Origin of the sequence: Bacillus sp. RC252 (assembly GCF_044909215.1) — a bacterium.
GTDB classification, from domain to species: domain Bacteria; phylum Bacillota; class Bacilli; order Bacillales; family Bacillaceae_G; genus Bacillus_A; species Bacillus_A mycoides.
In genome coordinates, this window is the sequence record NZ_JBIYDV010000022.1 from 1 (window position 1) to 57,671 (window position 57,671).

49 protein-coding genes, 1 rRNA gene and 3 pseudogenes (1 of these 53 running past the window's edge) are annotated in these 57,671 nt (G+C 35.7%); 19 read left to right on the forward strand and 34 right to left on the reverse strand.

What is annotated here, in order from left to right; all coding sequences use genetic code 11:
* Positions 1-71 (reverse strand): 16S ribosomal RNA (locus tag ABH960_RS24425); the annotation flags it as partial.
* Between the two features lie 672 nt (positions 72-743).
* Between ABH960_RS24425 and ABH960_RS24430 the strand changes: the two genes are divergently transcribed.
* The gene (locus tag ABH960_RS24430) at positions 744-3,788 is read left to right on the forward strand and encodes an efflux RND transporter permease subunit (protein WP_404448944.1); all 3,045 of its coding nucleotides are present in this window, start codon (positions 744-746) and stop codon (positions 3,786-3,788) included.
* Positions 3,789-3,836: 48 nt separating this feature from the next.
* Here the strand turns inward: ABH960_RS24430 and ABH960_RS24435 are convergent, their stop codons facing one another.
* The 4 genes from ABH960_RS24435 to ABH960_RS24450 form a co-directional block, all read right to left on the reverse strand.
* Positions 3,837-4,364 (reverse strand): P-loop nucleotide/nucleoside kinase family protein, encoded by a 528-nt coding sequence (locus tag ABH960_RS24435; RefSeq protein ID WP_404448946.1) that lies wholly within the window; start codon positions 4,362-4,364, stop codon positions 3,837-3,839.
* A 138-nt stretch (positions 4,365-4,502) separates the two neighbouring features.
* Entirely contained in the window at positions 4,503-5,423 is a 921-nt protein-coding gene (pstA, locus tag ABH960_RS24440; protein ID WP_061689193.1) for a phosphate ABC transporter permease PstA, read from the reverse strand.
* Between the two features lie 2 nt (positions 5,424-5,425).
* Complete coding sequence (pstC, locus tag ABH960_RS24445) at positions 5,426-6,316, reverse strand: phosphate ABC transporter permease subunit PstC (protein WP_404448948.1); 891 nt, start codon at positions 6,314-6,316, stop codon at positions 5,426-5,428.
* Positions 6,317-6,387: 71 nt separating this feature from the next.
* Positions 6,388-7,287, reverse strand: a complete 900-nt coding sequence (locus ABH960_RS24450; protein ID WP_113937941.1) for a phosphate ABC transporter substrate-binding protein PstS family protein — start codon at positions 7,285-7,287, stop codon at positions 6,388-6,390.
* 509 nt (positions 7,288-7,796) lie between these two features.
* Here ABH960_RS24450 and ABH960_RS24455 point away from each other — a divergent pair.
* Genes ABH960_RS24455 through ABH960_RS24465 form a run of 3 tightly spaced genes read left to right on the forward strand, consistent with a single transcriptional unit; the run spans position 7,797 to position 10,151 of the window.
* On the forward strand, positions 7,797-8,054 hold the full coding sequence (locus ABH960_RS24455; protein WP_002090873.1) for a FeoA family protein: 258 nt from the start codon (positions 7,797-7,799) through the stop codon (positions 8,052-8,054).
* On the forward strand, positions 8,051-8,773 hold the full coding sequence (locus tag ABH960_RS24460; protein WP_002010621.1) for a FeoB small GTPase domain-containing protein: 723 nt from the start codon (positions 8,051-8,053) through the stop codon (positions 8,771-8,773). Before ABH960_RS24455 ends, ABH960_RS24460 begins: the two co-directional genes overlap by 4 nt.
* The gene (locus tag ABH960_RS24465) at positions 8,751-10,151 is read left to right on the forward strand and encodes a nucleoside recognition domain-containing protein (RefSeq protein ID WP_113770285.1); all 1,401 of its coding nucleotides are present in this window, start codon (positions 8,751-8,753) and stop codon (positions 10,149-10,151) included. The genes ABH960_RS24460 and ABH960_RS24465 overlap by 23 nt, the downstream gene beginning before the upstream one ends.
* Before the next feature lie 201 nt (positions 10,152-10,352).
* Here ABH960_RS24465 and ABH960_RS24470 read toward each other — a convergent pair whose 3' ends face one another.
* The 7 genes from ABH960_RS24470 to ABH960_RS24500 form a co-directional block, all read right to left on the reverse strand.
* Positions 10,353-11,519, reverse strand: coding sequence for a Ger(x)C family spore germination protein (locus tag ABH960_RS24470; protein ID WP_404448951.1), 1,167 nt, complete (start codon positions 11,517-11,519; stop codon positions 10,353-10,355).
* The gene (locus tag ABH960_RS24475; RefSeq protein WP_404448953.1) at positions 11,503-12,624 is read right to left on the reverse strand and encodes an endospore germination permease; all 1,122 of its coding nucleotides are present in this window, start codon (positions 12,622-12,624) and stop codon (positions 11,503-11,505) included. Before ABH960_RS24475 ends, ABH960_RS24470 begins: the two co-directional genes overlap by 17 nt.
* The gene (gerLA, locus tag ABH960_RS24480; RefSeq protein ID WP_113937938.1) at positions 12,625-14,103 is read right to left on the reverse strand and encodes a spore germination protein GerLA; all 1,479 of its coding nucleotides are present in this window, start codon (positions 14,101-14,103) and stop codon (positions 12,625-12,627) included.
* Between the two features lie 101 nt (positions 14,104-14,204).
* Complete coding sequence (locus ABH960_RS24485) at positions 14,205-15,677, reverse strand: sodium:solute symporter family protein (protein WP_404448956.1); 1,473 nt, start codon at positions 15,675-15,677, stop codon at positions 14,205-14,207.
* Positions 15,674-15,871, reverse strand: coding sequence for a DUF3311 domain-containing protein (locus tag ABH960_RS24490; protein WP_002029838.1), 198 nt, complete (start codon positions 15,869-15,871; stop codon positions 15,674-15,676). The genes ABH960_RS24485 and ABH960_RS24490 overlap by 4 nt, the downstream gene beginning before the upstream one ends.
* A 1-nt stretch (position 15,872) precedes the next feature.
* Entirely contained in the window at positions 15,873-17,048 is a 1,176-nt protein-coding gene (locus ABH960_RS24495) for an amidohydrolase (RefSeq protein WP_113937935.1), read from the reverse strand.
* A 129-nt stretch (positions 17,049-17,177) separates the two neighbouring features.
* Positions 17,178-17,888 carry a C39 family peptidase gene (locus tag ABH960_RS24500; RefSeq protein ID WP_404448959.1) on the reverse strand — a complete coding sequence of 237 codons (711 nt, stop codon included), beginning with the start codon at positions 17,886-17,888 and terminating at the stop codon, positions 17,178-17,180.
* A 420-nt stretch (positions 17,889-18,308) separates the two neighbouring features.
* Here ABH960_RS24500 and ABH960_RS24505 point away from each other — a divergent pair.
* The 8 genes and pseudogenes from ABH960_RS24505 (at position 18,309) to ABH960_RS24540 (ending at position 26,597) form a co-directional block, all read left to right on the forward strand.
* Positions 18,309-19,684 (forward strand): annotated as a pseudogene (locus ABH960_RS24505) (amino acid permease).
* A gap of 282 nt (positions 19,685-19,966) precedes the next feature.
* Positions 19,967-20,842 (forward strand): cytochrome aa3 quinol oxidase subunit II, encoded by an 876-nt coding sequence (locus ABH960_RS24510; protein ID WP_002134440.1) that lies wholly within the window; start codon positions 19,967-19,969, stop codon positions 20,840-20,842.
* 33 nt (positions 20,843-20,875) lie between these two features.
* Entirely contained in the window at positions 20,876-22,810 is a 1,935-nt protein-coding gene (gene qoxB / locus ABH960_RS24515; RefSeq protein WP_002063826.1) for a cytochrome aa3 quinol oxidase subunit I, read from the forward strand.
* Positions 22,811-22,823: 13 nt separating this feature from the next.
* Positions 22,824-23,426 (forward strand): cytochrome aa3 quinol oxidase subunit III, encoded by a 603-nt coding sequence (gene qoxC, locus ABH960_RS24520; RefSeq protein ID WP_002010602.1) that lies wholly within the window; start codon positions 22,824-22,826, stop codon positions 23,424-23,426.
* Positions 23,427-23,738 (forward strand): cytochrome aa3 quinol oxidase subunit IV, encoded by a 312-nt coding sequence (gene qoxD / locus ABH960_RS24525; protein ID WP_002063824.1) that lies wholly within the window; start codon positions 23,427-23,429, stop codon positions 23,736-23,738. It abuts the gene before it with no gap.
* 268 nt (positions 23,739-24,006) lie between these two features.
* Entirely contained in the window at positions 24,007-25,836 is a 1,830-nt protein-coding gene (locus ABH960_RS24530; protein ID WP_404448963.1) for a monovalent cation:proton antiporter family protein, read from the forward strand.
* An 18-nt stretch (positions 25,837-25,854) separates the two neighbouring features.
* Positions 25,855-26,145 (forward strand): DUF4022 family protein, encoded by a 291-nt coding sequence (locus ABH960_RS24535; protein WP_404448965.1) that lies wholly within the window; start codon positions 25,855-25,857, stop codon positions 26,143-26,145.
* 14 nt (positions 26,146-26,159) lie between these two features.
* Positions 26,160-26,597, forward strand: coding sequence for a GNAT family N-acetyltransferase (locus tag ABH960_RS24540; RefSeq protein WP_404448967.1), 438 nt, complete (start codon positions 26,160-26,162; stop codon positions 26,595-26,597).
* A gap of 33 nt (positions 26,598-26,630) precedes the next feature.
* Here ABH960_RS24540 and ABH960_RS24545 read toward each other — a convergent pair.
* The 3 genes and pseudogenes from ABH960_RS24545 to ABH960_RS24555 all read right to left on the reverse strand — a co-directional run bounded on the left by ABH960_RS24545 (position 26,631) and on the right by ABH960_RS24555 (position 28,698).
* Positions 26,631-27,061, reverse strand: a pseudogene (locus tag ABH960_RS24545) (hypothetical protein).
* 4 nt (positions 27,062-27,065) lie between these two features.
* On the reverse strand, positions 27,066-27,266 hold the full coding sequence (locus ABH960_RS24550; protein ID WP_000301182.1) for a helix-turn-helix transcriptional regulator: 201 nt from the start codon (positions 27,264-27,266) through the stop codon (positions 27,066-27,068).
* Between the two features lie 139 nt (positions 27,267-27,405).
* On the reverse strand, positions 27,406-28,698 hold the full coding sequence (locus ABH960_RS24555; protein ID WP_002029772.1) for an NCS2 family permease: 1,293 nt from the start codon (positions 28,696-28,698) through the stop codon (positions 27,406-27,408).
* Positions 28,699-28,963: 265 nt separating this feature from the next.
* Between ABH960_RS24555 and ABH960_RS24560 the strand changes: the two genes are divergently transcribed.
* Positions 28,964-30,355, forward strand: coding sequence for an amino acid permease (locus tag ABH960_RS24560; RefSeq protein ID WP_002125290.1), 1,392 nt, complete (start codon positions 28,964-28,966; stop codon positions 30,353-30,355).
* 181 nt (positions 30,356-30,536) lie between these two features.
* Positions 30,537-32,084 carry a DNA-binding protein gene (locus tag ABH960_RS24565; protein ID WP_404448970.1) on the forward strand — a complete coding sequence of 516 codons (1,548 nt, stop codon included), beginning with the start codon at positions 30,537-30,539 and terminating at the stop codon, positions 32,082-32,084.
* 35 nt (positions 32,085-32,119) lie between these two features.
* Here ABH960_RS24565 and ABH960_RS24570 read toward each other — a convergent pair whose 3' ends face one another.
* Together ABH960_RS24570 and brnQ1 are read right to left on the reverse strand one after the other, a co-directional pair.
* On the reverse strand, positions 32,120-33,841 hold the full coding sequence (locus ABH960_RS24570; RefSeq protein ID WP_404448972.1) for a DUF2339 domain-containing protein: 1,722 nt from the start codon (positions 33,839-33,841) through the stop codon (positions 32,120-32,122).
* Between the two features lie 134 nt (positions 33,842-33,975).
* Positions 33,976-35,277 (reverse strand): branched-chain amino acid transport system II carrier protein BrnQ1, encoded by a 1,302-nt coding sequence (gene brnQ1, locus ABH960_RS24575; protein ID WP_404448974.1) that lies wholly within the window; start codon positions 35,275-35,277, stop codon positions 33,976-33,978.
* A gap of 253 nt (positions 35,278-35,530) precedes the next feature.
* On the opposite strand from brnQ1, the gene ABH960_RS24580 reads away from it, so the two are divergent.
* On the forward strand, positions 35,531-36,916 hold the full coding sequence (locus ABH960_RS24580; RefSeq protein ID WP_404448976.1) for a peptide MFS transporter: 1,386 nt from the start codon (positions 35,531-35,533) through the stop codon (positions 36,914-36,916).
* A 30-nt stretch (positions 36,917-36,946) separates the two neighbouring features.
* Here the strand turns inward: ABH960_RS24580 and ABH960_RS24585 are convergent, their stop codons facing one another.
* From ABH960_RS24585 to ABH960_RS24605, 5 genes are all read right to left on the reverse strand, one after another.
* Positions 36,947-38,068 (reverse strand): YHYH domain-containing protein, encoded by a 1,122-nt coding sequence (locus tag ABH960_RS24585; protein WP_404448978.1) that lies wholly within the window; start codon positions 38,066-38,068, stop codon positions 36,947-36,949.
* Positions 38,069-38,207: 139 nt separating this feature from the next.
* Positions 38,208-38,840: a class A sortase gene (locus ABH960_RS24590; RefSeq protein ID WP_078206595.1), complete on the reverse strand. Its 633-nt coding sequence runs from the start codon at positions 38,838-38,840 to the stop codon at positions 38,208-38,210.
* 115 nt (positions 38,841-38,955) lie between these two features.
* Positions 38,956-39,429, reverse strand: coding sequence for a DUF2178 domain-containing protein (locus ABH960_RS24595; RefSeq protein ID WP_404448981.1), 474 nt, complete (start codon positions 39,427-39,429; stop codon positions 38,956-38,958).
* Positions 39,422-39,640: a helix-turn-helix transcriptional regulator gene (locus ABH960_RS24600; protein WP_002167109.1), complete on the reverse strand. Its 219-nt coding sequence runs from the start codon at positions 39,638-39,640 to the stop codon at positions 39,422-39,424. The genes ABH960_RS24595 and ABH960_RS24600 overlap by 8 nt, the downstream gene beginning before the upstream one ends.
* A gap of 112 nt (positions 39,641-39,752) precedes the next feature.
* A complete protein-coding gene (locus tag ABH960_RS24605) occupies positions 39,753-41,003 on the reverse strand; it encodes a 3D domain-containing protein (protein WP_404448984.1) in 1,251 nt (416 codons plus the stop codon).
* Positions 41,004-41,664: 661 nt separating this feature from the next.
* On the opposite strand from ABH960_RS24605, the pseudogene ABH960_RS24610 reads away from it, so the two are divergent.
* Together ABH960_RS24610 and ABH960_RS24615 are read left to right on the forward strand one after the other, a co-directional pair.
* A pseudogene (locus tag ABH960_RS24610) lies at positions 41,665-42,168 on the forward strand (methyl-accepting chemotaxis protein); the annotation flags it as partial.
* A 132-nt stretch (positions 42,169-42,300) separates the two neighbouring features.
* Entirely contained in the window at positions 42,301-43,113 is an 813-nt protein-coding gene (locus ABH960_RS24615; RefSeq protein ID WP_113937922.1) for an undecaprenyl-diphosphate phosphatase, read from the forward strand.
* 194 nt (positions 43,114-43,307) lie between these two features.
* Here ABH960_RS24615 and ABH960_RS24620 read toward each other — a convergent pair whose 3' ends face one another.
* Complete coding sequence (locus ABH960_RS24620) at positions 43,308-43,511, reverse strand: hypothetical protein (RefSeq protein ID WP_002134416.1); 204 nt, start codon at positions 43,509-43,511, stop codon at positions 43,308-43,310.
* Between the two features lie 172 nt (positions 43,512-43,683).
* On the opposite strand from ABH960_RS24620, the gene ABH960_RS24625 reads away from it, so the two are divergent.
* Complete coding sequence (locus ABH960_RS24625; RefSeq protein WP_404448986.1) at positions 43,684-44,838, forward strand: VanZ family protein; 1,155 nt, start codon at positions 43,684-43,686, stop codon at positions 44,836-44,838.
* Between the two features lie 4 nt (positions 44,839-44,842).
* Here ABH960_RS24625 and ABH960_RS24630 read toward each other — a convergent pair whose 3' ends face one another.
* From ABH960_RS24630 to bdhA, 6 genes are all read right to left on the reverse strand, one after another.
* Positions 44,843-46,156, reverse strand: coding sequence for a D-arabinono-1,4-lactone oxidase (locus ABH960_RS24630; protein ID WP_404448988.1), 1,314 nt, complete (start codon positions 46,154-46,156; stop codon positions 44,843-44,845).
* Entirely contained in the window at positions 46,144-47,316 is a 1,173-nt protein-coding gene (locus ABH960_RS24635; RefSeq protein ID WP_404448990.1) for an amino acid deaminase/aldolase, read from the reverse strand. The genes ABH960_RS24630 and ABH960_RS24635 overlap by 13 nt, the downstream gene beginning before the upstream one ends.
* A 113-nt stretch (positions 47,317-47,429) precedes the next feature.
* The gene (gene sph, locus ABH960_RS24640) at positions 47,430-48,431 is read right to left on the reverse strand and encodes a sphingomyelinase C (protein ID WP_404448992.1); all 1,002 of its coding nucleotides are present in this window, start codon (positions 48,429-48,431) and stop codon (positions 47,430-47,432) included.
* Positions 48,432-48,508: 77 nt separating this feature from the next.
* Positions 48,509-49,360 carry a phospholipase CerA gene (gene cerA, locus ABH960_RS24645; protein ID WP_404448994.1) on the reverse strand — a complete coding sequence of 284 codons (852 nt, stop codon included), beginning with the start codon at positions 49,358-49,360 and terminating at the stop codon, positions 48,509-48,511.
* Between the two features lie 265 nt (positions 49,361-49,625).
* Positions 49,626-49,970, reverse strand: a complete 345-nt coding sequence (locus tag ABH960_RS24650) for a potassium channel family protein (RefSeq protein ID WP_404448996.1) — start codon at positions 49,968-49,970, stop codon at positions 49,626-49,628.
* A 118-nt stretch (positions 49,971-50,088) separates the two neighbouring features.
* Positions 50,089-51,141 (reverse strand): (R,R)-butanediol dehydrogenase, encoded by a 1,053-nt coding sequence (bdhA, locus tag ABH960_RS24655; RefSeq protein WP_000645834.1) that lies wholly within the window; start codon positions 51,139-51,141, stop codon positions 50,089-50,091.
* Between the two features lie 226 nt (positions 51,142-51,367).
* On the opposite strand from bdhA, the gene ABH960_RS24660 reads away from it, so the two are divergent.
* The gene (locus ABH960_RS24660) at positions 51,368-52,522 is read left to right on the forward strand and encodes an MFS transporter (RefSeq protein WP_404448999.1); all 1,155 of its coding nucleotides are present in this window, start codon (positions 51,368-51,370) and stop codon (positions 52,520-52,522) included.
* 18 nt (positions 52,523-52,540) lie between these two features.
* On the opposite strand, the gene ABH960_RS24665 is transcribed toward ABH960_RS24660, so the two are convergent.
* The 5 genes from ABH960_RS24665 to rbsB all read right to left on the reverse strand — a co-directional run.
* The gene (locus ABH960_RS24665) at positions 52,541-52,870 is read right to left on the reverse strand and encodes a hypothetical protein (protein WP_404449001.1); all 330 of its coding nucleotides are present in this window, start codon (positions 52,868-52,870) and stop codon (positions 52,541-52,543) included.
* Between the two features lie 42 nt (positions 52,871-52,912).
* Complete coding sequence (locus tag ABH960_RS24670) at positions 52,913-53,254, reverse strand: hypothetical protein (protein WP_002029794.1); 342 nt, start codon at positions 53,252-53,254, stop codon at positions 52,913-52,915.
* Between the two features lie 330 nt (positions 53,255-53,584).
* The gene (gene inhA2, locus ABH960_RS24675) at positions 53,585-55,978 is read right to left on the reverse strand and encodes a M6 family metalloprotease immune inhibitor InhA2 (protein WP_404449003.1); all 2,394 of its coding nucleotides are present in this window, start codon (positions 55,976-55,978) and stop codon (positions 53,585-53,587) included.
* Positions 55,979-56,276: 298 nt separating this feature from the next.
* Positions 56,277-56,924, reverse strand: a complete 648-nt coding sequence (fsa, locus tag ABH960_RS24680; protein WP_000667669.1) for a fructose-6-phosphate aldolase — start codon at positions 56,922-56,924, stop codon at positions 56,277-56,279.
* 42 nt (positions 56,925-56,966) lie between these two features.
* Positions 56,967-57,671 carry the 3' portion of a ribose ABC transporter substrate-binding protein RbsB gene (gene rbsB, locus ABH960_RS24685; RefSeq protein WP_002125255.1) on the reverse strand. 219 nt of this gene lie beyond the right edge of the window, so 705 of the gene's 924 nt are visible here — the last part of the coding sequence; its start codon lies beyond the right edge, outside the window; it ends in the stop codon at positions 56,967-56,969.

The window sequence follows — 57,671 nt, forward strand, 5'->3', positions numbered from 1 at the left end:
ATTCGCTCGACTTGCATGTATTAGGCACGCCGCCAGCGTTCATCCTGAGCCAGGATCAAACTCTCCAATAAAGTTAGTTTGTCTAGCATCTAAAAATAAAAATTGACGTTCACGTTGTTTGTTTCGTTCAGTTTTCAAAGAACTTGTCTGCCGCTTCAAAAGCGACTTCATCATATTAACATCTTCATTTTTCGATGTCAACTATGTTTTTAATTTTCTTTTTTGTCGTTTTCTGCGTTTCCGCATCAGCGACGTTTATTAATATACCATCATGGTTTTTAAATAACAAGTATTTTTTATAAAAAAATACAAAAAGTTATCTATCCTACTTTCTTCTATAGAAAGAACCCTTATCCTTTCTACTAAAAACATTCATTTTGATTGTATACAAGTTACTATACACTATCATCAACCAGGCAGTATTTCACAATAACTTCCTAACCTTTAGTCTTCTCTTTTTTAAATTTTATAATTAACATAGTTCTACTTAAGAAGGACAAATAATTATTTAAATGTAGAGTAACAAAAAACGAGGCCACTATACTAGAGCAAAACTTTAATTCCTGATTTTTCTCTCCAATCAGGAATTTTGCTTCCACAAATAACAAACTTCCCCTCGAAATATTAACTTAAGATTATTGTTAGAATTTTTTTACATTTAATTAATGAAAGATATCCAATTTTTGTTATATAGTAAGAAAGTGCCCACAAAACTATAAATAAACTAATGGAGGAATTATTTTATGAATAGGTTAACAAAATTTTCATTAAAAAACCGAGCCGCTATTATTATCATGGTTTTTCTCATTTCCATACTCGGTGTTTATTCCGGCTCTAAATTACCTATGGAATTTTTACCAAGCATCGATAACCCTGCAATAACTGTTACGACATTATCTCAAGGGCTCGATGCTGAAACGATGACCAAGGACGTAACTGATCCCCTTGAAAAACAATTTCGTAATTTAGAACATATCGATGGCATCACTTCTTCCACACATGAGGGATTATCACGCATCGACATTGCATATACATCCAAGGCAAATATGAAAGACGCGGCACGCGAAGTCGAAAAAACAATTAATACGATTAAATTACCTAAAGATGTAACTAAACCTGTTGTTAGCCAATTAAACACTTCTATGATTCCACTCGCTCAAATTACCATCCAGAAGCAAAACGGATTTTCAAAAGCTGACGAAAAACAAATTGAGAAAGAAATCGTACCACAACTCGAAAGCATTGATGGTGTTGCCAATGTTATGTTTTTCGGAAAATCAACTTCCGAATTATCCATCGCACTTGATCCTAACCAACTAAAAGATAAAAACGTAACATCACAGCAAGTATTAACAGTTTTACAAGGAAAAGAAACTTCCACTCCAGCCGGAGCAATTACCGTTAATAAGGCAGAATACAATCTTCGTGTCATCGGGGATATAAAAAATGTAAATGACATAAAAAACATCACCGTTACACCTCAAGTAAAATTACAAGATGTTGCTCAAATTGAATTAAAACAACATTACGATACAATCTCGCACATAAACGGGGAAGAAGGAACAGGATTAATCATCATGAAAGAGCCGAGTAAAAATGCGGTTGCAATCGGAAAAGAGATTGATAAAAAGATTAAAGATATAAGCAAGCAATATAAAGATCAATTCTCTATTAAACTTTTAGCTTCAACTCATGAGCAAGTTGAAAATGCTGTTACTAGTATGGGAAAAGAAGTAATCCTTGGGGCAATTGCTGCAACTCTCATTATCTTAATCTTTTTACGCAGCTTCCGAACAACACTCATCGCTGTCGTTAGTATTCCATTATCTATTTTATTAACACTATTTTTACTCCATCAATCTAACATCACACTTAACATTCTAACTCTTGGTGGCTTAGCCGTTGCAGTTGGACGTCTCGTCGATGATAGTATCGTTGTCATCGAGAATATTTTCCGTCGTTTACAAAAAGAATCTTTCTCTAAAGATATTATTCTCGATGCAACAAAAGAGGTCGCCGTCGCAATTACCTCTTCTACTTTAACGACAGTCGCCGTTTTTTTACCTATCGGTCTCGTATCGGGAGTAATCGGAAAACTAATGTTACCTATGGTATTAGCAGTTGTGTATTCTATACTTTCTTCCTTAATTGTGGCATTAACAGTCGTTCCACTTATGGCTTTTTTACTGCTCAAAAAAACCAAACGTCGCAATTCACATTCTTCACCGCGATATGTCGCTACATTAAAGTGGGCTCTTTCTCATAAGTTTATCATTCTACTCACTTCTTTTTTATTATTTGCAGGATCAATTGCAGCCTACATACTACTTCCGAAAGCTAACATAAAGTCTGAGGACGATACAATGCTTTCCGTTAACATGACATTTCCAGGTGATTATGATTCTGAAGCTAAAAAACAAAAAGCCTTTGATTTCGAAAAGAAACTCCTCTCTAATTCTGATGTAACAGATGTTATTTTGCGAATGGGATCTAGCACAGAAGATGCACAATGGGGACAGACAACTCAAAACAATCTTGCAACTATATTTGTAGTCTTTAAAAAAGGATCTGATATCGACCAATATATTAAAGAATTAAAAAAGGATCATAATACTTTTGAACCAGCTGAACTTGATTATATAAAAACGAGTTACTCTGACTCTGGAGGCGGAAACAACTTACAATTTAACGTAACCGCTACTAACGAAACAAATTTAAAAAAGGCCGCTAACATCGTCGAAACAAAACTAAAAGGTATGGACGATCTCTCTAAAGTAAAAACAAATATGGAAGACTCTAAAAAAGAATGGCAAATTCATATCGATCAAACAAAAGCGGAACAACTCGGTTTAACACCAGAATTAGTAGCACAACAAGTATCATTCCTTATGAAGAAATCTCCTATTGGGGAAATCTCAATCAATAATGAAAAAACAATCATTATGATAGAACATAAAAAGGCATCCATTAACAAACAAGAAGATATTTTAAACACAAACATACTATCACCTATTAACGGACCTATTCCTTTAAAAGACATTGCAACTATTTCAGAAAAGCAACTTCAAACAGAAATCTTCCATAAAGATGGGAAAGAAACGATACAAATTACTGCAGAAGCTTCAAGTGAAGATTTAAGTAAAGTAAGCGCAGAAGTAAATAAGGCTATAACCGACTTAGATTTACCTAACGGAGCAAAAGTAAATATCGCAGGCGCTACCGAGTCTATGCAAGAGAACTTCACAGATTTATTCAAAATTATGGGGATCGCAATCGGGATTGTATATTTAATTATGGTTATCACATTCGGGCAAGCACGTGCTCCTTTCGCGATTTTATTCTCTTTACCATTAGCTGCTGTCGGCGGTATTTTAGGATTAATCATTTCAAGAACACCTGTTGACGTAAATTCATTAATCGGCGCATTAATGTTAATCGGGATTGTCGTTACAAATGCTATTGTATTAATAGAAAGAGTGCAACAAAATCGGGAAAACGGTATGGAAACCAGAGAAGCCTTACTAGAAGCAGGATCTACTAGATTACGCCCAATTATTATGACAGCTATAACAACAATCGTCGCTATGCTACCACTCCTCTTCGGGCAATCTCAAGCAGGAAGTATGGTATCGAAAAGTCTGGCCGTCGTTGTAATCGGTGGTTTGGCAGTCTCAACCGTTCTTACATTAGTAGTCGTTCCCGTTATGTATGAACTATTAGATAAAATCGGGAGAAAAAGACGCTCCCGCAGAAAAATAAGCACTTCTACAGAAACACCTGATATTTAAACTAAAAGGCGTTATCTTCATAATTGAAGATAACGCCTTTTTATCCCTCTATCTATCCATAATATAATCCATCACTTTTTTACCATACTTCTCTAGCGACTCTCCAGAATCCACAATAAGATATTCACCATGTAAAGGCCTTTTACTGCCAGCCAGACATTTTTTAAATGCTACCTCTGATTCTACTTTTGTAATTTGACTTATCTTACGTTCACGCGTTTGTAACCTACGATTAATTTCTTCTATATTATTAAGATAACATTCAATATATTTATATGTAGCACCATGTTTCTGACATAAATCTATTCCTTTTTTAACCATCCCTTCATAGAGACATGGACTATCTAATATCACACTGTGCTCTTGCTCCAACAAAAAATCGATCAGTTCCCACTCAATATCATAGGAGATCCCCCCAACCACTGTTGGTTCAACACCTTTTGCCTTTAATGATTTTAATAAAGCTGATTTCACGACGTCATGATCTACAATAACAGCACCTGTTAACTTAGCGATATACTTAGAAAGAGTCGACTTCCCTGATCCAGGAAATCCCGACATTTGCAGAAAAAACACCTTCAAACCCCTCCCTATTTTCATCCGAATATCCACATATCAAATTACCTATTCAACAACTCTCCTTCTTTTCCTTCCAGCAACAAAATGACCGTAAAAAACTCCCTGTTTTATAAACAGAGAGTTTTCATCTTCAACTTATGCCGCTTTTACCTTCCTCGTCGTTTTACGACTTTTTTTCGCTCCTGTAAAACGCTTGTGTAATACAGATGCTACGAAACGAGAAATGATATTAAAGAGTAATACCATAATAATTAATACCGCTGCAGATTTTGTTGCAATTAACTTCGCATCCGGGATAATCCCTTCAGAGTTTAATTTCCAAATGTGAACAGCTAACGTTTCAGCTGGTCTAAATGGATTTAAAGGATGCGAGGGGCTCGAGAAGTCCGCTGCTGAATTTAAAATAGGTGATGTTAAACCCGCTGTATAAATTAACGCCGCAGCTTCACCGAATATACGGCCTGCCGCTAAAATAATACCTGTAATGATTTGTGGTAACGAAGACGGGATAATGATGCGGGCAATTGTTTGCCATTTCGTTGCACCCAGTCCAAGACTCGCCTCTTTTACATTATGAGGAACTTCAGAAATCGCATTTTCACAAACACGTGTTAAACCAGGCAAATTCAAAATAGTTAAAGCAAGAGCTCCACCCATTACTGTATATCCCCAGCCTGTCATGGTAACAAATACTAATAAGCCAAATAGTCCAACAACAATAGAAGGTAAAGACGCCATTGTTTCAATACATAAACGAACAAAACTTAAAAAACGACCTTGTTTTGCATACTCCGCTAAATATATTCCAGCCCCTAGTCCAAGAGGAATAGATATAATAAGTGTTATAACAAGCATGTAGAAAGAATTGAATAACTGTGGACCAATTCCCCCACCAGCTCTTGTATTGCTTGGTTCTCCGAATAAGAAACTAGGATCCCAAAATCCCCATCCCTTTTGCAGAATTTCGTACATTAAAAAAGCCAGCAAAGCTACAACTAAAGCTGCAACCCCATAAAAGATACCTGTCCAAACTTTATTTACCGTTCTTGCATTCATTATTATCGCTCACCTCTTTGACCAATCGCTCGAATTACTAAAATAAACAGGAATGAAATAACAAGTAAAATCATTGCTAACGTCCATAGCGCATTGTTCCAAGCTGTTCCGTTCAATGTATTCGTCATATCCATTGTCAGAATACCTGTTAACGTTGCTGTTGGACTATATATTCCTTCCGGTAATTTAATCGTGTTCCCGATTACCATTTGAACCGCTAACGCTTCACCAAAAGCACGCGCTAACCCTAAAACTATACCTGTTAAAATCCCTTGTTTTGCAGCAGGAACAATAACTCGGCTAATCGCTTGCCATTTCGTCGATCCTAGACCGTAAGAAGCTTCCAAGTAATCAAACGGAACAGAGCGTATTGCATCAGAGGCAATACTAGCAATAGTAGGTAAAATCATAATACTCAGGACAATAATACCCGCAATTAAACTAAATCCCACTCCACCGAACGAATCCCGTAATAGAGGAACCAAGATCGTAACCCCTAATAATCCGTATACAACTGATGGAATACCAACTAATAATTCTAAAACAGGCTTTAATACTTTATTCCCAAACTTCGGCGAAATTAAATTCATGAATATAGCAAGAGCTATAGCAATTGGTGCACTAATGACAACAGCACCTAACGACACAAGCGTCGAACCGACAATAAAGATGACAGCACCATACGTACCTTGATCAGCATTTGGATTCCAGTTTATCGAAGTTAACACCTCAGAAAATGAGATACCACTTTGCGTGAAAGATTGAATTCCTTTGCCGCAAATAAACGCAATAATAGCTAATGTAATAAAAACAATAAAGATACCGCAAAACGTAACAAGTGATCTACCTATATATTCACTCTTTACGTAATTAATTTGTTTTTTCCCCTTCATCACAGGACAGACCCCACTTCATAGATTGCATTGAACAGGACTGGCCTTGCAGCCAGCCCCATAAAATTTTATTACTTATTTAATTTAGACATTGGGATGTAACCCATATCTTCTACTTGTTTTTCGAAATCTTTACCTTTTACATAATCAATGTAAGCTTTTGTCGCTTCTTTTGCCTCACCTTTAGTTACCATGTACTCGTAAGACCAGAATGGATATTTACCAGCAGAAATATTTTCAACTTTCGGTTCAGATCCATCAATTTTAACCGTTTGTAACGCACCTTTTTTCTCACCAACCATGTAAGACATTGCTAAGTAACTAACTGAACCTGGAGTAGAGTTAATCGCTTGCTCTACAGCACCATTAGAATCTTGTGTTGTACCAGTTCCATCATTAATCTTCGCGTCTTTCATCACTGTCTTTTCAAAAGTAGCACGTGTACCAGATGAAGCTGGTCGGTTAATTACATTGATTTTTTCATCTTTTCCGCCTACTTCTTTCCAGTTCGTTACTTTTCCAGTGAAGATATCTTGCACTTGTTTTACTGTTAAGTTATCAACTTTTACATCTTTATTTACGACAAGTGCGAATGCGATACCCGCAACTTTGTTATCTACTAATTCTTTTGCTTTTTCAGCATCTTTTATTTTATCTCCAGCTGGAACATCTGAGTTACCAATTTGTACTGCACCAGATGCTACTTGGTTAATCCCAGTTCCACTACCGCCACCTTGAACTTGAATAGAAACTTTTGAATTTTTCTCCATGAATTTCTTTCCAGCTTCCTCCGCAAGAGGTTGAAGAGCTGTAGAGCCAGCCGCTGCAATCGTACCTGATAATTCTTGTTTTGCATCGCTACCTTTAGCAGCTTCCTTATTATCCGTACTTTCTGCTTTTCCACATCCAACTAATGCACCTGCAACAACTAAAGCCGCTAAAGAAAATTTAATACCCTTTTTAATAACCATGTCTTGTACCCCCATTTGGATTATCACTTTTCGAATTCATCTTCTTTCGAACACAAATTCATTGTAGGACAACAATATTATGTGAGTGTTAAGCAATTTTTAAGTTTAAGTAAATAGAGATAACATCCCCTAAAAGCTAGACATTCCAACATTTACAGTTGAAAAAGCCAACAAAACCCACACTAAACACGTAGTATTGTAAATTTAATCTTAACAATGTAAATTCAATGTAAATATTTTTCTTTATTTTGCCCTTTAGATTAAAACTATATTTACAATTCCTTTATATTTTTTAACTTTCACACTCTTACTTCATTTACATTAAGAAGAATTCCAGTAATATTTTTCGGTACAACTAAATAAATTGGAACAATTCTAAAAATATTTGAATATTTTTAAAGTACTAATTGACAGCATCATTAAATGTAGTCTACTATATTAGTATCAAAAAGTTTACCTAAGGAAACTTTTTAAACTAAAACTAAAAATATAGAGATGAGGTAACTTTTATGGTATCGGCTAATACTAAACCCCTTTCCGAATTCAGAACAGGGGAATTTGTACAAATTGAGAAGATACAATTAGAAGGAACTATGAAACGACGCTTATTAGATTTAGGCTTTTTTCCTGGAGCGACAATTAAAGTATTACAACGCAGCCCACTTGGAGACCCAGTCGCTTATCAAGTAAGCAACACAACTATTGCACTGCGTAGTGAAGAAAGCTCCCTTATTTTCGGGGTATTAATAGGAGATGATTTCAGATGAGTAACCATCGCATTGCGTTAGCTGGTAACCCGAATACCGGGAAAAGTACATTATTTAATACTTTAACAGGCTTAAAACAACATACTGGAAACTGGACGGGGAAAACTGTTTTAAAGGCTGAAGGGGAATATAAGCATGGCGGAAATATATATACAATAATAGATTTACCTGGAACTTACTCACTGTATTCAAATTCGGCAGATGAAGAAGTAGCACGAGATTATATTATATTTGAAAAACCAGAAGTAACTGTAGTTGTTATAGATGCAACTGCAATGGAGAGAAATTTAAATTTAGCACTCCAAGTGATGGAAATGACAAACGATGTGGTCATTTGTATTAACTTAATTGATGAAGCGGAGAAAAAAGGAATCATTATTGACGAAAAGAAATTAGCAAAATCACTCGGTGTACCTGTAGTGAAGATTTCTGCTCGCAACCGAGTAGGCATTGGTCATTTGCTAAATGTCATCGCTAAAGTAGCAAATAAAAAACTAATTCCAACACCAATTAAAATTACTTATAACGATAAAATCGAAAATATGATTCAGGAATTAGAACCACAAATTTATAAAGTATTCGGTGATACGTATCCAGCACGTTGGATTGCATTACGTATATTAGATGGAGATAAGAATTTCTTAACTACACTTCAAAAACACCATAACGAACCACTTGTAAGGGAGGTCATAATCAATGGAATCTCACTCAGCCAGTAAAGCTCTTCCACTGGACTATATTGTTCAACATGCACAAACACTTTCAAAAGAAGATATACGAGATGATATTGTCGGAGATATTTATCGAACCTCCGCAAGTATATGTAAAGAAGCTGTTCAATATACAAATACCGATAAATTGTATCGTTCTGAAAAACTAGATAAAATTTTCACATCTCCAATCTGGGGATTCCCAATTATGCTCGGTATTTTATCTATTATTTTTTATCTTACAATTGCAGGCGCTAACGTACCTTCTGATATGATCGCTAAGTTCTTTGGCTGGGTAGAAGGATATTTAACATCTTGGTTCCAAGCAATGCATGCACCAGAATGGCTACATGGCATTTTAATACTTGGTTTATTCCGTGGTACCAGTGCTGTTATAAGCGTTATGTTACCACCTATGGCAATCTTTTTCCCTATGTTCGCGCTATTAGAAAACTACGGATATTTACCACGTGTCGCATTTAACATGGACCGCTTATTCAAACGATCTGGTGCACATGGCAAGCAATCTTTAACAATGGCAATGGGATTCGGTTGTAATGCAGCTGCCATCATGTCAACACGTATTATTGAATCACCACGTGAACGTATGCTTGCAATCTTAACAAACAACTTCGTTCCTTGTAACGGTCGCTGGCCTATGTTAATTTTAATGGCTTCATTATTTATGGCTGCTGGTTATACAGGTAGTATGCAAACACTTGTTACTGCTGGCGTTGTAGTTGGAATGGTTGTAATTGGTGTCATTATGACATTAACCGTTTCTTGGGTACTATCAAAAACAGCTTTAAAAGGTGTTCCGACTCACTACACACTTGAGTTACCACCGTACCGTAAGCCAAAAGTTTGGAATACAATTGTACGCGCAACACTCGATAAATCAATATATGTTTTAAAACGAGCTGTAGTTGTAGCTGCCCCTGCAGCTGCATTAACTTGGTTACTTGCTAATATTTTCATCGGTGACACAAGCTTACTTATGTATTTTGTAAACTTCCTAGATCCATTTGCTAAAATGTTAGGACTTGACGGGTTTATTCTAGCAGCGTTTATTCTTGGACTACCAGCTAATGAAATTGTTATTCCGATTTTATTAATGTCTTACTTATCAACTGGCGCTTTAACTGAAATAGATGATTTTAATCAAATTAAAAATCTATTCTTAGAAAATGGTTGGACTTGGTTAACAGCGTTAAATACAATGTTGTTCTCACTCCTTCATTTCCCTTGTGGAACAACACTAGTTAACATATATAAAGAAACAAAAAGTGCAAAATGGACATTTTTATCGTTTGCAATCCCTACTGTTATTGCCATTGTTGTTACATTCCTCTCTACACAATTGGTACATTGGTTAGGGCTTGTATAAAGCAAAGCATACATAGAAGGTATCCCCCTTCACATATGCTTTGCGCGAAAGAAACCTGAAATTATTCAGGTTTCTTTTTTTCTTTCCACGGCTGAGCTCCATACGTTGTGAGTTTTTTATGAATGGAGTATATGGCTCCCGGAAGAACCGCCATTAATATCGTGCAACTAATTCCTAGTCCAGTAAACAACTTAAATCACCTTATTTCACTCTCTTCGGTAAAGCTGAACCTGAATGCTCAATTGTCGGATGAACATGAACAGTAACCTCAGCATTACTAAAATAATTTTCACCTTGATCCCAATTCTTATCTATCTTCTTCCATTCTTTATAATTATGCCTCTTATATACTTCCCCTAACGCTAATACATCTACCTTATATTTTTTTTGAACAAGCTTAATAGATTTTTGGATACGCTTCTCCATTTCCTCCGCAATGCTTTTCTTTAATCGCTTTTCATTCATAATTTGTTTATGATCACTAAAATGCAACTCTGCTAAGGTCCCTTCCAAAGATAAATGGATATCAAACTTCGGTTTTGTAGCATTTTCCGTAGATACTTTAATCTTTCGGTGCATCTTATGAATTTCATATGTAATAAGCTGCTCTTGTTTACGGATAGTAAAGAACCCTCCAATTTTTTTACCTATTACATAATTCATTCCTAATGTTTCTTCTCCATTCAAACTACCTACACACTTATTATCCTTCCCACGAAATAACGCCGCCCCGTTCATTTGCACCCCTTGTTTTGTTAGTTCAAGAATAGGTAATACGAAACTTCGGTTAGCAATCATTTTTTGCTGTACCTCACCAATTCTTGCAGCCTCAATCATTTGGGCATTTTTCGGAGGATGCTCAGCTAACATATCAATATACTGTGCCGGTAAGTTCTCAGGCTTGGCACTCTGCTTTAAAATAGCTTCTGCATTTTTCTTAGAAACGAACAAACGAATATTTCTTCTCATCTCATGATCGCGAATATATACATCTAACGTATTTTGTAAAACATATGGATTCGCTAGTAAATCTTTAGAAAAAATTATCACTTGTATATGCGGAAAGAATAATGAACGACTAATTTTTTTAGCAATAATTCGTATTTGCTCAAAGACACTATCTGCTTTCGCACTAACATTAATATAATTTTCACTATCTCCACCGCCTTGGCCACCTTGCTGTGCTAGCTTACTGGGAAGTACCATCTGATACGTCCCTTTTATAATTGGATTCGATTTCTTTTTTTTCACAATATCATAGGCTGCACCTACTACAAATCCTCTTTCTTCTATTTCTTCTAGCTCAGAGCACCCACTTATAGATCCAGCTAAAACCATAACCATTATAATTTTAAGAAGGTGTTTCATTTCTACCATTCCTTCTTTTTATTTTATATACAATAAAAACTAACAAAGGTGCTAACACGACAAAGCCCATATCTATCCAAGCTAAATACGTTCCGTAATTTGATAAAGTATCTAAATTACCAGGGATCATATTCAGCATAAAAATCATAGGAGCACTTACGAAAATAAAAATATGTTTCTTAACTTTCGGAAACATAGCGCAAAACAATAGAGATGCAACGTCATAATACATTGCTGTAGTGTTATAAATAGTAATAATCCAAGTAGTAAAAAAGATCGCATCGAATCTTTCTAAAAACCCCCCACCAATTTCAATCTCCTTCCCCAATTCAATCGTTGGATATGTTAATCCCCGGGTTGTCATATATGTAAAAACACTAATACAAGTTAAATAAATTAAAATGTAAGACAATACGTTTACCATCACAGCTTTTGCAACTGCCATCGGCGCCTTTTTTGCTGTCTCGTTTAACATCACTGCATAAAATAGCGCTACCTCAAATCCAATAAACGTAAAAATAGAATTTTTAACCCCAACAGCATATTTACTTACGTCCGTTTGAAAAGCAGGTAGTAAATTATCTATTTCCATTAAGTTCACATTCAATAAAGAAAGCAGCACGATCGCAATTAAAACGATTGGTAAAAATAAAACATTTAACCTTAATAAAGCAGCCCTAGATCCAGCAATTCCATAAACAACAACTAACAAAAAAAAGAAGGATAACAATTGTATTGGTGTATCACTAAATAAATAAGTTTGTGAAATAATTGAAATTTTCCGGGCCTCATATGCTGTCAAAGCAGCAAATGTTAATACTAAAATGCTACTAATTGTGTATGCAACAGGCTTCGTCAAATGTGCACTTGTATATTGAACAAAGTTTTGTTTTGGGAATAAAATAGCTATCCTCGTTACAAACCAACCTAAAACCGCACATATCAATCCACCCAAAAGCAAAATAATCCAACCATCCGAAAATAAAGTTTGGTCAGCAATATCTCGAGGCATAGATAATGCACCTATACCGATAATTGTTGACGATACCGCAAAACCAAGTTCCCGAGATCCAATTTCTTCATCCCCATATTCAAATGGCCTCAATTACTCTCGCTCCTTTGGACGTAGTGTAGAGTCTTTCGTTTGTAAATATTCTGGTCTCTCTTTTAACATTGATTTTGGTAGACGAACCAATTCTTCTTCCCAATCTTTATAAAAAGCAGGAGCAATAGGTGTTGTATACGGTACCCCAACACTCTTTAAATTTGTAATATGGATTGCAAGTGCAATAAGAGCTAAAATGATTCCGTATAACCCAAAAGCAGTTGCAGCTAACACGAAGACGAAAAGTAAAATTCGAAATGTAATCGTAATGCTATATACAGGAAGTGAAAATGTAGCAATTGCGGTAACCGCAATAATAATTACTAAAAACGGATTTACAATCCCCGCATTTACTGCCGCTTCTCCAATTACAAGACCGCCTACGATGCCAATTGTTTGTCCCATCGGTTTCGGAAGCCTAATCCCGGCTTCTCGTATTAATTCCATCGTTAATGCCATCATTAACGTTTCTATATAAGCAGGAAACGGTACCCCTTCTCTCGCTCCCGCAATGGAATAAGCTAGTTTAGATGGAATAAGCCCTTGATGATACGATACAAGCGCTACGTACATGGCAGGTAATAAAACAGCAGCAATACCTGATCCCATACGTAACATTCTTAATAACGTTCCAATTATCCAACGCTCATAATGATCTTCTACAGATTGAAAAATATCAACAAATACTAGTGGAGCTATAAGAGCAAATGGTGACCCATCTACTAAAATGGCCGCTTTCCCTTTCGCCAATGCAGCCACTATATTATCTGGTCTTTCTGTATTTAAAAACTGCGGAAACGGCGATAAATTATTATCTTGAATTAATTGCTCAATCGTTCCTGTCTCAAAAATGACATCTGTCACTATTGATTGAAGACGCCGATCTAGCTCGTTTACGATGTAAGGGTTAATAATATCCTCTATATATACTAGGGTTACTTCTTTCTGCGATCGCTTCCCCATAATATAAGATTGAAACCGTAACTTCGGATCACGTAAACCACGGCGAATTAACATTTTATTCACATTAATATCTTCATTTAACCCAACCCTCGGTCCACGAATTAAATCTTCTGTCACTGGCGGTTCTAGACTTCTTTTCTCCCAAGCCCTACTGTTAACAACAATAGCCGTTTGAATATTATCAATTAATATGACTGTATCTCCTGCTAAAACCGCATTTATAATATCTGGAAAAGTCGTCTTCATACCGACTTCTGCAATAGAAATAAAACGATCCAATAATGTCTGAACCACAGCTGCTTCATTTGGTATTTCTTCATATTGAAGTGTACGAACTACATATTTATAAACATTATCCTTATCTGTCAATCCACATAAGAAAACAACCGCACAACGTGTAAAACTACCAGCAAGAGCAACTTCTCTAATTGTTAAATCATTAGGTGAACCTAACTCATCTCTAATTTCCTTCATAACTTCAAACAAGTTACCTTTTAGCTCTAACAATTTCCCCACCTAACTTCCTTTTCAACAAGTTTTTAGTTAGATTCCGCTAATAGAAGAAAATATATACAAAAAAGAGCTATCTCTTTTCGAAGATAGCTCTAACATACGAATTACTTTTCTACTATTATATTATTGGTCTTTACAGATACATTTCTTGTGAATCCACTAACTACAAGCATCACAATAATGTTAACTAACAACGCGACTATACCTACATTCAAATCTTTCATATACTGCGGGACACCCGGGAACATCGTAGCTATAGTAGAACCAGATAAGGTGATATATGCGACAATTAACAACCCAATTCCCATCCCCGCAATCGCACCTTGTTTCGTAATAATTTGACGAGGAAACAAACTACATACAAGCGCAGGGAAAAGTTGCGTAACTATACTGTATCCCATTAAAAGAAGAGCACCTATCGTCTCTCCACCTTTAAAGGTAAATAATACGGCAATAAGCGTCACGACAGGTACAAATAGCTTAGCTGCTTTTGCAACTTGTTTATCAGAGGCGGATGGTACCATCGTTCCATAAATATTTTTTGCTAATAATGTAGAGGCGGCCATAACAAGCATGGAACCGGGAACTAATGCCGTTAACACCCCCGCACTACCAATAATCCCAATAAACCAAGGATCAAACGTTTGAAGAGCCAGACGGAATAATGAAAGATCTACATCCGCTCCCTTTAACCCTGGAACTTGCAAGATAGCAGCAAAACCTGCAAAGAACACAAAAAGCAAAACTAAAGAATAGAGAGGCATAATTGCTGCATTTTTCCTAAATACTTTTTCACTTTTCGCTGAGAAAGCTGAGGCAAATGTATGAGGCCACATATAAAAACCGAGAGCCGTTAATATGATAGTAGAAACAAACCAAGAAATACTCATTCCCTTTTCAGGTAAAGATAAAAAACCTGGTTTTGCAGCTTCTACAGCTTCAAACATCGGTTGAAATCCTCCGTAATAGTGATACGGTAAATATATACCTAAAAACATAACGATGAATAGTATCATAATGTCCTTCAAAGCAGCTGTCCAAGCCGATCCATGTATACCTGAAACCATTACATAAATAGTTATAACAATAGCACCAATCCATACCGCAATAACAGGTGTCACTCTTCCATAGGAAGCTTCCGAAACGATAATTCCTAATCCCTTTAATTGCAAAACAAGATACGGGATAATCGAAATAACACCAATAATTGAAACAATTACCCCAAGCGTCTTACTCCTGTATTTCTTCGCAAAGAAATCTGATTGTGAAATGAGGTTATGTTCTTTTGCATACTTCCAAATTGGAGGCAATAAGAAATACGATAAAATATAAGCTAATGCACCATACCCTAAAATATAAAATGTAGGAGCTCCTTTACTATAAGCCCAGCCACTTCCTCCTAAAAATGTGAACGTCGTATAAATTTCCCCTGCCATAAGGAGAAAAACGAAAATAGTTCCAAATCCTCTTCCTCCAACTGACCATTGTTCTAAATTCATATCTTTTCCATGTTGTGCCCGAATTCCTAAAAATAGTGCGAGAAACAAAAATATAATAATGATAAATAATGCAGTCATTTTACGTCCCCCTTATTAGCAGGATCGAATACGTACACAAGACCCATACAAAGAGACGTAATGAGCACTGATAATAGTACCCAAAATAATAAAAATGGCATCCCCCATACGTAAGGAGTGACCGAATTTGCAAATACTGGTCCAACTACTAAACAAAGAACTGGAATAAGTGCTAGCACGTGTATTTTCTTCATCTCATTCTCCTTTACTTATAAAATTCATAATGGATGATACAAAGACTTCCACTCCAATTGGTAATGCGTCTTCGTCAATTGTAAAACGAGGGTGATGATGCGGATATACAATTCCCTTCTCTTCATTTCCTGCTCCTATAAAAAAGAACGTCCCTGGTGCCTTTTGTAAAAATGCTGAAAAATCTTCTCCTGCCATCGTTGGTTGTAAACGAACAACCCTTTCTCTTCCATAAAGCTGTAATGCTGTATGTTCAATAAGCTCTGTAACTTCATAATCGTTCACAACTGGGCGATATCCATATTCATAAGAAAATGTATACTTAGCACCGTAGGATTCTGTAATATGTTTTACAATCCTTTCAAGCTTCTTCTTTGTTTCTTCTCTTAATTCATGCCTTAAACTTCTCACTGTCCCTTCAATCTCCGCTTGTTCCGGGATAACATTATGAGTTGTCCCAGAATGAAATTGTGTAACAGATACTACGAGAGAATCTAACGGATTCGTGAGGCGAGATACAATTTGCTGAATTTGCGAAACTACTTGCGCACCAATGGCGATACTATCAACTGTTTCATGCGGAATTCCAGCATGCCCACCTTTTCCCTCTATCGTAATTTTAAAAACGTCCGGCGCCGCCATCGCAGGACCATAAATTACACCTACTTTTCCAACCTCTAATGACGCCCAAAGATGAGCACCAATAATGTAATCCACACCTGTCATCACTCCCGCTGCGACCATTTCCTCTGCACCGCCCGGAAAGTTTTCTTCTGCATGTTGAAATAAAAAGCGAATCTCTCCTTTAACTTTCTCTCTTTCCTCTACCAACTTATGTACTACACCAAGCAATATTGCCATGTGACCATCGTGACCACACGCATGCATCACACCTGGATATATAGAAATAAAATCAAACTTATTTTCTTCATGAATAGGAAGAGCATCCATATCAGCACGAACCGCGATAGTTTTACCAGGCTGCCTACCAATTAACCTTGCCATTACACTATATTTAGTAGGCCTTGAGACTTCTAAATACGGGATTTCCCGAAGTATGTCGAATACAAATTGAGATGTTTTTTCCTCTTGAAAAGATAACTCTGGATACTTATGAAAATGCCTTCTCCACTCAATCAACTGATTCTTTGATAAAACAAGTTCCTTTGCGACATCCATTTCTCTTCTCCCCTTCTTTACCAAGTTAAATGTTATTATAGCGTGAATTGTTAACTTCTAAAAGAATTTTCAGAATTTTCTACAATAAATATTCAAAAAGAAAAAGCCATCGCAAGATGACTTTTCATTTTATAAAATAGTAATTGCTTGTTTCCCCATTTGCTCCCATGCCTTTTCAAATTCAGCACGAGGAACAGCGAAACGTGGATTGTTTTTTAGAGGATCATTTACATATACAAAGTTTTGATCGTATCCAACCACTACTACACTATGCTCAAAATATGTAATTTTCACTTCACCAGAACTTGTATTCCATGTTTCAAAACTACTTTCAGCTAGCGGCTTAAACGTTGTATTAATAATAACCCATACTGGAGAGCCAGAACTAATTACTTTATATAGATCTTGCACGTCTCTACCCGTTAAATTAATTACTTTTTCAGGAACATACTTTTCTGCTAAATTAAAAATCGGTTGATTATATACACCGTATCCCGGCTCAGCTTTCGTGTAAATATTTCCAACGAATCCCTCATAAGGATTTCCACGCAAACCATTTTGTTCAAATGGAACACGATGAATTTCGCTAGCAAGTTGCATCTTATCTACTTGTACACCTTTATTTTGTAGTAGCATAGCTAAACTTGTCACTTCACATCCACGAGGTAATTCTGGTAATTGTTTTATAAATGGAACATCTTCAATCATAGCCGCTTCTTTCATTTCAGATAGAAAATCTAAGCGTAGCACTTGCGCCTTTTGTATAATTTTATCTTTCCCTATAAAAAACGCGGCAGCTAGTATAATTCCAAAAACAAAAAGATATTTTAGCTTTTTCATTATAAACAAAACTCCATTAATTATTATTTTACAGACACAACTCTTATCATTGTACCTTTCTTCTTACTAGTTTGCTAGAAAGATTCTGTGAATTATTATTCACACTTATATCGTTGTAAAATTCTAATTATTTTTAATAAAAAGAAAAAACAATATACTTTTTCAGAATTTTTTGCTAAAATAAAAATCATTAACCTAGTGAAGTAATTGATTTTATTTCACTAGGTTAATAAACATTCTAAGGTATTTAGTCATAGTTATCTTTTACATACTCAGTTCACAACAAAATAAGCCGAGTATGTTTTTCATCCCCCACTAATGATTAAAAACCCAGAATGAAATCAAGTTAACACATACAAGAAAATATGGGGTGAGGGGCATATGAATCAATAAGTAGAACAAACAGATCTAAAACGAACAATGAAAAGTAGACACCTATTCATGATCGCACTTGGCGGAGTCATTGGAACGGGATTATTTATGGGTTCTGGACAAATCGTCCATAATGCAGGACCAGGCGGAGCTATTCTCGCATTTTTAGTCGGTGGTTTCGTTATGTATTTAACGATGTTATGTCTTGGTGAATTGTCAGTGGCTATGCCAGAAGCAGGTTCATTCCAAAGCTATGCAAGCAAATTTATTTCACCTGGTTTTGGATTTGTTGTCGGTTGGATGTATTGGTTAAATTGGGCTGTTACAGTTGGAGTAGAGTTAACGACTGTTAGCATTTTAATGAAACGCTGGTTTCCAGACGTTTCTTCTTGGATTTGGTGTGTTACATTTGCAGCAGCACTCTTCCTTGTGAACGCTTTATCAGCAAAAGCATATGCAGAAACGGAATTTTGGTTCGCAAGTGTAAAAGTCGCAACAATTGTTATTTTCATCGTACTCGGTGGTGCAGTTATGTTCGGTCTACTCGACTTTAACGGAAAACCAGCTCCGATGCTTCACAATTTCACTGAAAATGGCGGGCTATTTCCAAACGGTGCATTAGCTGTTCTTCTTACGATGATTACAGTCAATTACTCCTTCCAAGGAACAGAACTAATCGGAATCGCTTCAGGAGAAAGTGAAAATCCTGAAAAAACAATTCCAAAAGCAATCAAAAATACAATTTGGCGAACTCTATTCTTCTTCGTCCTAGCAATTTCAGTTGTTGTCGGTTTACTCCCGTGGCAAGAGGCTAATCTAGTTGAAAGTCCATTTGTACTTGTATTTGATGTGGCTGGTATCCCTTATGCAGCGGACATTATGAACTTTGTTATTATTACAGCTGTATTATCCGTAGCTAACTCTGGCCTATACGCAAATTCTCGTATGCTTTGGGCAATGGCAAAACAAGGAATGGCTAGTCCAGCTTTTACGAAGTTAACTAAAAGAGGTGTACCACTAAATGCGTTAATTTTCAGTCTAATTTTCGCAAGCCTTTCTTTATTAACAAGTATATTTGCAGCAGATACTGTCTTTTTAATTTTAACTTCTATTGCAGCAATGGCTGCTGTTGTTGTTTGGATGTCGATTGCAGCTTCACAGTTTTTCTTCCGTAGAAATTTCGTGAAAAATGGCGGCGACATAAATGATTTAAAATACCGCACACCACTTTATCCAATAGTTCCAATCGTAGCTTTCTCACTCAATTTCCTTACATTTGTTAGTTTAGCTTTCATTCCAGATCAGAGAATTGCTCTTTATTGCGGGATTCCATTTATGATCATTTGTTACATTTTATACCAAGTGAAATATAAAAAAGTTGTCACATTTGAACAGAAAAAAATATAACTCAGGAAATAAACTAAATATACAAAACATTCAGCTATCTTCCTTATAATAAGATAGCTTTTTTCTATTTCTTGGATATCTTGGTATAACTTTATTTATCTTAAAATTTCCACAATCATGTTTTTATCTGGAAAATAGTTTACAATGTTATCAAGTTACAAATGATATTCACCTTAAAAAGTGTGCATTTGTGTCTATTTTTTAACAATATGACAAAAACTATTGCCTTCTATAAATTAATAGGTTTATATTGTTTTATTGGCATAGTTTCAATCCAAGGAGAAAGGAGATTTTCAATCGTGCAACTAAAGAAAACGTTTTGGAAGTTGGCTTCGCTTCTTCCGTTATCATTACTTCTGTTCCTCGGTGGCTGTGATAAAAAACTCGCAGTATTAAATCCGCAAGGACCTGTTGCAAAAGCACAGTATGATTTAATTGTTTGGTCATTCTTGCTTATGTCATTAATTATCGCAATTGTATTCATCTTGTTTACAGTCATCTTGATTCGTTATCGTGAAAAACCAGAGAATATGGACTATGAGCCACCTGATCAACATGGTAACACATTATTAGAAATCATTTGGACGATTATTCCTGTTATTATCGTTATCGCATTATCGATTCCAACAGTTAAAGCAACTTATGCTTCGGAAGAGGTTCCGCAAGAGTCCAAACATATTAAACCAGTTGAAATTTATGTTACATCTGCAAACTGGAAATGGTTATTTAGTTACCCGGAGGAAAAAATTGAAACCGTTAACTATTTAAACATCCCAGCTGGTGTACCAATTCAATTTAAGCTGACTTCTGTCGGTCCAATGAATGCTTTCTGGGTACCAGAACTTGGTGGTATGAAGTATACAATGGATGGCATGATCATGGACTTATATTTACAAGCTGACAAGCCAGGTTCTTACCTAGGTCGTAGTTCGAACTTCTCTGGTGAAGGATTCACTCACATGGAGTTCGAAGTTGAAGCAAAAACTAAAGAGAAATATGATAAGTGGGTAAAAGAAGTACAAGAAACTGCCCCTAAATTATCAGAAAAGAAATACAACGAAATTATTAAACCTGGTGTAGTGGGGCGTATGACGTTCTCTAGTCACCACTTAAGTTATGTAGATCCAAAATCACTTGAATATTGTGATTACAACTACTACAAAAACAAAAAATAATAGCTATTATTCCAACAGATTGGAGTGAACACAGTGAAGCTTGATGAATTTTTTGTCACAGGTGACCCGATTATTTACGGAGCTGACGCTTCTATCGTTCTTGTGACATTAGCGATTCTTTTCGTACTAACAAAGTACAAAAAATGGAGATGGCTTTGGGATGAATGGTTGACAACTGTTGACCATAAAAAAATAGGGACCATGTATATTATCTCTGCCGTTATAATGTTATTCCGTGGTGGTATGGATGGTTTAATGATCCGTGCACAGTTAACATTCCCAGAAACAACTTATTTAAACGCTGAACACTATAACGGAATCTTTACAACACATGGTACAGTAATGATTCTTTTCATGGCAATGCCATTCGTTATGGGATTAATGAACCTTGTAGTACCATTACAAATTGGTGCTCGTGACGTTGCATATCCGTTCTTAAATGCTTTAAGTTTCTGGTTATTCTTTGTCGGAGCAATGTTATTCAACATCGCTTTCGTAATCGGTGGTTCTCCAGACGCTGGGTGGACTTCTTACTTCCCAATGGCAGGTACAGAGTTTACTTCTGGTGTAGGAAATAACTACTACGCAATTGCATTACAGATTTCAGGTCTCGGTACGTTAATGACAGGTATTAACTTCCTAGTTACTATTTTAAAAATGCGTACACCTGGCATGAAATTAATGAGAATGCCAATGTTTACTTGGTCAATCTTAATTACAACAATTATCATTATTTTCGCTTTCCCAGTATTAACAGTTGCTCTTGCATTAATGACATTTGACCGTCTATTCGATGCTCACTTCTTTACGATGGCGAGCGGCGGTATGCCGATGTTATGGGCCAACCTATTCTGGGTATGGGGTCACCCTGAAGTATATATCGTTATTTTACCGGCATTCGGTATTTTCTCTGAAATCATTAGTACATTCTCACGTAAACGTCTATTCGGTTACAGTGCGATGGTGTACTCGATGGTTGCAATTTCTTTACTAAGTTTCGTCGTATGGCTTCACCATTTCTTCACTATGGGTGCAGGTCCAGCGGTTAACTCATTCTTCTCGATTTCGACAATGGCGATTTCGATTCCAACCGGTGTTAAGATCTTTAACTGGTTGTTTACACTGTATAAAGGACGTATTCGTTTTACAGTTCCAATGCTTTGGTCATTGGCATTTATTCCAAACTTCGTAGTTGGTGGAGTTACAGGGGTTATGCTTGGAATGGCAGCAGCTGATTATCAATACCATAACAGCTACTTCCTAATTGCTCACTTCCACTACGTATTAATCGCAGGTACAGTATTCGCTATGCTTGCTGGATTCACATACTGGTATCCAAAAATGACAGGTCATATGTTAAATGAACGCCTAGGTAAATGGACATTCTGGATCTTTATGAGCGGATTTAACATCTGTTTCTTCCCAATGTACTTCTTAGGTTTAGACGGTATGACTCGTCGTATGTACACTTACTCTGAAAGTCTTGGATGGGGCTGGCTAAACCAAATCGCATCTGTTGGTGCTGTAATGATGGCTATTGGCTTCCTAATCCTTTGCTATAACGTAATTTGGAGTGCACGTCACGGTGAGCGTGACACAACTGGAGATCCATGGGACGGCCGTACACTTGAATGGGCAACTCAATCTCCTGTACAACATTACAACTTCGCGAAACTTCCTGAAATTAAAGAAGCTGATGCTTTCTGGTTCATGAAAAAACGTGGAGAAACAATTACACCAACAGCAGATGAATTAAAACCAATTCACATGCCAAGTAATTCTGGTGTGCCTATTATTGCGTCTTTATTCTTCGGTCTTGCAGGTTTTGCATTAGTATTTAGCTGGTTCTGGATTGCAGCAATCGGTGGTATTGGTATTTTAGGTTGCTTAATCTATCGTTCATTCGATTATGATGATGGCTACTACGTAAGCGTTGATGAAATTAAAGAAACAGAACATATAGCATGAGAGGTGAAATGACATGGCGGCTTTAGATAAAAGCTTACCTTTGGAATATCAATCCGAGCAAAGCAGGTTGAATATCCTAGGATTCTGGATTTTTCTTGGGGCTGAAATTATGCTGTTCGCAACACTTTTCGCCTCTTATCTAGTCCTTGCTGGTCGTACGGCAGATGGCCCAACACCAGCGCAACTGTTTGAACTTAAAACGCTTTTAATTCAAACACTACTACTTTTAACAAGTAGTTTCACATGTGGTATCGCAATTCATGAAATGCGTAAACACAATCAAAAAGGAATGTTAGCCTGGTTTATACTAACTTTACTTTTAGGTGCAGGTTTCCTATTCTTCGAGATCGAAGAGTTCATTATGTACATTGGTGAAGGTGCAACGATTCAAACAAGTGCTTTCTTATCGGCATTCTTCGTTCTTCTTGGAACGCATGGTGCCCACGTAACAGGTGGTATCATCTGGGCAACTTGTGTTATTATCCAAATTTTAAAACGAGGTTTAACACCAGTTACAGCTCGTAAAGTATTTATTATCAGCTTATACTGGCATTTCCTTGATCTTGTTTGGGTCTTTATTTACACACTAGTTTACTTGAACGGGATGGTGGCGTAAATGGGTCAAAATAACAACCAAGCAAACGGGCATGGGCATAGCGGATTCCCATGGTCACACGTTTTCGGATTTATTTTATCGCTTGCACTAACGTTTCTAGCTTTATACGTGGCACTTTATACAACCCTGCCACTTTCAACGATATTAACAACTATTATCATAATGGCTGTTGCGCAAGCTTTATTACAATTAATTATGTTCATGCATTTAAAAGAAGGAGAAGGAAGAATTCAAATTCTTACAATGATATACAGTTTCTTCGTTGCAGCTGCAACAGTTGGTCTTACTGTATGGATCTTCTTCTCAATGTAATTTGCATGAAAAGACTGCTGGGATTCCTCAGCAGTCTTTTTTTATCCCCTATTAACGAGCAGTAAGACCCCCACTGATTAAAGTTTCACTTTATCCCCTCCCCTATTACATCCACATTACGGAATTAACAACAAAATCATGAAAAATATACTTATTATGACAAATGTTAAGAAAACTCTTTCTTTATGAAATCGAAACCATATCCGTTGCTTTTCTTCCTATTATATGGCTAAATAGTTACTATATTTATTTGAAGGGAGAGAACGCAATGGAACATCATTCTTCTGTTCTATCACTTATGGTTGTCGTCGCAATCGCGTTTTTCGTTCCCCTTTTGTTACAGCGCTTTAAATTAAACGCACTTCCTGTCGTTGTTGCAGAAATTATCGCAGGAATCTTTGTAGGTAAAAGTGGATTTAACATCATTGAGCCAGACATGTGGCTTCAAGTCTTATCAACACTAGGGTTTATCTTCCTAATGTTTTTAAGTGGTTTAGAAATTGACTTTTCGATCTTTAAACAAAAAGGGAAAAAGAATACGACAAACGAACCGAACACATTCCAAGCAGCAAGCATTATCTTCTTGTTTATTTTCATTTTATCTTATGCCCTATCATTAATATTCGTATGGCTAGGATTCGTAGACAATGCAATGTTCATGACTTTAATTATTTCAACTATTTCTTTAGGTGTTGTCGTACCAACATTGAAAGAAAATAACTTAGGAAAAACCGCAATCGGGCAAATCATTTTATTAGTCGCTGTTATTGCAGACTTAGTTACAATGATTTTACTCGCTGTATTCGTCGGATTAAATTCCGAAAGTGGCCAAAGCATGTGGCTTCTACTTCTTCTATTCGGTGCTGGTATTGTAATTTACTTTGTCGCAAGACGTTTTAAAAATATTCCATACCTAGAAAGCTTAAAAGCCGGTAGTGTACAAATTGATACACGAGCTGTTTTTGCACTCATCTTAATATTAGTTGGATTATCTGAATCTGTTGGGGCAGAAAATATTTTGGGAGCCTTTTTAGCAGGTGTACTCGTATCTTTATTATCACCAAATGAAGATATGGTTGAAAAACTTGATTCCATCGGATATGGCTTCTTCATTCCTATTTTCTTCGTAATGGTTGGTGTAAATCTAGAAGTATGGTCTATTTTTAAAGAGCCTTCTAGTATGCTAATGATCCCAATTCTAATTGTGGGACTCTTTATTTCAAAACTGTTGCCATCACTCGTCTTACGAAAATGGTACCCACGCAATATCGTACTCGGAAGTGCTATTTTGTTAACATCAACACTTTCTTTAGTTATTGCGGCTGCACAAATCGGTGAAAAGCTAGGCATCATTAGCCCAAGTTTATCAGCATCTCTTATTTTAAGTGCAGTTATTACTTGTATTTTTGCACCTATATTATTTAAAAAGATGTTTCCAAAAGTGGAAACACCAAAACCAAAAGTATCTATTATTGGTGCAAGCAGAATTACCCTTCCGTTATCACTTGATTTAAAACGTGAAGATTATGACGTAACACTATATATGATACGTCAAAATAAAATAAATGATGAGGAAGCGAAATCTCATGACTTCCCTATTGTAAAATTAGATGAGATTACTATTCAATCTTTAATGGAGCAACAAGCTTTCGAAGCAGACCGTGTTGTTGTTGCGACAAGTGATGATGAACAAAACTTATTATTAGCAGAACACGCAAAAGAATTAGGTGTTGAACACGTCATCGCAAGTGTAGAAGATCCCCTTCTACAAGAAAAAGCGACTCAAGAACATATCGCTGTATTCTCGACTATTAACTCTACACGTATTTTATTACGTGCACTTATTGATAAACCGAGTCTCGTTCGCTTGATTACAACAGCAAATGAAACGGTGCGTGAGGTTGAACTACGAAGTAATAAATATAACGGCTTAGCACTTCGTCGCCTTCCGTTTCTAGGTGATGTACTTGTCATTCAAATTTACCGTGGTAATAAAGCATTAATACCACATGGTGATACGAAGTTACAGCATGGCGATACTTTACTTGTAACGGGTTCAAAAGAACATATTGATACAATGAAAAACATATTAGAATAGAAAATGCCCCTCACATAAATGAGGGGCATTTTTTCAATTTTATATGGTAAAATGTTACTATCACATATTATGGGGATGAATCACATTATGTCTATTTCAACTTTAGCTCTCTTATTATTAGCAGAAGTACTCGTCGCCATTATTCTCATCGGTATTAGCATTGAAATTTGTAGTTATGGATGGAAAAAATCGAATGGAATTAAGTACTTTTGTCTCTTAATTTCACTCCTTCTCGGAACAGCTAGCATACTAGGACTTCTCGTTGCACCCGCATATTTCTTCTTACAACTTATAGAAAAAGGCTTATAAGAAAGGGTGATATTATGATTACAGTGAAACATATTGATGCATCTGAAACATACTTATTACGCCAAAAGGTTTTGCGTCCCAATCAATCATTAGAAGATTGTAAATACGATTCAGATTACGAAACAGACGCCTTTCATTTAGGTGCATTTCTACATGATGAACTTGTTAGCATCGCCTCTTTCTCTAAAGAAATACATCCTGATTTAAAAGCTGGTAACCACTATCGTCTACGAGGAATGGCAACATTACCTAATTTCCGAAACCAGCATGCTGGCAGCTCCTTAATCCGTAAAGCTGAACAAGTCCTCCAAGAACGCGAAGCAAATATTCTATGGTGTAATGCCCGAATTACCGTAGCGGATTATTACAAACGATTAGGCTTCCATGAGCATGGTGAAATCTTCGAGATTGATCCAATAGGACTACATAAAGTAATGTATAAAGAAATATAAAAAAAGCTTTCTGCATATTGCAGAAAGCTTTTCTTATATTTCATTTTCACTTTTTATTTTTTTCATATATATGTATATAAACAAACTAGGAATTAAAAAACAAACATAATAAGTCCTGTTATACTAATTTCCTTTATCGAAATACCTGGTGTTACAATGATACAAATAGCTAACAGTCCAATAACAATCCCTACTGGAATTAATAATAGTTTCATGAAATAACTACGCGATACTCCACCTGTATGCTCATACACTTCCACCGAATTTTTTAAGTTTAAAAAGTTAATAACTATTATCCCGCCCATAAATACCATTAATAAATCCGAAACACTTTCATACCCTGCCCCTTGCAAGACGTAACGGTAAAAAACAATGCCTAGTATGACGACATTTTGTAAGATGAAAGCCAATCTAATATGTTTTAATCCCTCAATCATTAAACGTTCATCTTTCACGATTTTCACCCTATCACTCCTTTTCCTCCCAAAACAAATCATTCAATGTTTTATCTACCGCATAACAAATTTTCAAACATAAATCTAAAGACGGGTTGTATTTCCCCTTCTCAATTAAACTAATCGTTTGCCTTGTAACGCCTACTTTTTCTGCTAATTGTTGCTGTGTTAAATCTAACTGAACACGTGCGACTTTTATTTTACTTACAGCCATTCATGTTCCTCCTCTGCCTTTATTGTAACATATACATTCCATTAAGTAATTTATATTTTACGTAATTGATTTGTTTTTTTCACTTTATTATACACAAAAAAGGAGCCTCTCATAAGAAGACCCCTTTCCTATCTCTATACTATAAGAATAAATGACATCCAAATAAAATTGTAAATAAATATAGTAACGGATGTACTTCCATCCCTTTCCCCTTCACAATTTTTAATACTGGATACACTAAAAATCCAATTGCAATTCCATTTGCAATACTAGACGTTAACGGAATACCAACGAAAATTAAAAATGCTGGTAATGCATCTTCAAATTCATTCCAATTAATATCACGAATGCTTTGTGCCATTAAACTACCTACAATAATTAATGAAGGAGCTGTAATAGCAGCTACACTTGATAAAGACGCGATAACAGGGCTGAAAAATGCCGTTATAATCGTTAGACCAACAACTACAATACCTGTTAATCCAGTTTTACCACCTGCAGCAATACCAGCTGACGATTCAATCGTTGCTGCTGTTGGGCTTGTTCCGAAGATAGAACCTGTCGTTCCGCCAATCGCATCTGCAATAAACGCTTTGCCAAAACGTTTCTCTGTATTATCTGTAATTAAACCAGCTTGTTTAATTAAACCGAGTAATGCACCTGTCGTATCAAATAAAAGTACAAGTAAAAATGAAAATACAACACCATATAATCCATACTGAATTACATCTGAAAAAGCATTGATTGGATTTGAAACGATAATACCCTCTGGTAAATGAGGCATCGCTACAATTTTATCCTCAAACTTCAGTTGCCCCGTAAAGAAGGCGATAATTCCTGTCACAATCATACTAATAAATAATGCACCACTCACACGTAATACCATTAATACTGCCGCTAAAATTAAACCAATTAAAGTTAAAATAACGGCTGGAGAATGAAAATCACCAATCGTAACTAAGTTAGATGGATGATCCACGATAATTCCAGATAGACGTAATCCAATAAAAGCAATAAATAGTCCAATTCCACCTGCAATTGCATGTTTTAAACTGTCAGGAATTGCGATAATTAGCTTTTGCCTAAATGAAGTGAAAGATAATAAAAGAAAAATGATACCTGTTACAAATACTGCCGAAAACGCAATGACATACGTAATCCCCTCTGCCTGTTGAACGACAGAATAAGCAAAATATGCATTCATCCCCATAGCTGGAGCAATAACAATTGGATAATTAGCTAAAAACGCCATACATAGCGTCCCAATAACTGTCGCAATAATAGTTGCCGTAAACGCTTGATCAAATGGTACACCTGCATCAGATAATATTTTCGGATTGATGACAAGAATATACGCAAATGTAAAAAAAGTTGTGATGCCCGCTAAAAGCTCTTGCTTCACAGAAGTGTTATATTTTTGTAATTGAAACATGGCTATGTACCCTTCCTACACCTGAATTATTATCACACATTCTTTTCTTACTAGTATGTGAGAAAATATAATACTTAATCTTAACAATCAATAAAAAGAAGAGTCAATATATTCTCTAATAGTGAGAATTTTAAGTTTAAGTCTGACAAGTTCAGATGTAGTACAGTTCATTTTGATTATTTTTGTAGCATAACAGATATAAATGTTTTATAATTTGAAATAGTTAAATATTTAGGCAACTCATTCTACAAGGGGGATTCTTCTTATGCAGCACACAAACAAATCTGGAACTTTAAATCGAGGTTTAAAAGAACGACATATTACTTTAATGTCACTCGGTTCGGCTATTGGCGTTGGGCTATTTTTAGGATCTGCTTCTGCTATTAAACTAGCTGGTCCTTCCATCTTACTAGGTTATATGATCGCTGGACTCGTTATTTTTTTCATTATGCGAGCGCTCGGAGAAATGGCAATTGAACAACCGGTTGCCGGCTCTTTTAGTAAATATGCTAATGATTATATCGGCCCACTTGCTGGCTATATTACTGGTTGGAACTACTGGTTCTTATGGGTTGTTACTTGTATGGCTGAAATTACGGCGGCTGGAATTTACATGCAGTACTGGTTCCCAGATATCCCGCGCTGGACTTGGGCACTACTCGCTCTATTATTAATGAGCGCTTTCAACTTCTTATCAGTAAAAGTATTTGGAGAACTTGAGTTTTGGTTTGCTCTCATTAAAATTGTCACAATTATCTGTATGATAGTGATTGGCTTTGGTATTATTCTATTCGGATTTGGAAATGGCGGCGTTGCAACTGGTATTTCAAATCTTTGGGAACATGGGGGCTGGTTCCCAAATGGCTTCTCTGGATTATTGCTTTCCTTACAAATGGTATTATTCGCTTATCTAGGCGTTGAACTAATTGGTGTTACAGCTGGTGAAGCTCAAAACCCGAAGAAAACACTCGCAAAAGCTATCGATAACGTATTTTGGAGAATCCTAATCTTTTACGTCGGGGCATTATTCGTTATGATGGCAATTTATCCATGGAACGAACTTGGCGAGAAAGGAAGTCCATTCGTATTAACATTCCAACAAATCGGCATTGCAAAAGCAGCAGGTATTATTAACTTTGTTGTATTAACAGCTGCACTTTCTTCTTGTAACGGTGGTTTATTTAGTACAGGGCGTATGCTATTTACACTAGCACAACAAAAGAAAGCACCTGAACGATTTGGACGTTTAAATAAAAATGGCATTCCAAGTCAAGGTATTATAGCAACTGCGATTGTTTTACTCGTTGGCGTTATATTAAACTATCTTGTTCCTGCAAAAGTGTTTACATGGCTAACTAGTATTTCAACTTTCGGGGCAATTTGGACTTGGGGTATAATATTAGTCGCTCAAATTAAATTCCGTAAAGGATTACCAACTGAGAAAAAAGACAAGCTAACGTATAAAATGCCTTTACATCCATTAAGCTCTTACTTCTCACTTGGCTTCCTCGCACTTGTACTAGGTATTATGGCGTATTCAGAAGATACACGAATTGCATTAATCATTGGCCCAATTTGGCTTATCGGCTTAGCTATCGTGTATTACATGAAAGGGTTTCATAAGATCGATGAAACACCTAATTCAAAAATTAGTTAAACAAGCTATCCCTTCCTTATTAATTGGAAGGGATTTTTTATTGCCTATATAAATATTTCTCAACAAAATTCACGGTATTTTTACAATTTTTTAATATTTTTTACGTTTTCTGTCTTTATTTTTTCAGAAAAATAAATTACATTATTAAAGCACATATATTTATTATTAGGGGGATTCTTCTATGAAGAATAAAAAATGGATTACATTTTCTTTAGCAACAGCAATTACACTTAGTATGGGGAGTTCGTTCATACCGTCTACTTATGCCGAAAGCTCTGTAGACCCAGCTCCTGAAATTGCTGCAAAGGTTGTAAATCAAAACAATGGGAAGAAAGTATTATTCGATAATACGCACGGTCAAACTGCCGGGACAGCTGACTGGGTTATTGATGGCGGCTTTTCTGATTTCGGAAACGGCATTGCCCAAAACGGATATCATGTAAAAGAACTTCGTAAATCAACACCTATTACATACGACGACTTAAAAAATTACAACGTGTTTATCGTTCCAGAGGCAAATATTCCTTACAAAAAATCTGAACAAGACGCAATGTTACAATACGTGAAAAATGGCGGCAGTATTTTCTTCATTGCCGATCATTATAATGCAGATCGTAATAAAAACCGCTGGGACTCCTCAGAAGTGTTCAATGGATATAGACGCGGGGCATGGGATAATCCAGCAAAGGGAATGTCTAATGAAGAAACAACTTCACAAGCTATGCAAGGAGTAGAAAGCTCTGATTGGCTATCCGATAATTTCGGTATTCGCTTCCGTTACAATGCACTTGGTGATGTTTCAGCTAAAAATATTGTCTCACCTGTGCAATCATTCGGAATTACAACTGGCGTTTCATCTGTAGCAATGCATGCCGGCTCTACCCTTGCGATTACAAATCCAAAACTAGCGAAAGGCCTTGTATATCTTCCAGAAAATCCATCAAAATGGAATAACGCTGTTGATAGCGGCGTTTATAACGGTGGTGGCGTTGCAGAGGGGCCTTATGCTGCTATTTCGAAAGTTGGCCTTGGAAAAGCAGCCTTTATTGGTGATTCTTCTCCTGTTGAAGATGCTACGCCAAAATATGTTCGCGAAGATTCAGGTCAATCAAAGAAAACTTATGATGGTTATAAAGAAGAAAACGATGCTGTTCTATTAGAAAACATCGTGAATTGGTTAGCGAAGCAAGAAACATTTACAAGCTTAGATCAAGTGAGTGGTTTACAGCTTGATGCACCTACAGCTCTACAAACATTTGAACAACCAAGCTTATCAACAGAACCACAACCAGAACCTTGGAGCGCACCAAGTCAAGGTTACCAGTGGTTCAATACCAATACTTTCAAACCAGGTTCATACGGCTATAACGGCGCAGTGACAACGAGTGATTACGTAATTACTCACCCTAGCATTCTACCAAACAATGAAGTGTTCCAAATGAAGATTCAAGTAAATAACTTATTACCAAATACAACATACAATAATTATTCTTTAGGTATCTTCACAACTGGCGGAACACAGGTGGCAAAAGTTCAAAATACAAATGGCACTTGGCCGTCTTCTTTCGGATATAGCAGTACATTCTCTTTCATAACAAATAACCAAGGATCTGCTGAAAAAATTGTGAACGTACAACTTGATCCAAATACAACTGGACAGGCAACACTTCGTCTACGTCAAAACACAACAGCGAAATATAATGAAACTGTAACGATTAATAAAAAATAATGAAAAAGGCAATCCACATATGGATTGCCTTCTTCTCACTTCTCTTCTTTTGAGAAAAACATTCTTGAAATAACGATACCTATACTACCAACGATTAAGAATAACACCGCCCTAATCATCATCGACACCTCTGGTAAGTCGAGAAGGAATAACTTCCCTACTGTTACTACTAATACGACTAAGCCAGCATATAATATTTCGTTCATCTGTCTATAACGGCCAAACCAAACTGCAAATAACGCATATACCATCCATAATAACGATACAGATACGCTAATTATACTTCCATCTGTAGAAAGAACTTCACCGATTCTAGTAATTGTAATAAATACAATTACCATTAACGAGTAGAGCGCTATAGAGTACACATATTTACCAAAACTCGCTAACACTTCTTTCGCTTGTCTCATGCAATAATAGAACGTTCCTATCAAAATAATATGAGCGACAAATCCTGCCGAAATGAAATGATCAAACGGGCTAAAAATCGTCTGCACCATTCCAATAGCATAAATCGTTGCACTTACATACAATTTAATATTTTGCTTTACTTTAATAGCAGTAAACATACCGAGGAAACCTTGTAACAATAATACGATCGCTGCATTCACCAAACTATACTCGTATAAAATCGCTAAACTAAATGATCCCATTGCAAAGCCAAATATTAGATTTGAAAATACCGAATGTTTATTCTTCCTATATTCAAGTACAAACATAACGGCATGCACAAATGCACTTATAACTAATCCCCACGTTGTAAATTCAGGAATTTGAGAAATGGCTAAAATAAAGAAAACTGCATTCGCACTAAATATCGCCAATCGTGCTTCTTGTATAAACCTTCTCTCCGAAAACATATGCCAAAATAATAGTAAATGAATTGCACCGTATACAACTGTTAACTGTACTTGCACATTCTCTACTAATATTGACATAACAACAAAGAAGACAAATAGGACAATTGCCGCAACAACATAAGAAATCATATACAAGTACTTATAACGGTTTCTCAATGCATACCATAATAGGCTAATTGTTAATATCGTCTCATAACTAAAGAAAATATACGTATTAGGAGTCGTACTATTTAACAAGAAAGGAACAAAAAATGCTCCCACCGCCACGAAAATAGCGAGATATTCCGATCTATATCTTTTCGCTAAATAAATCCCTAAAATAACCCATACAATATTACAGATAAACGCAATACTTGCAGGAATAAACTCATATAAATAATGTGCCGCAAACGTTGTTAAAACAATACCTGTAATACTTCCTCCAGCTAATACTAATCCTAACGATTGCCGCTCTCGTTTAATTTGAATATCCCCTATATAATACAAACCGATAGATAAGGCGATACCAAACACAATTCGTATCGCTGGTGTTAATAAACCAGCATCTACCCCTGCTTTAAATAACCAAATAACGCCAAGTAGCATAATACCGACAAATATACGCGGCAACCATGTTTGGCAAAACTTAATAATATTGAATGGTTCCGGTTTAAAAACAGATATATTTACTTGTTTTTCCTCAACTTTTTGAACAGGCTCTTTGATTTTCACTACATCTTCTTGTAACTTTTCATTACTTACCGCTTCAATATATTCTTTCTTTTCCTTATTAACATTTTGTTGAACTTTATCTACTTCTATTTTTCTTTGTTTCGCTTTCAATTCATAAAGTGTCTCTTGCATCGTTTCAATTGCCGTTTCGAGTGCTTCTATTTTCTTATTCAAATCCTCCTTCATACGCTCCCCCCTCATCACTCATGTAAAAGCTATATATTACCAATTACCCTTATCATACTATTAGTCTATTCATGTTCGATACTATTTTTCCAAAAAAAGAAAGGTGTTTTCCGAAATAGGAAAACACCTCTTACTTATTTATTCTTATTTATAGCAATACTAGCAATCATACCGAGGCAGGCACCTACAAATGCCGGAACAATCCAACCTACACCTTCTGTATAAAACGGAAGAACTTTTAGTAGTGGTGTCCATTTATTCATCAGTACACTTTTGTTTAAAATATCAATCGCACTAAATAACGCTACGATTCCAATCGTGACCGAATATACGTATACATACTTTCCAATATACTTATGGAATAACCCTAAAATAATAAGCGTTAGTGCAACTGGATAAATAAATCCCAGAATCGGTACCGATACTTTTAAAATTTGCGTTAATCCTAAATTAGCTAAAACCATACTAACAAAACTTAATATAAATGCCCAAACTTTATAAGATACTTTCGGAAATACACTTGCAAAAAACTGACTACAAGACGTAACCAGCCCAATTGAAACACATAAACATGCGATAGTAAAAATAAGGCCTAATAATACTACTCCGCCTTGTCCAAATAATGTCGTCATAACTTGTGCTAACACTTTCGCACCGTTATCAAATGTATCCAATGAACCACTAATTGAACCAACATATCCAAGAATGACATAAATAATAGTTAGTAATAGTCCTGCTCCAATACCAGCAATACTCATATATTTCGCTAAACCTTTATCATCCGCTACACCTTTTGCACGCAGAGCATTTGCAATAACAATCCCAAATATTAAAGCTGCTAACGCATCCATCGTTAAATATCCATCTAAAAATCCTTGGAACATAGGAGCTTGTCCATAATTTCCTGCAGGCTCTTTCACACTGCCTACTGATGTAAACATACTTTTTATAAATATAATAGCAATCATACATAATAATAAAGGCGTTAACACCTTTCCAAACAAGCCCATTAATTTAGACGGTGATAAACTTAACCAGTAAACAATACTAAAGAAAATAGCCGTGTACAATAACAAAACTACGCTACCCGCTTCTGGGAACAACTGACCTGGCCCCATTTCAAAAGCTAAACTTCCTGCACGTGGTATACCAAGACCTGGTCCAATAAATAAGTACACAATACACGGAAAAATAATTGCAAATGAAGAATGAACCCTGCCCGCTAACGTTTGAAAACTCCCTGCTTTCGCAATAGCGATAACACCTAATATAGGAAGCCCTGTTGCTGATATAATAAAACCTAACAATGCAATCCATACATGTTCTCCTGCTTCATATCCAAGGAAAGGTGGAAATATAAGATTTCCGGCCCCAAAGAACATAGAGAATAACATAAGACTAATAAGCAAAATTTCTTTTTTCTGTAACAATTTCATTTCTTTCTCCTTCTTCAATTTCACCTTACATGAAATCAATTCCACAAATAAAAAAATGCGGTAATCCGCTTCCTTACAAAGAAAACATAGTCCATAGTCTATCACAAAAGAAACACCCATTCTATAGCTATTTCCCTTTTCAAATTTCTTCTGAAAAATCAACCTTTATTGACTTATAATAGTTAATAAGGTAAAATATTAATCATGCAATACTATTAACTTTGTTTTTTGCTTGTGTCAGGAGGAAAATATTATGGAATCAGCGATACAACTAGAAAGAGAACAACAAAGAAAAAAGAAACATCCTCCAGGTTTATACTTACTCTTCTTTACAGAAATGTGGGAAAGATTTAGTTACTATGGATTACGAGGATTATTAACATTATATTTAACAACAGCTTTAGTAAGTGGTGGTCTTGGGTTTAGTCCCGCTTGGGCACTCTCTATTTACGGATTTTATACTGGTGCTTGTTATTTCACACCATTGATCGGTGGATACTTAACGGACCGTTTTCTAGGCAAACGAAAAGCCATCACAATTGGTGGTATAACAATGGCAATCGGTAACCTTACACTATTTGCCTTGCAAAACCAAGTCGGTCTATACCTCGGATTAGCGCTTATTATTATCGGTAATGGATTCTTCAAACCGAATATCTCTACACTTGTTGGAGAATTATACGAAGAGCACGATCCAAAACGTGATAGTGCATTTACAATATTCTACATGGGTATTAACGTCGGTTCATTTTTAGCTCCACTCGTTTGCGGGTTTTTATCAGAAAATTTATTCAAAACAACAGTAGATGGCGTTGCTCATTTCGGATTTCGTTACGGTTTCTTAGCCGCTTCAATCGGAATGATCATTGGACAAATTTTATTTACAACACTATCAAATCGCTTCCTTGGTGATATCGGTAAAAAACCAACTCGCGATTTGCAAACGGATGCTGGACAACAAACAATAGGAAATACACCGTTAACAAAAAAAGAAAAACAACGTACAACAGTTATCGTCATTTTAACATGCTTTGTTGTCTTCTTCTGGGCTGGATTTGAACAAGCTGGTAGTTCGTTAACATTATATACAAACAAATTTGTAGACCGCTCTGTGTTCGGATGGGAAGTTCCAACATCTTGGTTCCAATCGGTCAATCCGTTATTTATTATTTTACTTGCACCAGCTATTTCAGCATTATGGGCGAAACTGGCAACTAGAAAAAATGGTGACATGAAAATCCCAACAAAAATGGGACTTGGTATGATCTTACTCGGTATCGGTTATATTGTTCTTGTTATCGCTACGTTAAAAACAGGCAGTGACGAACATAACATTACAGAAAAAGCAAACTTACTATTTATCGTCTTTACGTATCTTTTCCATACGTTAGGTGAGCTATTCTTATCACCTGTCGGGCTATCAATGGTTAGTGCTCTCGCTCCAGTAAAACTTGCTTCTTTATTAATGGGAGTATGGTTAGCAAGCTCAGGTATTGCTAATATTTTAGGGGGACAGCTTGCAAGCTTCACAACTTCACTTGGATATGCTGAAGTATTCACAGTTATTGGCGCTGTGGCGATCGTTTTAGGTTGTGTTTTATTATCAATTTCTAAGAAATTAGTGAAATGGATGGATTAAAAAAAGATGAGGAATTTTCCTCATCTTTTTTTACGCTTTCTTTCCCTTTTCTATTGCTTGTTCATACAAGCCTTTATGTTCTTTATATTCACTTGGCACGAAACTCTTATAGAAGAACGAAAGCCAGCTGTCTCCTTTTTTATATCCTTCTTCTCGAATTTCCGCTGCCTTTTTATTTGATTTAAATCCTTCAGTAAACCATTTCTTTAATGTTTTATTCTTTTCATACTTAGCAGGAACTTTTAAGTCGTAGTTTTCAAATGCATATGTATATCCAGCTTTTTCCGCTGCCTTTTTAGCAGCCTTATATCCCTTTTCATACGCGGTTTCATATACTTTCACATATGTATCCTTTTCAGTATTTCCAGGTTTCTTTTCAGCTAATTCTTTACCAGCCTTTTCACCAAGTTCCGCTTGTTCTTTTTCAACCTTTTCAGTTCTCTCTTTATTACCTACTTGGAAACCTTCTGTAAAGTTCACCTTAAACTCAGGAGTAATTTGACTATCGTCCATTGCTTCTTGTGTTAACCCTTGCTCTTTTCCTTTTTCAAAATGCGTTTTCTTCTGCTCTTCTAAAGACCAAGATGCAGCATAAACGGTTTTGAATGCTTCTTTATATGTATCTGATTTTCCAGCTAAATGTGCTTCCGCATCATTTTTCCCTGCTTTAAAATCAGTCTCTCCACTTTTTTGTCCCTCAAGCTGCCCTTTTTCCATATCAGCTTGACGCTGTGCTTCCTCTCGCTTACGTGCCTCTTCAGCTTTTCTTTGTTCTTCAGCTACACGTTGTCTCTCTTCCTCTGCTTTTCTTTGTTCCTCCGCTACACGTTGTCGCTCTTCTTCTGCTTTACGCTGTGCCTCTGCGGCACGTTGTTTTTCAGCCTCAGCATTGCGCTGCGCTTCTGCTTGTCTTTCAGCTTCTACAGCACCATTGTTATTAGAGCTTGGAGCTGGACTCGTTGCACCGCTACTAGAAGCTGGTTTATTGTGATAATGATATTCCCCGTACTGTAATCCCCATTTCTCACAATTTGTATGACACGTATGTCCCCCATTAGCATCTGTACGCCCTGGATGCGCATAGGTTGAAATTGGAGCTACCAATAACGCTACACTTGTTGTTAAAAGAAGTTTCTTCACCTGTTGTTTCACTCTTGTTCCTCCCAAAATCTTAAATTCTAACTTTATTATACATAAATAGAAAAATACTTAAATACCAACTAAAATATTCTATTATTTCTCAACATTAGTAAAAAAGAAGGTCAACTCTTTAAAGAGTTGACCTTCTTTTTTACTTCTTCGCCTTCGTTCCTACTAAATCACCAGCAACAACGTAACGCTTAGAATTATCTTTCACAGATACACATGTAATAAGCGTTATCTCATCTTTCCCATGATCCTCTACAACTTCCCATTTATCAGGAGTTACTTCAGATACACCAGTAACCGCATATTCATATTCGTTTTCATTATCATACAAATACATTTTATCGCCTTTTTTCAAAGTTGCTACATCACTAAATAAAACTCCTTTTTTAGACATGTTATGTCCTGCTAATGCATAATTTCCTTTTCCCATTACTTGATTTTCTTTTACTGTTGCTGCACCTGATAATAGGTTTTTCTCAGTAGAAGATTTTAAAACAGGAAGTTCTAATGAAACACTCGGGATCGAAATACGACCAATTACTTGTTTCTTATCTAATGATGCATTCGCTACTTCTGCCAAGTCTGGTTGATCAATTTTCGAAGCATCTACAAATTCCGTCTCATGTTTTTCATAATCCATCTTTTGAACAGCCTGTACATTTTTAGTCTGTTTTTTTTCAGCCTGATATCCATCATAAAATGGCTTTCCGATTAACACACCACCTACAACAAATAGAAGGATTGCTACTATACTATAAATTCTTTGCTTATTCATATACAATTCCTTTCCCTTACAAAATCTTACTCTATATAAAATGATAAGATAATATTGCTATATGTACAAGTGTAAGCTGAAAAGAAACCTTCTTGCTTATGCAAGAAGGTTTCTTTTAAACTAACTTATTTCTGTATAGGGATACGTGAAAGACCGTCATTTGAATAAAGAAAATAGAGAATATAATATACAGTGGGTACCCAGGAAGATAGTCATTAATAATAGGCGAAAAAGTTAAAAATCCGACTGCACAAGGTAACACATACCATAACGAAACAAAAGTTGTTCGACAGGCTTTATCCGTAATCGCTTTTTCACGTTCATCTTCTAGTGGAAATAATAATGGATACATCCAAAAAGATAGATTCTTGTATTTTTTCTTTTGAACTCTATAAAAAATTGTAACTATAATAGCTCCAATAAATAATAAAATGAATGGTGCTCCATTAAACCATACTTCAAATGGGAACTTCTCGTTTTTAATTATATCTGCTAACTCTGTAATAACACTATAAAATTCAACAAATGTCCAGCAGGCTAGCGCAGTATAAAGCACGTTTACGATATAAGAAAAACCAATTCTATTCATCCTCTTCCCCCTCCTTATTTAAAACAAACACATCTTCCATCTTTAACTCGAATACATCACAAATCGTCAATGCTAGTAACAATGAAGGAACGTAATCCCCTTTTTCAATTGCAGCGATCGTTTGTCTCGTCACTCCTACCTTTTCTGCTAATACACTTTGCGTAAAATTAAAGCGAGCTCTTAATTCCTTCACTCTATTTAAAATGGTCAAATTTACCACCTCTTATCATCATTGTATGCTTTCCTTAACAAAATGTAAACTCAACTTAACATTATTTTCACAAAAAAATCCAACTTTACGTTTTGTAAAGTTGGATTACGTTTTAGTTTAAAATTGTAACTTTAACACTTCTTCTGCCCCAATTATTAGCTGTAGCTGAATCTGGCATTAATAAATCAATTATATGACCTTTAATCGCACTACCAGTATCTCCAGCAATTGCCGTCCCATAATTTTCTACATACACAGTAGAACCTAATGGAATCACAGCTGGATCTACAGCAATTAGTTTCATGTTTGGATTTGCAGTCAAATTATGTCCTAACTTAGACTTTACAACTTCACCCGGTTTATAGCCATTTTCAGATGGATCAGCTGTATAAGCAGTTGCTGTTACATAAAATTCTTTTCCACCTTGAGCTGGTTTTGGATCCGGCTTAGCTGGTGTTGTATCTTTAGCTACAGGCTCTGCCGGCTTAGCTGCCTGTTCTTCTTTTTGCTTAGCTGCTGCTGCCTTCGCTTTTGCCAACTCTTCTTGCTCAGCCTTTGCAGCTACTTCAGCTTTTGCACGCTCTTCCGCTGCAATTCTTGCTGCTTCTTGTTCACGAGCAATTGTTTCTTGTACTGCTTTCATATTTGCTTCAACTTTTGCTTTCTCTTCCGCTGCTAAATTAAGTTGGCTTGCAATCTGATTATATTTAGCTTGAACCGTTTGTAAGTTATCTTGACGCTTTTTCAAGTTATCTTGCAAATCCGCTTGTGCTTTTGCTAATTTTTGCTTATCTACTACTAAAGATGCTTCTTTTTCGTCAATTGCTTTTTTATCTTCTTCAATTTGACGAAGATCTTGTTCTTGTAGACGTAAAATTTCTTTATCTGCTTCTAGAATAGTAGTAACTGCGTTCATACGTTGTATGAAATCTGCAAAGTTTTTTGATTCTACAACAACTTCTACTACTAAACTCGTATTTGAGCTATTTTGAACAGAAACCATACGTTTGTTCATAATATCCTTACGAGCAAGGACTTTATCTTCTAAAACGATAATATCTGCTTTTTTTTGTTCAATCTGCTTATGTGTTTCATCGATTTTATGTTGAATAGCAGCTTGATCCTCTTTATTTTTTGCAATTGTATTATTTAAATTATGTAGTTCATTTTCGATACCTTGAATTTCTTTACTAACAGCTTGCTTCTCTTGCTCTTTCTTCTGCATATCTGCATCGTTTTGCTGCAATTGCTGTTGCATGTTGTTAAGTTTCTCGTCGTTTGACTCTGCTTTTACAGCGACTGTACTAGAAAGAACAATCATTCCTGCTAATACTAGACTACTGATTCGCTTAAAATAGTTCATAATCCGACTCCCTTCTTATACAGTTATACATGATTTATTTTACAGTTTGTTTACAGGACCATTAAATACAGTTTATTTTTCATGACAAAAAAAGAGAATTGTGAACAAAATGTAATAGATTCTTAAATATTTAACAATTCCTATATTTAAAAATTATAAAAGATGCTAAAATCCAAATATAGAGAAATTAAAAATCCTAAAGGCGGTTGAATTAAATAAAATGTTTACTCAAAAGAAATCACTCCAACATAAAATTGATCAACTAGAAACTCATATACATGAACTAGAAGCAGAATTAAAACAAAAAGATGTGGAAAAACAAGAAATTATATCTTCTATCCATAATCGTGTAAAAAGCGTTATGCAAGAGCACGAACTTGTAAATAGCCAACATCATACACTCCAAAACTTAATTCAACAATTGAACGCATGCTTTGAAAATGTTTCTATGCGTACTACACATTCCAACGAATTAAATAACGAAATGCTACAAAAAGAGCAAAACTTAATTCAATCTATTGAAGAAATTATCGATTGCTCTAATGAAGGAAAAGAATCCGTTCATCGCTTACTCATTGTAATTAATAGATTAGGTGAACAATCTCAACGTACTTCTAATAGTATGAATCATTTAAGCGAACGCTCTAAAGAAATTGAACAAATTGTAGAAGTGATTCAAAACATTGCAGCACAAACAAATTTACTAGCGTTAAATGCAAGTATTGAAGCTGCACGTGCTGGAGAACACGGTAAAGGATTTGCTGTTGTTGCTAATGAAGTAAGAAAACTAGCTGAAAGTACAGCTGAAAGTACAAAAAACATCGGTAACTTAACGAAAAAAATTCAAGAAGAAATTGAAAAAGCATATGAAAATACAAAAGATAATTTACATTTAGTTGATGAAGGTGTAGAAATGAGCGCTGATACTAACGCTAGAATTGAAAATATTTTAATGATGATTCAAACATTACAAAGTGGCGCTACAAATGTTATTAAAGCTATCGAAAACCAAAAATCTTGTAATGATGATATATTAAGAGAATTTGCAAACACTCAACAAATGTTCCAAAAATTAAATACTACTATTATGAGCCATATTCATGATGCTGAAAAAGTCGATGTTCAATTGACTAAAGGTCTTCAAGAAACAGTATCTTCTCATTAACAATAAAAACCCCTTATATCGCTATAAGGGGTTTTTATTATATTTCGAATATTTATTCCTTCTCAATATTCATCTATATCTTTGTTATAATGGAAAAGTTATTTCTTTCGACTAATACACAAGGAGGATGTTATGGAACAATTTTATTACATTTTAAAATATTTAATTCTTGGTCTATTCCAAGGACTAACAGAACCAATTCCGATTTCTTCAAGCGGTCACCTCGTTTTAGCACAGCATTTGCTAGGACTAAAAATAGAAGGATTTAGCTTTGAGCTACTTGTTAATTCAGCTTCATTATTAGCTGTATTACTTATTTATAGAAATGACTTAATTCGTCTAACAAAGAATGGTCTATCTTATATATTCACAAGAGCAGAAGATGCAAAATCAGATTTCTTCTTTATTATTTACCTTGTTATTGCAACCATTCCAGCAGGTGTAATTGGAGTTTTATTTAAAGATTATATCGACCACTATTTAAAAGGTGTTAAAATGGTTGGGGTTTCCCTTCTTATTACTGCTATCGGCCTTTGGATTATTCGAAACTTGCGTGGACGTAAAAGTGATGGCGACCTTTCTATGAAAGATGCAATCATTATTGGTCTAGCACAAGCTTGCGCACTAATTCCTGGTATAAGCAGGTCAGGTGCTACAATCGTAGCAGCAATGTTACTTGGTATGAAGCAAGAAACCGCTCTTCGTTTCTCATTCTTACTATACATCCCTGTTAGCTTAGGTGGTTTATTGTTAAGTATTACAGACATTGCAAACGATCCAAATTTAGATACATTATTTGTACCTTATATTGTTGCTTTCATCGCAACATTTGTCATGACATATATTTCATTAAAATGGTTTATGAACATTATGGCGAAAGGAAATTTAAAATATTTCTCTTTCTACTGTATTATCGTAGGTGTGCTAACTATCATTTTCTTATAAAGTGAAACTTTAATCAGTGGGGGTTTTGTTCATCCCCCCTGATTATTAGCCCTCACCAATCGGGATTTTACGGGCAGCAGGGCTCCCACCTAACTTCTTTGCTCCGGCCGAATTTTGAGGTGGAAGTTTTACTGCCCACAAATAGCGGGATAAAAAAAGCCTCTTACTGCCCTCATACAGTAAGAGGTTTTTCCTTATGCATAAACTTTCTTTTCCTGACAATACAAGCGAATAACATGTGTATTTTTTTGAAACAAATCATGTGTTAAGCGAATAATAATAAAATTTCGTTTTGTATTATCATCATGAACAAAAATCTGTTCTCCCTCTTGAAAACGCCACGCGCTTTCAAAAGTTGTAATATGATCCCCACTTACAGAAAAAAGCTCATATCGCATGTCTTGTACCCTCTCTCAACTTATAATAATCATAATATCCTTATATTAAATTTAGCATAACTTAATTTCGATAAAATTTGTAATTCTTTCTATTTCGAAATATTTTAACTTTGTTTTAAACTCCTTTTAGCGCTATAATGATAAACGAATTTTCATTGAAAGGAGTTTCATTTTGACTGCATATTTATTTCCAGTAAAAACAGCATTTATTTTATTTCCTATTTTAGCAATGTTTCTCTTAATCCCTTTTTTAATATTTAATTATCGAAAATACGGTTATTTAAATAAATGGCGTTCATTTATTTTGTATTCATTACTACTCTATTTATTAAATGCCTATTTTCTTGTTATTTTGCCGTTACCACAAACGTATGATACTTGTAGCCTACAACCCGCTAATACACAGCATATGCAACTCTCACCATTTTATTTCATACAAGAGATTAGTAATCATACATCGGCAATTTTAACGAAACCTACTACTTATTTCTTGTTATTAAAAGAATCTGCATTTTTACAAGTTGCTTTTAACGTTCTATTAACCGTTCCATTCGGTATTTACTTACGTTATTATTTCCGACGTAGTTTCTTCCAAACAGTGTGCATTTCTTTTTGCCTTTCACTGTTCTTTGAATTAACACAAGTAACTGGATTATATGGTATTTATAATTGTGCATATCGCTTATTCGATATCGACGATCTGTTTTTAAACACACTAGGCGGCGTAATCGGTTTTATCATTGCACCAATATTTACGTACTTCCTGCCAAAAACAAGCGAATTAGATAGTCATATTGATTTGGAAACGAAACCAGTCGGATTCGTTCGTCGTCTCCTCGCTATGCAAATTGATTGGATTTTCTTATCTATCGTTGTACCTTTCATTAAAAACAAAGGAAACTCACTATTTATTTCTAACATCCAATCTTATACAAATGTATACGAATTCCTTTTCATTACATGTTCAATCTTAATTTACTTTATTATCATCCCATATTTTACAAATGGAAGAACAATAGGGAAAGCGTTGCTTCGTATTTACATTAAAGGACAAGCAGAGCGTATTACACTAAAAGAATTATTCATTCGTTACGGTATATTCTATTTCATTTTAGGGGGAATCAATTACATTCTTTCTAGTAGCTCTATTTTAAATCATACAGAGCCTTTAGTATTACTAGTTATACTGTTATTCCAATTTGTAATTAACGGGCTATTTATTATTCATGTTTTATTACATGTATTTAGCAGTGATAAATTACTATTTTACGAGCGTATTAGTCATACAAGAAATGCAATTACACTTAAAAAAGCTGACAAATACTAATTTGTCAGCTTTTTTTCATAATCGTAAATAACTTTTCTGTATAAGGGCTTAAAAATATTCCTGTTTCATCTAGTGACTTCCTCACTTTTAGAAACGAATGCAATTCTGGATATATATTTTGCAATTTTCCGTACGTTAACGTATGCATTTTCCCCCAATGTGGGCGCCCTTCATACTTTAGAAAAATTTTCTCCACTTCACCAAAATAAGCGGCATACTTCATACCTTTATACATATGAACAGCTATATACGCTGAATCTCTTCCATATGCTGGACTGAGCCATATATCATCACCTCTCACGTAGCGGCATTCAATCGGGAAGTGCACCTTATACTTTTTCTTTTCAATAAGATTTGAAATTTCTTCTACAACAGCCCTCATATACTTTGAAGGGACACTATACTCCATTTCATAAAATGGAACTGTACGTGATGTAGCGAACACTTCATAGCTTGGTCCAATTATTTTCATGTTCGGTACAGCCTTAGCTGATAATCGGCTTACTCCTTTACTTATAGAAGGAAACCATTTACACCCTTTAGATAATAAAGAGAACATCTTATTTTCAAGTAACTCCACCTTTAGTTTATGCCATTTCAAATCACTTTCTTTACTCGTTGTTTCGTTTGTAAATTTCACTTGCACTTCATCTGAATAAGGAAAAACGAAAAATTCAAAATGACGATTCTTCTTATATTCTTCTAGTTTGTTCATTACAGTAGACAATGATCGTTTTTCACTTTCATAAACAAGCGAATACGCTGGGATAACCTTCAATTTTATCTTTACAATGATACCTAGCATTCCAAGTGACAACTGAAATGCTTTCCAATATTCGGCGTTCTCGGTTTCTGAACAAACTATACTCTCACCTGTTGATAAAACTGCCGTGATCTCTATAACTTGTGTTGATAAACTCCCAAATGTAACACCCGTCCCATGAGTCCCCGTACTAATCGCTCCTGCAATAGATTGTGAATCAATATCCCCTAAATTTTCTTGCGCATAACCTTTTTCCTGAAGTAACTTCCCTAAATCATGTAGCTTTGTTCCCGCCCATACTTCGGCAACCTTCTTCTCTGCATCAATATTCCCAATGCCCTTCAATTCATCTAAAGAAACTAAAATTTCTTCCGTTTGCACAAGAGGTGTAAACGAATGCCCTGAACCGACAACACGAATTTTCTTTCCTTTTTTTCGTGCAAGCCCCACAACTTCTACTACATCTTGTATACTTTTTGGATACATCGTATAATGCGGTGTGCCTTCTACATTCCCTGTCCAATTTCTCCATTTTTGTCCCTTTATAGAAAGCATCGTCCATCCCCCCGATATGTTGAATACTCTCCAACAATTTCCCCTTGTTTAATGCGATACAAAACAGGAAAGCGTTCACATAACTCTCCAGCTTTACTATGGCGAAACAAGATAGAATCTCCTATATCCACTCGTTCCTCACCGTTATAAAAAATTGGCGTTTGCACTTCACCAGCACCTTCTAAAACTAATAGTTTTGCACCATGCGGCATCCAAACCTCAGGCTCTTTATCTTTACCAACTGCACCTGAGGCAATATATCCGCCACCTAGGCAAGTATAAATAAAAGGATCCGGTTTACGTACAACTGGTAAAGCAAATCCGGCAGCTGGCTGAAATTTTACTTCTTTATAATAATCAAACAGTTTAGGAGAGTAAAAGGCGGATCCTACAGTCATCTCCGTAACTGCGTTATCTTGCTCAGTTGTTTTTATACTTCCCGTTCCTCCCCCATTTACAAATCTTAGTTCACTACCAAGGTTTTGTATTTCTTTTACGATACGTCCTCTTCTTTCTTTAACCTCTAACACTGATTTCTTCTTTAAATACGAAACCACTTTACTTTTCATCCATTGATTCGGTATATGATCCCCCACCCCGGCAATTTGAGCTTCATATCCCATTACACCATCTAGTATTAAATATGATGAGCCCTTCACCTTTTCTACTATTTTCAAAGCGCTCTGCACATCTTTTACCGGGGATCTTTTTACACCAAAATGAATTTTTAAAAAACGACTACTCATATCAATATCCAAACAAACGCGAAAACACCCTTTAGACTTCTCAGCAATCTTTTCTAAATAAGTAATATGGTCTTCACAATCCACCATACAAGTTATAATGTGCCCTTGCTTTGTTAGCAAACTAATTTCATGTAAAGCTCTTTCATCATAAACAGGATATCCGAGCAATAAATCATTAAATCCTTGTTCAATTAAAAACAAAGCTTCTCTAGGAGAAAAACACATAATACCTTGAAACCGATTATTTGCAGCTAAAATCTTTTTCATAACTGGAACAGAGCGTAATGATTTACTCGCTATACGAATTTTCTTATCTCCACTTAACTCTATAATCGATTGAATATTCCTCTCTAAAGCCACTTCATCTAAAAATGCACACGGTAATGGAACTTCCTTAAAAATTCCTCTATCCACATTTTTCTCTCCTCTTCTATATATGTCTTATACATATTGGAAAGAAAAAATGATTTTCCTGTTTTCAAATAAAAAAAGTTTCTTCTTCACGAAGAAACTTTTTTAAGACTACTCTATTTCATAGAAATAGTCGCCTCTACTGGATAATGATCAGAGTAATCATTATATGTATATTCTTTGAGCCATGACGTAACAGTCCATTGTGGCGATTTCGACTGTAACACCTTATTCTCTATATACGATGGATTAGCATGGTCCTTACTTGTAATAATATAATCTAAATACTCGGCAGGGCTATCGGGGAAGTTATATTTCGCAATACTGTTTGTCGTCGCATCCCAAGTTGCAGTATGTCCAGTATAAGATGGAATAGAGGCGTGCAATGTTTTGAACATGGATGCGTACTCTGAGTCACTATTATTCTCAGCATTTATTTTATTTACATTCATATCACCACCAATTAACACATACTCGTTATTTGGTATATTTTTATTTTTAATAAACTCTTGAATTTCTTGTAGCTGTTTTGTACGTACAGATGCTGGCGAAGTATTTCCACACATACTATCTTCAGCTTGTAAATGAGTCCCAATCACATGTACAAAACGATCATTTTTCTTAACTTTTGTGTATACAAATCCTTTATTTGATAAGTTATCTGGTCCACAGCCTTTTTCAAATACATATTGAATCTTTTCAACAATTGGCCATTTACTCACAATCGCTACACCTCCATCTTCAGGAGTCGAAGATGAATAGTTTCCTAACGTCTTATCCCACTCGCTTCCACTACTACGACCTAATACTGCCGTTTGATTTGGATATTCTTTCTTCAAATTTCCTAATAAGCGATTTGAAGCACTATTATCAAACACTTCATTTAATATAACAACATCTTGATTCTTTATATAATCTGCTGCTCCAATTAAATCAGCACGCTCATTTTGTCCCCAGTTGGGATATAGGTTTGTTGATAGCATGTATACATTATGCGTCATAACTTTTAACGTATCATTTTGATTTGTGGACATTTCTGCTTGAACGGAAGATCCGCTATATAAAGCTGCTAGACCAATCCCAAAGCTTAGTACACCTTTTAGCAATTCACTTTTCACAATTCATATCCTCCGTTTACTGTATAGTGATAAAAAGGCCAAATACTCTATTCTGAGATTTGACCTTTCTCCAATACTTAACGATTTCCGTACGTATCAAACCAAAGCTGAATGTATCCAGCAGTTACACGTTGCGCTTCCATTAATCGCTTACCAGTCATTGGTGTAACTTCAGCGCGCCATTTGTCGGCATAACTTTGTGATACAGCAGCTTGCACGAACCAACTTTTCGTATTACTATTTACGATACCAGGGAAATCTTGTTTCGCAGCTACCGCAGCACCATGAATCCAATCTTCAGGGTTTATACCTTTCCAATTCCAATATCCATTTCCGTCCGTTACTTTGTAATTATCTTTAATCGTATCTACAAAGTTTTCATATTTAGAATGGAATCCTTGTGGATAAGAAATATTCGTAAAGTTTGCTGCATGCATCGGTTGATTTACATCACCTAAATAATGAAGAGATAACCCTAAATAGAAGAATGCTTGTTTCATATCTTTATTTTTATAAGATTCACCAGCTAATTTAAAATACTTAGCTCCAGTTTCCTTCGCTTGCTTTGCAAGTGGAATGTATGTACTTCCATCGTCTGGATCATAGAAATGTGACGCAAATGTACTATTGTCATAATAAGGATTTTCATAATCAGCAGAATAAATGCCATTTTCTAAATCTGTGCGCCATTCATTTAATAGTGCAACTTGATCTTGTTTTACAATTGTCGTATTACGGGACATAATATCAATAGCACGGTTTACAATCCATAAATGAGAATTTACACCTTCTGAGTGTTTATCTTCCGCAGACCAATACTGAGTAATAATCGCTCTACTTTCTTCATTCTTTTCATGTGCAAAAGCTACATTTTGTAATGGCGCTACTAACGTAATAGCTGCTGCTAAAGCAAGTACTTTCTTTTTCATCTGAAATCCTCCATTTTATAATAGAATTATTGTAAAGATTTTTGTTAAGATCCTACGATGTCTTACGGTTAACCTATGACTAGAATATCCCACCTTTCGTGAAAATTCTATCAATAAATTAAAATATGCAAATGTTCATATCACTATAACTTTATACATAGCGAACGTAATGAATGAATGCACTTACATTGTAATACAGTATTGTTAAGCTACTGCAAATACTTGTCTAAACTAATGTAAAAAAAGAGTAAAGCGATTAACCGCTTTACTCTTTTTTTCTTTTCGATAATACACTTGGCAGTTGCACATTAACTGCCAATTTATGAATAAATCCAAACACTAATCCAATCCCGATAAATATGTATAAGATCGTAAATACCTTTCCGAAATCAGTTTGCGGACTAAAATTCCCATCACCGACAGTCGTCAACGTAACCACACTAAAATATAGGGCGTCAAGAAGACGTAATCCTTCAACTGTACTATAAAAAATCGTACCAGATGTTAATGTTAAAAATGTTAATACGAATAATACTTGAAATTCTTTATCTTTCCACGCTCGTAAACAAGCTTTTAGCATCCGTTTCAATGTCAACATAAATGAAAGCATTAGACTTCCCCTTCCAAACAAAATACCTGTAGTTAAAGGAAAGTCTATCACCTTTCTGTATAGAAAAAAAGTAGCCCTCTTCTATTTCTAGAAAAGGGCTACTTTTTACTATTCTCTATTATTTAGGTGAAACAAGAATTTTCACTTGTGTTTTATCTTTTACAAGTGCTTCAAATCCTTCTTCAACAACTTGATCCACTGTGATTTTTTTCGTAATTAATTTCTCTGCTTGAATTTGGCCAGAGCTAATTAATTTAATAACAGCTGGGAAGATATGACGGTATCCAAGAATACCGATAACTTCTTTTTCTTTTAGTACAAGGTTGTTTGGCGTAATTGTCGCATCTTTTTCCCACACACTAACAATTACAGTTTGTCCTTCAAAACTTGTACTTTCAATCGCTTGACGAAGTACTACTTCGACACCTGTTACTTCAAAGCTCACATTTACACCTAAACCATTTGTTAAGTTACGAATTTCTGCTAGTACATCTTGAGTTGCTGGATTTAATACGTAATCAGCACCTGCTAATTTAGCTAGCTCTTGACGTTCTTTAGAAAGTTCCACTGCGATAACAGGAGTTGCTCCTGCTGCTTTTGCTGCTTGGATTACAAGAAGCCCAATCGGACCACAACCAAATACCGCTACAGCTTCTCCCTCTTTTAATTTACTTTGACGTACTGCATGAACTGCTACTGCTGCTGGTTCTACAAGCGCACCTTGCTCATACGTCATTTCGTCTGGAATATGATGAACCATATCTTCTGGTACTACTGTATATTCAGAGAAACCGCCGCCTTCTCCGCCAAGACCGTGGAAAACAAGTTGTTCACAAACATTGTAATGTCCGTGTTTACAAGCTTCACATTTACCACAAGAATAAATTGGTTCTACAACGACGCGATCTCCCACTTTATGAGAAGTAACGCCTTCACCGATTTCAACTACCTCACCACTAAACTCATGACCTAAAATAACCGGTGCTTTTACGTGTGTTAATGGGTGCTCTTCTGTTGGAATAAAAATAGGTCCTGCTAAATATTCATGCAAGTCTGTTCCGCAGATACCACACCATTTAACTTTAATCTTAACTGCTCCTGGTCTTACAGTTGGTTCTGGTACTTCTTCTACTCGTACATCACGTTGATTATGCCAAAGTAGTGCTTTCATTTTATACATCCCTCTCTACGTATATACTTAACCTGGTGAAGTTTACAAATCTATTATAATACTTCCATCCATATATTTCAAAAAAACAATCTCATTTTCACTAATTTTTAACAAATAACGTTCAATATTTTGTCACTTTGTACTTTTTTCCACATCTGTTAATGCTAATTTCATTGCGGTTGAAATTAGCATTATGCCATAATAGCATAGGAGAGGTGAATATCGCTTGAAATATTTTATTTACTTTATTGTTATCGTAGCGTTTTTAGATACATTTTCACAATTACCTATTATGAGTACTTTCGCTCAAAGTCTTGGAGGAACCCCTCTTGTTATCGGGCTAGTTATCGGTATGTACTCATTCGCTAATATGATCGGTAATATTATCGCTGGAGCCGCTGTCGATAAATTTGGTGCAAAAAAAATCCTTTATATAAGCATGGGAATTACGAGTTTCATAGTCTTGTTATACACCGTTGTTCAAAGTGGTGAACAACTATTAGTTGTGCGCTTTATGCACGGTTTTAGTGACGGATTTTTAATTCCTGCTGCCTTTACGTTTTTATCAAAGCAAACGAATTCAGCAAGGCAAGGTAAAGCAATGGCTCTATCTGGTGCCGCTGTTGGAACAGCTGCAATCGTAGGACCTGCTTTCAGCGGCATTATGAAAGCAACAGCTGGTATAGAGTGGGTGTTCATTACTATTTCTATTTTAATGGTCCTTGGTACAATCGTATCTCTATTCTTCTTACCAAATAACGTATCAAGAAAAGATACATCAAGAACACAAATGATGAACAAAGAAGATATGATTGAACTATTGAAATCAGAACCGTTATTACAAGCATATATTGGTGCTTTCACACTAATGTTTTCACAAGGGATTGTCACTTATATGTTACCAGTAAAAGTTGAGGCATTAGCACTTAAAGCATCTACAACAGGCATGATGTTAAGTGTATTCGGAATTACCGCTATCCTCTTCTTCTTACTGCCAACAAATCGCATTTACGATCGATTTAATCGTTCCAAACTAATGCTAATCGGGATTGCAGTAATGGCACTAGCGTTATCTTTACTCGGATTATTTGCAACAAAAGGCATGCTCTTTATCGTTATGATAATTTATGGAATTGGATTCGCTATCCTCTTCCCAGCAATTAATGCTTTACTTGTTGAAAATACAACAGATAGTAACCGAGGGCAAGCATTCGGATTGTTTTATGCATTCTTCTCGTTAGGAGTTGTTGCTGGCTCCTTTACAGTCGGAGCAATCGGGGCATCGCCTAGCGTCAGCTTCGTTATCGGAACTGCATTCTTGTTAACATTTGCTGGAATGATTTTTGTAAGAAGCAAAGTAAAAAAGACAATGATGGGTTAATTCCATCATTGTCTTTTTTTAAAATGCATATTGATATAATCCGTAATATAACGGAAAAGTTGGGATAATGCCAATTAATTTAAATACAAAAGGTAATGGCTCATCTTTCTCTTCATATAATCGTAAAACAAAAACTGCAGTTAAAGTCCAAATGATGCTAAATACGAAGATGCATTGCCAAACGATCGGCTTCAATATTTGTACATCAAAAACAAATCCAAATAGTCCTATCCATGTAATAATAGACACTACAAAATCAAACTTTTGAATCGGTGTTTGAAACATCCCTCTCACTAGCGAAGTAATAGCTAATATCGCTACAATTACCAAATAAATTTTCCACAACACAATGATAATCTCCTATTCAATTCAACTTTTAACTTTTAACTTTTAACTTTTAACTTTCAATAAACCATATTTAATGAATAATATGGCATTATATTTTTCATAGAAATAATACAACGGATAACAAAATAAGAAGAAAATAAGTACGGTTGGTACATTGTCTATAATAGAAAAATGTTTTACTAGCAATTCTTTAATACTCTCTCCAATAATAATAAACAGTGGGATAACACAGATTGCCGCTAATATTAAACATGGTGTTATCCTCATTTCTTTCAGCTTCACCTTACAATGCGGACACCTTAATGAAAAAGGATGTGGGATGTCGATAATATGTTGTGCAGTAATATTCTCTTCACATTGTGGACATGCAATTGTTTCTTTCATTTGTCCCCCCTCCTTTCTACTCATCAAAAAAGAGTTCTATTAAATAGAACTCTTTTTATTGCCTAATATATATTACTTTTGTATATAACCAAATATCAATGTAAATAAACTTACATATAAATGCAATACTACTTGCTCCTTTTAAAAAAGAAAATGAATAAATATCGACGATACTTCGACAATTTCCTCGGAAATATTTCTTTTCCACACATAATTTGATACACTACATATGGATAAACACTTGTATTACATAAGCTAAAATAATAACTTAATGTACAAATAAAAGAGCACACTCTTCATATGAAGAATGTGCTTTTATTTTATCCCGCATTAACGTCTAATCCAAACAGCACCTGCAGACTTATCATCTGCTTGTCCAACAACTTGGAATTTAAGGCCAAGGTTTGGAACTTTGCGTCCTGCGTCAGCAATTTGCTTATTACTGTATACCTTTGAATCATCAAACGTTGTAACACCTTGTAATCCAGTATAATTAAACTGTCCTCGTGTAAATGAATTTACACTCCATGAAGGTGTTTGATCAAATGAAAATGCAGCATCTGCAATTTGAATTCCAGTATTACCGTATGCTGGTTTCCCACCTAAATTTCCAACAATCGCTTCTGGATGAGAATCTACAACACCAAGGAAGCCTTCACCTGGATGTAACCCAACCCAGTTATCTTTGAAACTATCATCTGCATACCAAACGACAAGACCTGTATTATATACCGGACCTTTTCCCGCTTTTAATCCATTATCTGATCCAGCATAGTTTCTCCACTCTAGATAATAATAATGGGGTTTCTGTTCTGTCCCATCAGAAACAACGAATCCATTTAACTTCATTTTAGACTGTCCTTCTGCGTCATCTGAAAATACTACTTGTCCATCAACTGTTACATTTACATTATCCATTGCGAAACCTTTATATGTTAAAGCTGGATCTGTAATATAGTCGAATTGTAGTTTAACTTTCTTCCCTTTAAATTGACTTAAATCGTATGATTTATCAATCCATTTTCCATCTGTTGTATCTTTATCTTCTTGGACTATGTTTTCTCCCAATCTATCAATTAATGTTTTCGTTCCATCTTCAGTTACAGCATGTACTTCGATGAAATCACACTCTGCTTCTAGTTCATAATTCGCTTTATAATCAAATTTTGCATTTGTTCCTTTTGTTAAATCGAAGAATGGTGTTTCTAATGTCGTATGAATATCATCGCCTCTTGTACTATAGTATGCACGCTTTCCAAATCCAGGCTTAATTGTTTCAATACTCTTACCTGGTAAGTTGACACGTACGACACCTGGACGATTTGATTTTGTAACACTTTGATCAATATATGTAGGAACGCCTACACCACTCTTAATTTTATCGTAATCTACTTCTAAAATTTTCGCCCAGTTTCCACCCATATTCTTTTGTAAGAAATCTTTATTTTGTGGTGAAAAACTAGTTGGCTCTGTTCCTGCGATTTTTCCTGTCCAGCTACCTCCACTCATTAATGACCAAGCTTCGACAGGTGATCCCATTCCAGTATAATTCGTATCATACTCATCTGGTAAACCAAGGTCATGTCCAAATTCATGTGCAAACACACCTACTGCACCGTCTTCTGGTTCAATTGTGTAATCATGAGCCGCTACTTTTCCATCCCAATAAGGTACTTTAGCTGTTGTTCCTTCAATCGCTACTGGATCCCTTGCTAATTTAGATCGATGTGACCAAATTGCATCATCTCCTAATTTACCACCGCCAGCTTCTTGACCAACACCGGCATGAATTACCATTAAATGATCAATTACACCGTCCGGTTCATTAAGATTGCCATCGCCATTTGTATCATAACGGTCGAACTGATCGAATTGTGATAAATCTAATCCTTTATCCGCTGCAGCTTTTAATGCTTCTTTCACTAAATCACGCGCACCTTTTGGTCCTTTATTATCGTGACCGCTACTACCATCAGCACCGTAATCAGCAGCTTTTCCTGGCACAGTTAGCCACTCCGTTACATATCCGTCTGTCGTATAACTACCACCAGACTGCTCTTCATAATATTGTTTAAACGTTTTTACTTTCGAACCATCAAATAATGTGTACGGTTCATTACCAAATAACATTTTTTGATAATGCTCTCTACTAAAGTCATTCGAATACATATATCCTGGTGTTTGATCAATATTATTATGTTTATAATCACTAAATTCAACGAGTAATACTAATACTTTATCAGTTCGAACAGACCCTTTATACGGCGCTTGCTTTGCTTTAGAAGTTGGGACTTGTCCATTCAGTTGTTTTTTATTTGGTTCTGGCTTTTGCTCAGGACTCACATTTTTTTCAGGTTTCTTTACTTTCTCCCTTTCCTCCATTTTCTTCTCTTTTACTTTTTTCACGAAATCAGATGCCTCTTTAGCAGTATCCGCTGGAAGAATTTCTTTATTTGCCTGATCCCCTTGCTTCTTTTCAATATATTGCTCTACGGCCTTTTTTGTCTCTTCTTTAGACGATGCTGGATTAATTGTTCCTCTTTCTTTCAGCGCTTCCGCTAAACGATCTTCTTGAATTAAGTTATGATCAATTGGCGTTGTAGACACACCTTCTTTTGCTGACGTTTCTGCATATGCTAACGGAGCACTCATTACAGCTGAGCATCCGATGAGTGTTGCGATCGTTAATGATGACAACACTTTAAATGGCGCTTTTTTTCTCATTTTAATCATCCCCTTGTATCAATCTTAAACTTCAGATAAAAATATGTAATCTATCCTCCCTTGTATAATAAAAGACATGATTCTATAAGAAATAAGCTTTCTGTTATAGAATCATGCCCTCCAGTTTTCTGGTCAGACCCTCTATCTTTTTATGTCGAAATGTGAAAAATAAAGAGTGATTTGTATATATTAAATAGCTTATATTAAAAATTTAAAAGACAATATGCACAATTGCATGAAAATTCTTTCAAACAAAAAAAGAACCCAAGTTAATTAAACTTGGGTTCTCCATTTCGTATTATTTCTCTTGTGTTTTTTCCCAATCAGCTAAGAATTTCTCAATTCCTTGATCTGTTAATGGATGCTTCACTAATGAAGCGATTACGTTTGCTGGGATTGTTGCAATATGTGAACCGTTTAATGCTGCTTCTGTTACATGAACACTGTGACGGACAGATGCTGCAATGATTTCTGTTTCAATGCCGTGAATTGCAAAGATTTCTGCGATTTGGCGAATTAAGTCCATACCGTTATGACCGATATCATCTAGGCGACCTAAGAACGGTGAAACGTATGTCGCACCAGCGCGAGCTGCAAGTAATGCTTGCACTGCTGAGAATACTAATGTAACGTTTGTACGAATTCCTAAATCTGAGAATGCTTTTACTGCTTTTAAGCCTTCTGTTGTCATTGGAACTTTTACAACAACGTTTGGAGCGATTTTTGCTAACTCTTTTCCTTCTTCAATCATTTTATCAGCTTCTAAGCTAATTACTTCTGCGCTTACAGGTCCTTCAATAAAGCTGCAAATTTCACGAATACGCTCATGGAAATCTACGCCTTCTTTTGCTACAAGTGATGGATTTGTCGTTACTCCAGCTACTACACCTAATGCATTTGCCTCTTTAATTTCGTTAATGTTTGCTGTATCAATAAAAAATTTCATTTGTTATTCTTCCTTCCTAATTTTCATTTTATATTTATTTATTTATTTTTTCTTAATAAGCTCTAATTCAATCGGAATAAATTTGTCCACTTTTTTACCTTGTGTTATCTCTTTCGCTGTTTCCATCGCCTTCTCTCCGATTAATTCTGGTTTTTGAGCGACTGTTGCTGCCATACGCCCATCTTTAACCGCTTTTACAGCATCATCTGTTGCATCAAATCCAACAACAACTACATCTGTTTTACCAGCAGATTTCAATGCCTCAATTGCGCCTAATGCCATTTCATCGTTATGAGCAAACACTGCTTTTATATCGCTATTTGCTTGCAAAATATTTTCCATAACGGATAATCCTTTTGCACGATCGAAATCAGCTGCTTGTTTTGCTACTACTTTTAAAGACTTATCAGCTACGTTATGGAATCCTTTCCCACGCTCACGAGCAGCAGACGATCCAGGGATTCCTTCTAACTCAGCAACATTTGTTCCTTCACCAACTAACTCCCGAATGTAATCACTAGCCATTTGGCCACCTTCTATATTGTTGGAAGCAATATGAGAAACAACTTTACCTGAATTCGCAACCCGGTCTACTGTAATAACAGGAACATTGGCTGCATTAGCTGCACTTACCGCTGAAGCAACAGCATCTGAATCGGTTGGATTAATAACAATTACATCGACACCTTTTTGAATTAAATCTTCAACATCATTTGTTTGCTTCGCCGCATCATTTTGTGCATCAAC

What these genes read in the sequence shown, in the direction of transcription:
- ABH960_RS24630 (WP_404448988.1), bottom strand. Translation starts at nt 46,156, where the DNA reads ATGCTTTCTATAAAGGGACAAAAATGGAGAAATTGGACAGGGAATGTA.
- ABH960_RS24650 (WP_404448996.1), bottom strand. Translation starts at nt 49,970, where the DNA reads ATGCTTTCATTTATGTTGACATTGAAACGGATGCTAAAAGCTTGTTTA.
- ABH960_RS24450 (WP_113937941.1), bottom strand. Translation starts at nt 7,287, where the DNA reads ATGGTTATTAAAAAGGGTATTAAATTTTCTTTAGCGGCTTTAGTTGTT.
- ABH960_RS24620 (WP_002134416.1), bottom strand. Translation starts at nt 43,511, where the DNA reads ATGCGATATGAGCTTTTTTCTGTAAGTGGGGATCATATTACAACTTTT.
- fsa (WP_000667669.1), bottom strand. Translation starts at nt 56,924, where the DNA reads ATGAAATTTTTTATTGATACAGCAAACATTAACGAAATTAAAGAGGCA.
- pstA (WP_061689193.1), bottom strand. Translation starts at nt 5,423, where the DNA reads ATGAATGCAAGAACGGTAAATAAAGTTTGGACAGGTATCTTTTATGGG.
- ABH960_RS24670 (WP_002029794.1), bottom strand. Translation starts at nt 53,254, where the DNA reads ATGAAAGAAACAATTGCATGTCCACAATGTGAAGAGAATATTACTGCA.
- ABH960_RS24540 (WP_404448967.1), top strand. Translation starts at nt 26,160, where the DNA reads ATGATTACAGTGAAACATATTGATGCATCTGAAACATACTTATTACGC.
- pstC (WP_404448948.1), bottom strand. Translation starts at nt 6,316, where the DNA reads ATGAAGGGGAAAAAACAAATTAATTACGTAAAGAGTGAATATATAGGT.
- ABH960_RS24550 (WP_000301182.1), bottom strand. Translation starts at nt 27,266, where the DNA reads ATGGCTGTAAGTAAAATAAAAGTCGCACGTGTTCAGTTAGATTTAACA.
- ABH960_RS24580 (WP_404448976.1), top strand. Translation starts at nt 35,531, where the DNA reads ATGGAATCAGCGATACAACTAGAAAGAGAACAACAAAGAAAAAAGAAA.
- ABH960_RS24455 (WP_002090873.1), top strand. Translation starts at nt 7,797, where the DNA reads ATGGTATCGGCTAATACTAAACCCCTTTCCGAATTCAGAACAGGGGAA.
- bdhA (WP_000645834.1), bottom strand. Translation starts at nt 51,141, where the DNA reads ATGAAAGCACTACTTTGGCATAATCAACGTGATGTACGAGTAGAAGAA.
- ABH960_RS24500 (WP_404448959.1), bottom strand. Translation starts at nt 17,888, where the DNA reads ATGAAAAAGCTAAAATATCTTTTTGTTTTTGGAATTATACTAGCTGCC.
- ABH960_RS24595 (WP_404448981.1), bottom strand. Translation starts at nt 39,429, where the DNA reads ATGAATAGAATTGGTTTTTCTTATATCGTAAACGTGCTTTATACTGCG.
- ABH960_RS24555 (WP_002029772.1), bottom strand. Translation starts at nt 28,698, where the DNA reads ATGTTTCAATTACAAAAATATAACACTTCTGTGAAGCAAGAGCTTTTA.
- inhA2 (WP_404449003.1), bottom strand. Translation starts at nt 55,978, where the DNA reads ATGAGAAAAAAAGCGCCATTTAAAGTGTTGTCATCATTAACGATCGCA.
- ABH960_RS24615 (WP_113937922.1), top strand. Translation starts at nt 42,301, where the DNA reads ATGGAACAATTTTATTACATTTTAAAATATTTAATTCTTGGTCTATTC.
- ABH960_RS24430 (WP_404448944.1), top strand. Translation starts at nt 744, where the DNA reads ATGAATAGGTTAACAAAATTTTCATTAAAAAACCGAGCCGCTATTATT.
- qoxC (WP_002010602.1), top strand. Translation starts at nt 22,824, where the DNA reads ATGGCGGCTTTAGATAAAAGCTTACCTTTGGAATATCAATCCGAGCAA.
- qoxD (WP_002063824.1), top strand. Translation starts at nt 23,427, where the DNA reads ATGGGTCAAAATAACAACCAAGCAAACGGGCATGGGCATAGCGGATTC.
- ABH960_RS24465 (WP_113770285.1), top strand. Translation starts at nt 8,751, where the DNA reads ATGGAATCTCACTCAGCCAGTAAAGCTCTTCCACTGGACTATATTGTT.
- ABH960_RS24495 (WP_113937935.1), bottom strand. Translation starts at nt 17,048, where the DNA reads ATGGATGTCGCAAAGGAACTTGTTTTATCAAAGAATCAGTTGATTGAG.
- ABH960_RS24535 (WP_404448965.1), top strand. Translation starts at nt 25,855, where the DNA reads ATGAGGGGCATTTTTTCAATTTTATATGGTAAAATGTTACTATCACAT.
- ABH960_RS24565 (WP_404448970.1), top strand. Translation starts at nt 30,537, where the DNA reads ATGAAGAATAAAAAATGGATTACATTTTCTTTAGCAACAGCAATTACA.
- ABH960_RS24560 (WP_002125290.1), top strand. Translation starts at nt 28,964, where the DNA reads ATGCAGCACACAAACAAATCTGGAACTTTAAATCGAGGTTTAAAAGAA.
- ABH960_RS24570 (WP_404448972.1), bottom strand. Translation starts at nt 33,841, where the DNA reads ATGAAGGAGGATTTGAATAAGAAAATAGAAGCACTCGAAACGGCAATT.
- ABH960_RS24460 (WP_002010621.1), top strand. Translation starts at nt 8,051, where the DNA reads ATGAGTAACCATCGCATTGCGTTAGCTGGTAACCCGAATACCGGGAAA.
- cerA (WP_404448994.1), bottom strand. Translation starts at nt 49,360, where the DNA reads ATGAAAAAGAAAGTACTTGCTTTAGCAGCAGCTATTACGTTAGTAGCG.
- ABH960_RS24590 (WP_078206595.1), bottom strand. Translation starts at nt 38,840, where the DNA reads ATGAATAAGCAAAGAATTTATAGTATAGTAGCAATCCTTCTATTTGTT.
- ABH960_RS24470 (WP_404448951.1), bottom strand. Translation starts at nt 11,519, where the DNA reads ATGAAACACCTTCTTAAAATTATAATGGTTATGGTTTTAGCTGGATCT.
- brnQ1 (WP_404448974.1), bottom strand. Translation starts at nt 35,277, where the DNA reads ATGAAATTGTTACAGAAAAAAGAAATTTTGCTTATTAGTCTTATGTTA.
- ABH960_RS24490 (WP_002029838.1), bottom strand. Translation starts at nt 15,871, where the DNA reads ATGAAGAAAATACACGTGCTAGCACTTATTCCAGTTCTTTGTTTAGTA.
- ABH960_RS24530 (WP_404448963.1), top strand. Translation starts at nt 24,007, where the DNA reads ATGGAACATCATTCTTCTGTTCTATCACTTATGGTTGTCGTCGCAATC.
- ABH960_RS24605 (WP_404448984.1), bottom strand. Translation starts at nt 41,003, where the DNA reads ATGAACTATTTTAAGCGAATCAGTAGTCTAGTATTAGCAGGAATGATT.
- ABH960_RS24485 (WP_404448956.1), bottom strand. Translation starts at nt 15,677, where the DNA reads ATGACTGCATTATTTATCATTATTATATTTTTGTTTCTCGCACTATTT.